Genomic DNA, 45,075 nt, shown 5'->3' on the forward strand with positions numbered 1-45,075 from the left:
CCCCATCTTTTATTTGCGCACTATGTGTTATGAAATCAAATATATTCTCTATGAATTTCTTGTCACTTAACCTTACGTTAACCCAATATTCTTTGTCTTTATTAAGATTGTCGACATTCTCAAGGGAATTATGCTCGTTGGCAGAAATTTTCTTATATTTCTCTTGCGTCAGTTTCCTGCGAACAATTTTAAAAATCTTTCTAACTAACATACTACCCACCTCATAACCTCTAATATTATTTTCCATCGAATTTTTAATAACCTATTTTCGGGGTAAGTTCTTTCGGTCATAATTATATAGCACTTATGAAATAGGGAAATCTCGCAGAACTACGATTCCAGGTATAATTTAAATTTTCCCATATAGTATATTATCATACTGCGCCCCACTTTCCCCGCGTTATTCAAGCAATTAACGACGAATTACCTTGTTATCATATTACATTTTGACAACCAACAATCCGTAAATCTGGAAAAACGAAAGCGGGATGATCTCTATGAAGGTCGAAGTTCTTTTGTCAACGCAATATAATACACAGCCGAGAAAAGTACAACCGCAACAAACATTACCTTACTTGCACCAATGTCAAAAATCTGCCCCAATCCATTCAAAATGAAAAGCAGGATAAATGCCGGCACATAGTTTTTCAAAGGCACATACCAAGAAATACCAACAACTTTGAAAGAAACAATCTGGTATATTATGTATCCAAGCACATTAAATATTGAAAACCAGACAACGGCAAGTATAAAGTCATCATATATAACACCTATTCCTATACCGAATACTCTCGCCACTAGAAGCACAGCCTGCATCAACATTCCAAGGTGCTGCTTTTCTGCCACCATGAACACTGAGCTCAGTGGTGATGTTGTAAAAGTCATTAACATCCAAAGTGAAAGCCAAGAAGCAACCTCACCGGATACTTTCCATTCTTCACCAAATATAACACTAAACAGTGATGGCCCGAACAAAATTAAGATTGCCGTAGGTGGTAGGATGCACTTTATCAGGATTTTATGGGCTTGATTCAAAGTACTGTGGAGCTCGCCACTCCGGTACTGTGCTGGCGCATCGGAGAGAAACACTTGACCAACCGCTTGTCCAACCAGCCCCATTGGCATTGCAATCAAGCGATGTGCCAGTGCATAAAAACCCGCATACCCGGCACCGAATGTAGAAGCGAATAATAAAGGAGGTAACTGCGCCCCGGCAGTGTTAAGGAATCCACCCCAGGTAGAGAATATCGGGAATTTTCGATACCGCTTTGATACGTATCCTACTCGCCTTACTGGCTGGCGGTCCCAGCTTTTTCTTCCGAAAACCTTGGTTGAAAGCGTGAGAACGCCCATCCCAGTACCCACAACATTTCCCACTAACAGGCCCAAGCCGCCCATATTAAACATGGATACCTGCGCTGCTATTGTTACTACCTGCTGGCGAATCTTGGTTTTTGCGATGATCGGGAATTCTTTCAGGCGAACCGCCCAGTACGTGAAAAGTTTGTACATGCCGGTAAAAACAATGGCAATCGGTACAAGCCAAAGATAACCAGCTAGATCTGGAGTTTCCATCGCTTCAGCGAGAGTGTCACCCCACCAATACAAACAGAGCGCCGAAATTACCGCTACCGCAAATATCAGTATCAGTGAAAGAATGGTGAGCGCCGCTGCATCGCGTTCATCCTCAGGCAACGGTATCGCTAGCTCGTATTTCAGTCCGGCCACGACCGAGAAGAGCGAGACTATGCTTACGAATACTGCAAGCATTCCGAAGCTCTCCGGGCTATATAACCTAGTGAGTATCGGTGCCGAAAGTACAGCTAAAAGCTGAGCTCCTGCGGTTCCACCAACCAGCACCGAAACGCTGCGGGCGAACCGATTATTCGGTATGAGTTGTTTTAGTCGTGAACTAGCTTTCACGTATGTATATGATTTCTATTAGTGAAATTGGTTAGAAACGGCAGGGCCCTACTACACCTTTCTGATAGTATTCAGTGAGATAGGGATGCATCGGCAACGAGATCACTTCCTGAGCCGCCTTGTCACCTTGGGGCAAGTGGGCGTCACGGTCCACGACGGCTGGCTGATGATTGAGAGGCACCGGATAATGCACCGCCGTAGGCACACCCGCCTCCTTCAGCGCGGCCTGTACCGCTTCACGGTTTTCCACGCGAATGGTGTACTGCGCCCAGGCGCTGGTGTTGTGGGGTTCTACATAAGGCGTGGTGGAGATACCCGCTTCGTTGAGCAGTTGGGTATAGCGCTCTGCTACCTGATGGCGGAGCTGTAGTTCCTCGTCGAAGATCTCCAGCTTGGGAAGCAGGATCGCGGCTTGCAACGTATCCAGGCGGCTGTTCACGCCTACGCGGATATGGTGGTAGCGCCGGTCCTGGCCGTGTCGGGCGATCTGCCGGATGATGATGGCCAGCTCGTCGTCGTTGGTGAAGATGGCGCCGCCGTCGCCGTAGCACCCCAGCGGCTTGCTGGGGAAGAAGCTGGTGGTGGCGATGGTGCTGAGGTTGCAGGACTTGCGGCCCTTGTAGGTGGCGCCGAAGCTCTGGGCGGCGTCTTCGATCACCGGGATGCCGTGCCTCTCTGCGATGGCGTTGATGGCGTCGAAATCGGCGCACTGGCCGAAGAGCGAGACGGGGATGATCGCGCGGGTTTTCGGCGTGATCGCCGCTTCCAGCTTGCTGGGGTCGAGGTTGTAGGTGCGCGGGTCGATATCCACATAGACCGGCCTGGCGCCGAGCAGGGCCACGGTTTCTGCCGTGGCGATATAGGTAAATCCGGGCGTGATCACCTCGTCGCCGGGGCCGATGCCCAGCGCCATCTGGGCGATCTGCAGGGCGTCGGTGCCGTTGGCGCAGCTGATGCAATGCTTGGCACCGGTGTAGGCGGCGAGCTTTTCTTCCAGCTCGGCCACTTCCGGGCCCAGGATGTACTTGCCGTGTCGCAACACGGCTTCCACACGGCGCTCGATTTCAGGCCGCAGGCGCCGCTGTTGGGCGGCCAAGTCGATGAAGGGGATGGGGGTGTCCGCGGGATGATGATCGCGAGCGCTGCTCGCTCCTGCAGCTTCGGTTGGCGTCAGGGTTTGCACTTCACCGAGAGTGTCGAAGGTTTTGTCCAGTGTCACCAGGATGGCGTTGTGGCCTGGCAGCGAACGGGCCGCTGCGGCGATCTGGGCGTCTTCAAAGTCTCTGGCTTGGCGGTAGACATCACCTTGTTCGAAACCCTGTGTACTCAGTACGCCGACACGCTGCAGGAGGTCGCTCATCAGCGCCTGAACATGCTGCTTGGCCCTGTCCGCGGCGATTCCGGCCCGCTTCATGCGGGTACGGGCGACATAGTCCAGTGTTGGAAGGCTGCTGGCTGATACCCAGAGTTGAATCTCACCCATCTGGGCGGCACTGAAAAGGCGTGCGGTTGCCTCGCTGCTTTCGCCGCTCAGCCAGAGGTCGACAAGGGTGCTGACATCCAGAATGTAATCTTCAGCGGCCGCCAAGGTATTTCTCTTCCAGGTGTTGGTGCCAGGTCGCCTTCGTCTCTTCGGCCGTGGGGGCGGTAGTAAGCTTTTCATAGTCCGCGCCAAGAATCGCGCGAATCTGGTCGCGGATATCACCTGAACCGGGCTGGGGTGTCTCCCCTTCTGTTTCAGCAGGTGCGCTCTCAACTTCCTCGTCGGGAATGTCGATGTGGAGCACGAAACGCTGATGTTTGAACCGAAGGTGGTCCGGAAGCTTGACCGACCCGTTATCGTAGATGGCTTCAACTTGCATGGCTTAGGCCTCCTTCTGGAGTCGTCCGCTTTTCAGTGTATAACAGGCCCCAGTGTGGGGGCAGCAGACTTCGCCGTCGCCTTCCAGTGGCAGGTCCAGCTGTTCGCCGTACTCGCTCATCCAGCCGATCTGGCGGGCCGGGACGCCGACCATCAGCGCATAGGCGGGCACGTTCTTGTTGATGACCGCTCCAGCGCCGATGAAGGCGTACTCGCCGATGGTCACGCCGCAGACGATGGTGCAGTTGGCCCCCAGGGTGGCGCCCTTCTTGACCCGGGTGTCACGGTACTCGTTCTTGCGCTCGACCAGCGACCGGGGGTTGTAGACGTTGGTGAACACCATGCTGGGGCCGCAGAAGACGCCCTCTTCCAGGTGGACGTTGTCGTACACGGAGACGTTGTTCTGGATCTTGCAGTGATCGCCGATGGTGACTTTGTTGCCGACGAAGACGCCCTGGCCCAGGGAGACGTTCTTGCCGATGCGGGCGCCGCCGCAAACGTGAACCCAGTGCCAGACGCGGGAGCCTTCGCCGATTCGGGCACCCTCGTCGACGATGGCGGTGTCGTGGATCTTGACGTTCGCGTTTTCCATATCACATCAGCCGATTGAGGAAAGGATGGCCTTCGCCCGCCGCCGGTGCCTGGGGCTGCGCTGAGCGTATGGTGTTAACGGTCTCCACGCAGTGGCGGGCATCCTCGATGCCGTAGCCGCGGCCAGCCAGAATCTCCTGGTAACTGATGGTGTGCAGGTCGGTGAAGCCGCCAGAGAACTCGATCTCCTCCCCGTCCACGGTGATGGAGCGATACGTCGACTGCTTGCCCTGCACGCTTTTCGGCAGGTCGTCGGCATCGATGGAGAGAAACCAGGGCACCCGCGCCTTCTCGTACTCCAGGTAGCCGGCAGCCTTGGCGTTGTCGGCGTGGTGCAGCACATTCTTCTGCAGCTTGCCGAAGATGAAATGCAGCATGTCGAAGAAGTGCACGCCAATGTTGGTGGCTATGCCGAAGGACTTGCGCGGGTCGCCCTTCCAACTCTCCATGTACCACTTGCCGCGTGAGGTGATGTAGGTCAACTCCACCTCGTGCTTTCCTTCGCGCCTCTCGGTCGCCACCTTGCGCTTGAGATCCAGGATGGCCTGGTGGTGGCGCAACTGGAGGATGTTGTAGATGCGCCTGCCGGTCTCCCGCTCGATCCGTGCCAGTTCGTCCAGCAGCTCGGGCGTGGGCACCAGTGGTTTCTCGCAGATAACGTCGCAGCCAAGGCGAAGCCCGGCGGCGATGTGAGCATGATGCAGGTGGTTGGGCGAGCAGACAGCGACATAGTCGAGTGCCCTTTGCGAATCGCGCTTGAGCTGCCAGGCGTGCTCCTGGAAGCGTTCGAATTCGGTGAAAAAATCGCTCTGGGGCGAGATAGAATCGATGATGCCCACCGAATCGTTGATGTCGTAGCCTACCGCCAGATGATTGCCTGTCTCCTTGATGGCCTTCATGTGTCGGGGTGCGATGTAGCCGGCGGCACCGATCAGGGCAAAATTTTTCATGGGACGTGTCTTCAGGCCTTGATGATGTGGTCGGCGGGTTCGCGGTAGGTGCCACGGCTGTCGACGATCAGGCGGGCATGCTGTTTGATCTGGGCGAAATCGAAGCGGTCATGATCGGTCGCCAGCACCACGGCATCGTAACCGGCCAGGCTTTCGGCGTTCAGATCGACGCTTGCCAGGTCAAAGTGATGCTCGCGCATCCTGGGGAATACCGGCACATGGGGGTCGCAGTAGGCCAGCTCGGCGCCCTTGGCCTGGATCAGTTCCATGATCTTTACCGCGGGCGACTCGCGCATGTCGTCGACGTTCTTCTTGTAGGCGATACCCAGCACCAACACCTTGCTCCTGCTCAGTGCCTTGCCATGACGGTTGAGGCCATCCATCAGCTTGCCGACCACGTATTCCGGCATGGCGCGGTTCACCTCACCGGAAAGCTCGATGAAGCGGGTATGCAGGCCGTACTCCCGCGCCTTCCAGGTCAGGTAGAAGGGGTCGATGGGGATGCAGTGCCCGCCGAGGCCAGGGCCGGGATAATAGGGGGTGAAACCGAAGGGCTTGGTGGCGGCGGCATCCACCACCTCGAAGATATCGATGCCCATGCGGTCGGCGACGATCTTCATCTCGTTGACCAGGCCGATGTTCACCGCGCGATGGATGTTCTCCAGCAGCTTGGTCATCTCGGCGGCCTTGGTGGAGCTGACCGGTACTACGTGATCGATGGCCTGTTCGTACAGGGCGACACCCACGTCGCGACACGCGGGAGTTTGGCCCCCCACTACCTTGGGAATGGTACGGGTCTCGAAGTCCGGGTTGCCTGGGTCTTCCCGCTCCGGCGAGTAGACCAGGAAGAGGTTCTCGCCCACCACAAGGCCGTTCTCCTGCACGCGTGGCAGCAGCTCCTCTTCCGTGGTGCCGGGGTAGGTCGTGCTCTCCAGCGATACGACCTGCCCTTCGCGAAGATAGGGCTTGAGGGCATCGGTGGTATCGGTGACGAAGCTGAGGTCCGGTTCGCGGTACTTGTTGAGCGGCGTCGGCACACAGAGGATCACGGCATCGGCATCGGCAACGCGGCTGAAGTCGGTGGTGGCGACGAAGCCGCTACGCGCTGCCTGGGCGATCCTGGCCGAGGGGATGTGCTCGATGTAGCTCTTGCCGCTATTGAGCCTATCCACCTTCTCCTGATCGATATCGATCCCCAGCACCCGGAAACCGATACTGTTGTAACGCAGCATCAAGGGCAGGCCAACATAGCCGAGGCCGACGATGCCGATCACGGCTTCCTTGCGGATAAGTTTATCGATAAGGATGGTCTTGGGATCAGGCATGGAGTCGCCGGTTGGTGGTGGTTGAGAATCTGCAGGCGCAGGAGTTTCCTGCGCTGCTCGGCGGTGAGGAGGGAATAGAGCTCTTTGAGCTGTGCAAGCATGGGGGCCCTGTAAGGCAGCGCCTAGCGCCGATAAGTATGAGAGTTGATGGATAACAATAGGCAAGCTTTGTGCCTTGATTTGAGGGCTTCGCAGAGGTCAGAAGACACCGCTTTTGGTGGATGCGCTGGCGCTTATCCCCCCCTACAAGGTCAAGAGCCAGGAAACCAAAGGTCAAGGACTCGCGCGGCAAAGCCAGCCCCCACGAAGACAAGCCCTCAGCGCACTTCGATCAGTATTTCTCCTTGATCCAGCGCCTTGACGATCTGTGGTAGCAAAGGCTCAAACCAGTGCAAGAGTTCATGGCGGCGTGTGTTGTTGATACGAAGCCATACTACGGTTGGTGACCTTTCTTCACTAGCATTCCGCCAGATGGCGAAATCTTCGTCTTTTGTCACGATTGCTGCACCATGACGTTCCGCCCAACGCCATATGACCCCATCCGAGGCCGATTCCATTTCAATATCAGCGACGTGTTCGGCATGGTGCCCCTGAGCCGTCAACCATCGTGCAAGCGCTGGTGGGAGCTGAGCATCGACGATGAAGCGCATTAGGCGACAGATAGCACGGGGTGATCGCTTTGTCGGGCCGCGTATTCCAAGACGGCTGTGATGTCCTCGTTTTCAAGGTACGGATAATCAGCCAGTATTTCTTCGCGCGTGGCACCAGCCGCTAGTAGATTCAGAATATCCTTAACGCGAATGCGCATGCCTCGGATACAAGGGCGGCCACCACACAGATCAGGGTTGACGGTAATGCGGTTCAACTCGTTCATTGTCGAACTCCTTGTTATTCATGGTCCCCTCGGGCTGCAGTCTCGGCGAAGGATGCCGCTGTCCTTTGGTGGATGCGCTGGCGCTTATCCCCCCTACAAGGTCAAGAGCCAGGAAACCAAAGGTCAAGGACTCGCGCGGCAGAGGCGAGGCGTTGAACCGCGCCCTCCCACGAAGGGCAAAATCAAACCCTCGCCCGTTGAAGTCGAAGCGTCGAACCGAGCCTCCCACGAAAATCGAAGGTCAAAAGCTCTTCAAGCGGAGCCTGGGCGTGCCATGGGTTGGCGGTGTGGTGCTTATTGCTCGGTGAACAGGGCGTCGAGACTGTCGGCGGTGAGGATCCTGGCAACCCAGGCGTCCAGCTGTTCGTCGCTGGCCTGTGCCAGTTGCTCGTCGGCCCAGGCGGGAAGCTCCCCGAATTTCATCTCGATCTGTTTGCGCAGGGTGCCTTCCACGCCTTCGTGGCGGCCTTCCTGGCGGCCCTCCTGGCGGCCTTGCTGCATGCCTTCGGTACGTAAACGTTCGGCCAGTCCGGTCATAACGGTACTCTCCTGCGGGTGTCGGGATTCGTACAACTGCCGTTCAGCATCAGTTAACCCCGTGTAGATATCGATCTTCTGCTCCGGCGTCCATTGCATGTTGGGGAGGTTCAGGCGGGCCACCAGGTTGTCGCTATCCAGGTAACGTTCTGCCGGGGTCGCGGCCAGCACACAGGCCAAGTAGTCGAAAGCCAAATAGTGGTGCCATTCGCTGCCCAGTGCCAGCTGGCGGGGTATCTCCGGGTAGTCATGTAGAAAGATCACCACCGGCACCACTCGCTCAGTGGACAACAGCTCGGCCAGGTCGAGGCAGTAGTGAGCCAGGCGATGGATCGAGAAGCGCTGCGGGTTCGTCTCCTCCTCGAGCACGAACAGCAGGGCTTCGCGACGGCCGTCCGGCCATTCCACCAGCAGCGGCACATCCAGTTCACGAAAACGCTCGCCGAGACGCTCCTTGAGCTGTTCCTGGCGCAGCGGGGTGATACTCACGCCGGCATCGATATCTCCTGCCTCGTCCGCGGCGAAGAAGGCCAGCGCCTCATGGGGATAGTCGAGGATCAGGTTCTTGAAGTTCTGGTCGTGGCTGACTGGTCGTACCATGAGGTCTCCATACCTGGGCCGATTTAGCGGCTTGTCTCCCTGTCCTGTGTGGCCTGACACCGCTAGCGCCAAGGGAGACACCGCTTTTGGCGGGAGCGCTAGCGCTTATCCTCCCGACAAGACCCAGACAGCATGATTCGAGGCGCTGGCCCAGGCGTGGATCTCGGCCGCGAGGGCCTGCTTGGCGTCGCGGTCGCCGTGGACGAGGCGGATCTCCCGGGGCGGCTGGCGCATGCGCTTGATGAAGTTGAGCAGGTCGCGCTGATCGGCGTGGGCGGAGTAGCCGCCGATGGTGTCGATGCGGGCGCGGATGTCGATGCGCTCGCCGTCGAGTTCCACCCAGCCGCCGCGGGGCCCAAAGCGCTGGATGTCGCGCCCCGGGGTGCCGGCCCCCTGGTAGCCGATGAATAGCACGTCGTGGCGCGGATCATTGAGCATACGCTTGAGGTAGTTGACCACCCGGCCGCCGGCGCACATGCCGCTGGCAGCGATCACCACCGCGGGGCGATGATGGGTGGCCAGGTAGTCGACGGTCTGCTGGTGTTCCGCGTGGCTGTCCACGGTGTAGAGGTTGTCGAAGGCCAGCGGATGGCGGCCTTCCCCTGCCCTGCTCCGGGCCTCGGCGTCCCACCACGGCTTGAGCTCGCGGTAGACGGCGGTAAAGCGCGCGGCGAGCGGGGAATCGACGATGATCTCCAGATCGCGCCAGCATTCACTATCGGCGGCGTGGATAAGTTCCTCGAGCTCGTAGAGCAGCTCCTGGGTGCGGCCGATGCTGAAGGCCGGCACGATCACCGTGCCGCCATTGGCCAGCGCCCGGTCAATGGCGGCCTTGAGCCGCGCCTGGCGGGTGGTGCGGTCCTCGTGTTCGCGGTCGCCGTAGGTGCTTTCCAGTACCAGCACGTCGGCCCGCTCCGGTGACTCGGGCGCCGGCAGCAGCGGCGAATGGGGCGCGCCCAGGTCGCCGCTAAATATGGTGCGCTGTGCCTGGCCACTCGGGTGATCAAGGCTATCCACCTCGACATAGGCCGAGCCGAGGATATGCCCGGCGCGCTGCAGGCGCACGCGTACCCGGTGGCGGTCGTCGTCGACCAGGGTGTGCCACTGCCGGTAGTCCAGCGGCACCAGGCGCTCGTCAACTTCAGCGAGGAAGCGCTCGATCAGGGCCCGGTCGCGGGTAAAGCCGATCTTCAGGGCGTCCTCGATGACCAGCGGCAGCAGGCGCGCGGAGGGTACCGAACAGAGAATCGGCCCCGCGAAGCCCGCGGCCAGCAGGTAGGGCAGCCGGCCGATATGATCGATGTGCACATGGGTGACGATCAGCGCAAGGAGATCGTCCACCGGGAAGGTCACGCGGTGCTGCTCGAGGGTGCTAAGAGATGTGTCGGCGTCCTCGCCCTGGAAGAGGCCGCAGTCCACCAGCAGCGTGCGATCCGCGCTGATCTGCAGGCGATGGCAGCTGCCGGTGACGCCGGCATCGCCGCCGTGGTGGCTGATAACGGGAAGTGGGCTCATGGTATGAGACGCTCAGTCGCTCGGTCTTGTCCTTCCGTCGCCTGTTGGTGTCATCGGTCCAGGCGGGCGGCAATGCGTGCCAGCGGTGCATTCTGGCTCATTCTCACCCGTTCCCCGGGTGCCCTGACACGCTACCGCCCCGGGATTATTCGGGCGCATTCCCCTGCCCTGCAGTCATGTTTCCCAGTGTAACGGCCCGGGCCACCATCCAAAAAGCAAAAGTCGCCGGAAATCAAAACGAAATCCAGGGCGATGATGCCCTGGAAACGGTATAGGGGGTAAGAGTGCCTGCTGATGGAGTCGCTGTCGCTCGTCCATCCTGGCGGCTGGCCTAGCGCCGGGTAGCGTCGTAGCCGAGGTCGGCGCCGCGGCTTTCGTCGCTGCGGCGGCGGGCGCTGATCTGCTTGAGGTTCTCTTCCTCGCAGACCTCGTCCTTGCCGCCGCAGACGTCGCAGCCCTCCTTCATGCCCAGGCGGTTGAGGCCGCCGCAGGTGCCGGCGATGGGCTTGCGACCCATGATCACGCCCACCGCCATGGCGGCCATGATCAGCAGAAAGAAGGCAAATACCAACAGGTAGGTTGTCATTGCAACGCTCCTCGAGAGTGGAAAACAGTCGGCCATCCTACCCTTAAGACAACACGGGACGGTGAGGGGTCCATGCTCATCTGATGCCTGAGATGACGCCCGGTGCGCTGGCGCTTACCGGGCCTACAGGGGGGTGGGTGGCCAACCGGTGTCGTGCGGTCAACTATCACGCCAGTCTGTGAAGAACCAAACCTGAGGGGCCGGCCTTGTGGCCGGCCCCGGGGTACGTCCTGGTGGGATCGAGATCAGCCGCCGAAGTCGTCCAGCAGGATATTCTCGGGCTCCACGCCCAGATCGATCAACAGCTTGATACAGGAGGCATTCATCATGGGCGGCCCGCACATGTAGTACTCGCAGTCCTCGGGGGCCGGGTGGTCCTTGAGGTACTTCTCGTACAGGACGTTGTGGATGAAGCCGGTCGGCCCTTCCCAGTTGTCCTCCGGCTGCGGGTCGGAGAGCGCCAGGTGCCACTCGAAGTTGGGGAACTCCTCGGCCAGCTGGTCGTACTCTTCGTTGTAGAAGGTCTCGCGCCAGGAGCGCGCGCCGTACCAGAACGTGATCTTGCGATCGGTCTTGAGCCGCTTGAGCTGATCGAAGATATGGCTGCGCATCGGCGCCATGCCGGCACCACCGCCGATGAAGATCATCTCGGCGTCGGTGTCCTTGGCGAAGAACTCGCCGAAGGGCCCCATCACGGTCACCTTGTCACCCGGCTTCAGACTGAAGACATAGGTGGACATCAGCCCCGGCGGATGGTCGGTGTTGGGCGGCGGCGTAGCGATACGGATGTTGAACTTGAGGATGCCCTTCTCGTCCGGATAGTTCGCCATGGAGTAGGCGCGAATGACCTCCTCGTTGTTCTTGTGGGAGATGTCGAACAGGCCGAACTTCTCCCAATCGCCCCGATACTCCTCCTCGATATCGAAATCCTTGAAGGAGATATCATAGGGCGGCGCCACCAGCTGCACATAGCCGCCGGCACGGAAGGCCACTTCCTCGCCCTCGGGCAGCCTGAGGTTGAGCTCCTTGATGAAGGTGGCAACGTTGGGGTTATCGATGACCTCGCATTCCCACTGCTTGACACCGAAGACCTCTTCCGGCACCTCGATCTTCATGTCCTGCTTCACGGGCACCTGGCAGGAGAGGCGCCAGCCATCCTTCTTCTCGCGCAGGGTGAAGTGCTGCTCCTCGGTGGGCAGGATGGCACCGCCGCCCTCCTCCACGCGGCACTTGCACTGGGCGCAGGAGCCGCCGCCACCGCAAGCGGAGGAGAGAAAGATGCCGTTGGCCGCCAGCGTATTGAGCAGCTTGCCACCGGCCTGGGTGGTGAGGGTGTGGTCGGGGTCCTCGTTGACCTCGATGGTCACATCCCCGGTGCTGACGAGCCTGCTGCGGGCAGCCAGAATCACCAGAACCAGGCCGATGACGACCACGGTGAACATGACCACACCGAGCAAGATGAGTGTTATATCAACCATGACGGTTTCCTATTGCTTGACGTTGCCTGGACCCCGGCGACCCATACGGCCGCCGGGAGAGCACGACCTGACTCAGAGCTGGATGCCGGAGAAGGACATGAAGCCCAGCGACATCAGCCCCACGGTGATGAAGGTGATGCCCAGCCCCTGGAGGGAGTCGGGAACGTCGCTGTACTTGAGCTTCTCGCGAATGCCGGCCAGGGCCGTGATGGCCAGCGCCCAGCCGGTACCGGCGCCCAGGCCGTAGACCACGGACTCGCCGAAGTTGTAGTTACGCTCGACCATGAACAGCACGCCACCCAGGATGGCGCAGTTCACGGTAATCAGCGGCAGGAACACGCCCAGCGCGTTGTAGAGCACGGGCACGTACTTGTCGAGGAACATCTCCATGATCTGCACCAGGGCGGCAATGACGCCGATATAGGAGAGCAGACCCAGGAAGGAGAGATCGATGTTCTCGGCACCGCTGATCCCGGTCCAGGTCAGGGCGCCTTCCTGCAGCAGGAGGCTATAGACCAGGTTGTTGACCGGCACGGTCACGCCCAGCACCACGATGACCGCGATGCCCAGGCCGAAGGCCGAGGAGACCTTCTTGGACACCGCCAGGAAGGTACACATGCCCAGGAAGAAGGCCAGGGCCATGTTCTCGACGAAGACCGAGGCGACGAACAGGCTGATATAATGTTCCATGTTACACGGCCTCCTTCGGCTGGGTATTGGCCTTCATCTTGAATTCGTTCTCCTCGACCTGCCCCGGGTCCATGGCGCGCAGCACCCAGATGATCAGGCCGATGATGAAGAACGCCGAGGGCGGCAGCAGCAGCAGGCCGTTGGGCACGTACCAGCCGCCGTCCTGCACGGGCTGCAGCACGGTGAAGCCGAACACGCTGCCGGCACCCAGCAGCTCGCGGAAGAAGCCCACCGTCATCAGGATGAAGCCATAGCCGATACCGTTGCCGATGCCGTCCAGGAAGGACATTCCCGGGGTATTGGTCATGGCGAAGCCTTCGGCACGCCCCATCACGATGCAGTTGGTGATGATCAGGCCAACGAACACCGACAGCTGCTTGGACATCTCGTAGGCGTAGGCCTTGAGGATCTGGTCCACCACGATGACCAGTGAGGCGATGATGGTCATCTGCACGATGATGCGGATGGACGACGGAATATGGTGACGGATCAGCGACACGAACAGATTCGAGAAGGCCGTCACGAAGATGACCGCCAGCGTCATCACCAGCGAGACGCTCATGCTGGTGGTCACCGCCAGGGCCGAGCAGATACCCAGTATCTGCAGGGCGATGGGGTTGTTCTTGAAGATCGGCGTCGTCAGGACGCTCTTTGCGTTCGCAGCAGACATGATCAGGCTCCTCCACTACTTTCGAGTTCGACGTTGGCGTCCTGCGCTTCGGCCCGGTCGATCCCCTCGCGGAACCGCGCCAGGTAGTCACCGAAGCCTTCGGGGCTCAGCCAGAACTGCAGCATATTGGTCACGCCGTTGCTGGTCAGGGTGGCACCGGAGAGCGCATCGACCTCGGTCTCGCCACTGGCACCGCCCTTGACCAGGGCGATGGCGGGGGCGAGCTCGCCTTCCTCGTCGAAGATCTCCTTGCCTTCCCACTGGGCCTGCCAGCGCGGGTTGTTGACCTCGCCGCCCAGACCGGGCGTTTCGGCATGCTCGTAGTAGGTGATGCCAACGATGGTGTTGCCATCGCCCTCCACGGAGAGGAAGCCGCGCATCAGCCCCCACAGCCCCTGGCCGCGAATCGGCAGGATGATCTGCTCGGGGTCGTCCGGATCGCCCACCAGGTAGACGGTACTGTAGTTCTCCTGGCGAGTCAGGCCGGCGATGTCCTTCTCCCCCGAGAGGGTGCGAGAGGCCGCCGGGTCACGACGCGCCTGGAAGCCCTCATAGGTCGAGGGGTCGAACTCGTCGGTGTACTCCCCGCTGCGCAGGTCCACCACCCGCGGCGTGATCTCGGACTCGAAGGTCTCGTTCACGTCCATGCCGGACTCGTAGAGTTGCGCCACCTCGAGAATGTTGGTCTTGCGATCCAGTTCCTGGTTGAACTGCTGCTTCGAACGCAGGGCCACCGCCGCGGTGGAGACGATGATCGAACACACGATGCAAAGTGCGAACGCCACCGTCAGGATCTTCTTGATGGAGTTGTTGCTCTGTGCCATCAGGCAGTCTCCTCGGCCGGCACACCGGTGCGCTGCATGCGGCGCTTGATGTTGGCCTGAACAAAGATGTAGTCGATCAGCGGCGCGAACAGGTTGGCGAAGAGGATCGCCAGCATGATGCCTTCGGGGAACGCCGGGTTGACGACACGGATCAGCACCGTCATGACGCCGATGAGCGCGCCGAAGATCAGGCGCCCCTGATTGGTCATCGAGGCGGACACCGGGTCGGTCGCCATGAACACCATGCCGAAGGCGAAGCCGCCCACCACCAGGTGCCAGTACCAGGGCATGGCGAACATCGGGTTGGTGTCGGAGCCGATCAGATTCAAGAGCGCGCTCATGGCGACCATGCCGAGGAAGACCCCGAGCACGATTCGCCAGGAGGCGATCTTGGTCCACAGCAGCACGACGAGGCCAATCAGGATCGCCAGGGTCGAGGTTTCCCCCACGGAGCCCGGCACGAAGCCGAGGAAGGCGTCCCACCAGCTCCACTGGCTGGAGACGGCCGCCATGCCATCCTGGAAGGCAACGGAGAGCGCGGTCGCGCCGCTGTAGCCGTCGGCCGCCACCCAGATCGCGTCACCGGAAATCTGCGCCGGATAGGCGAAATAGAGGAAGGCGCGGCCGGTCAGCGCCGGGTTGAGGAAGTTCTTCCCGGTACCGCCGAAGATCTCCTTGCCGATCACCACGCCGAAGGTGATGCCCAGGGCCACCTGCCACAGCGGAATGGTGGCGGGCAGGATCAGGGCGTAGAGGATGGAGGTGACGAAGAAGCCTTCGTTGACCTCGTGGCCACGCTTGATGGCGAACAGCACCTCCCAGAAGCCCCCGACGACGAAGGTCACCAGGTAGATGGGCAGGAAATAGGTGGCGCCCAGCACCAGATTGGCCCACAGGCTGCCCGGGTCATGGCCGCCGGCCAGCGTCATCATGATCGCTTCGCGCCAGGTGCCCATGGAGGTGAAGCCTTCGGCGATGGCCGAGTTGGCCATCCAGCCGGCGTTCCACATGCCGAAGAACATCGCCGGGAAGGTACACAGCCAGACGGTGATCATGATGCGCTTGAGGTCGACACCGTCACGCACATGGGCCGTGGTCTTGGCCACATCGGGTGGCGCATAGAAGATGGTGTCCACCGCCTCGAAGAGGGGATAGAACTTCTCGTACTTCCCCCCCTTGTGGAAGTGGGGTTCGAGATTGTCGAGTGTCTGTCGAATAGCCATCATCAGGCCTCTTTCTCGATCATGGTGAGGTTGTCGCGCAGGATGGGACCGTACTCGTACTTGCCGGGGCACACATAGGTGCAGAGTGCCAGGTCCTCTTCATCCAGCTCCAGGCAGCCAAGCTGCATCGCCGTCTCGATATCGCCGACGATCAGTGAGCGCAGCAGCTGGGTGGGCAGGATATCCAGCGGCATCACTTCCTCGTACATGCCCACCGGCACCATGGCGCGCTCGGAGCCGTTGGTCGAGGTGGTCGGCGCATAGTGGTTCAGGCCGGTGATCTTCGACAGGTAGATGCCCATCACCGAGTGGCGGTTCTTGCCGGGCGATATCCACCCCATGAAGACACGCTTGTTGCCCTCCTCGAGCAGGCTCACCTGATGATGGAAACGGCCCAGATAGCGCAGGCTGCCTTCGCAGGTAGCGCCGGCGAACACCGAGCCGGAGATGACGCGGGTGCCGTCGGGATCGATGACCTCGCCGTCGAGCAGCTCGTCGGTGCTGGCCCCGATGCGGGTACGCAGCAGGCGCGGGTTCTCGGCGCGCGGGCCGCCCACGGCGATCACGCGCTGAACGTCCAGCTTGCCCTCGGCGAAGAACTTGCCGAAGGCGATGACATCCTGGTAGCCGATGTGCCAGACCCGCTTGTGCAGCGCCACGGGCGACAGATGATGGATGTGGGTGCCCACCAGGCCGGCGGGGTGCGGACCGTCGAAGGTCTCGTGCTGGACGCCCTTGACGTCGGTACCCGGCACACGCGCATCCGGCGCCGTGCAGAGGTAGACCTGGCCCTCGGTCAGCCGAGCCAGCACCTTGAGCCCATCCTCGAAGGCCTCGGCCTGCTCGTTGATGATGCCGACGGGATCCGCGGCCAACGGATGCGTATCGATGGCCGTGACGAAGATATCGGTCGGCGAGCTATCGATGGCCGGGCTGCGCGAGTAGGGCCGGGTGCGCAGCGCGGTCCACAGCCCCGACTCGACCAGCTGATCGACGACGGCCTGGCGCTCGAGGCCTTCGAGCTTGTCGCGACCGTGTGCCTTGAACTCGACCGCCTCCTCCGTCTCGTCGACCTTGATAACCACCGAGAGCAGCTTGCGCTTCTCGCCACGGTTGATAGCGACGACCTCGCCGGCCGCCGGCGCCGTGAAGCGCACCCCGTCGATCTTCTTGTCGGTGAAGAGCAGTTGGCCCAGCTTGACCTTGTCCCCCTCACTGACCTCCATGGTCGGCTTCATCCCGACATAGTCGGTGCCCAGGACGGCCACATGGCGCACCGGTCGCGCATCCTCGATATGCGCCTCCGGTGTCCCCGCGATGGGGAGATCCAGGCCTTTCTTGACTTCGATCATAGTCTCGCCCAGTTGATGGATCGGATAGCTGAAGAAAGGGTTCGAATGGATTCGAATTCTTCTGTATTCAGTACGTTACCAGTCAGGCCCGAGACATGCTCGAACCACCCCGAAAAATCTATCGTATTATAAAGAGAAGCGTGAAAGATGACCACCTGCCCTATGGTCGCAACTGAGGGCGGTTGCGTGACAAGGGTAAAAGTGTCTCGGGGAGATGCCAAGGGCAAGCGGTCAAGGGGGCAAGGGGTCAAGGGGTCAAGGGGCAAGCGGTCAAGGAAAGGAAACAAGGAGGCTCCTCCCCTTGCTTCCTTGCTTCCTTGCTTCCTTGCCCCTGACCTTCAGCCCTTGGCGCGGGGCAGCTTGAGGAAGTGCACGTTGGAAACGTGTTGCAGGATGCGGATCACCTGGCAGCTGTAGCCGAACTCGTTGTCGTACCAGACATAGACCACGGCATTCTTGCCGTTGGCGATGGTCGCCTTGGCGTCGACGATGCCGGCATGGCGGTTGCCGACGAAGTCGGTGGAGACCACCTCGGGTGAGTCGACGTAGTCGATCTGCTTCTGGTAGGGCGAGTCCAGCGACATGCGACGCAGGAAGTCATTGAGCGCCTCGGCGTCGGTTTCCCGCTCCAGACGCAGGTTGAGGATCGCCATGGAGACGTTGGGCGTCGGTACCCGAATGGCGTTGCCGGTGAGCTTGCCCTCGAACTCCGGCAGCGCCTTGGCCACCGCCTTGGCGGCGCCGGTCTCGGTGAGCACCATGTTGAGCGGGGCGCTGCGGCCGCGGCGGTCGCCCTTGTGGTAGTTGTCGATCAGGTTCTGGTCGTTGGTGTAGGAGTGCACGGTCTCGACGTGGCCGTGCTCGACGCCGAACTCGTCGTTGAGCACCTTGAGCACCGGCACGATGGCATTGGTGGTACACGAGGCCGCGGAGAGGATGCGATCCTGATCGCCGATGTCCTGATGATTGATGCCGTAGACGATATTGGCGATATTGCCCTTGCCCGGGGCGGTGAGGATCGCCTTGGCCACGCCCTGGCACTGGAGATGCTGACCGAGGCCCTCCTCGTCGCGCCAGATGCCGGTGTTGTCGACCACCACGGCGTTATCGATGCCGTAATCGGTGTAATCGATCTCGGCGGGCGAGTCGGCGTAGATCACCCGGATGACGTTGCCGTTGGCGGTGATGGTGCGCGCCTCGGCATCCACGCTGATGGTGCCGTTGAAGGGGCCGTGCACCGAATCGCGACGCAGCAGGCTGGCGCGCTTCTCCAGGTCCTTGGCGATGTTGCCCCGGCCACGCACCACGATGGCCCGCAGGCGCAGCAGGTTGCCGCCACCGGCCTTCTCGATCAGCACCCGCGCCAGGATCCGGCCGATGCGGCCGAAACCGTAGAGCACCACGTCCTTGGGCTGACCGTTGTGGCCGGCGACATCGTGGGCATCGACGATCTCGGCCAGCTCGTCGCGCAGGAAGGTCACCGGGTCGCGGCCCTGCGCCTTGAAGGCCACCCCGAGCTTGCCCACGTCGACATGGGCCGGGCCCAGATTGAGCTCGGTCATCGCCTTGACCAGCGGAAAGGTGTCCTGGACGGAGAGTTCGGTTCCCTCGACCTTGCGCACGTAGCGGTGATCCTTGAGGATGCGGATCACGCTACGGTTGAACAGCGACCGCCCGAACATGGTCACGACCACGTTGTTGTGACGGTAGAGGCTGCCGATCATCGGGATCATCTGCTCGGCGATCGCCTGGTTGTCGTGCCATTCCTGGAAGACGGTATCGAGGGCTTGCTGACTCACGGGTGACCTCTACTGGGTGGGAACAGGGGGTGAAATTACCTGGGTATTATCCGGGGCGCCACCTGTCGGGGCAATTGCAGGATGGTCGCACCCGCTGTAGGCGATTTACAGAAACCTGTCGCAGACTACAGGCCGGCCGCGAGGCTGGTATCATGGCGCGTCTCCGCACGCCGTTCACGACCACGGTTGGGTAACCGATAGCATGCCGAACTTCTCGCCGCTCGACCCGCCGCGCCCCCAGGGGCTGCGCGATATTCTCTACTGGCAGACCCCGCCGGGCAGCGCCACCGCCCTGGCCCTGGCCCACCTGGCCGAGGATGCCCCGCTGCTGGTGATCACCCCCGACACGGCTACGGCCCAGCGCCTGGAGAGCGACCTGGGCTTCTACGGTCATCTGCCGGTGCTGCCCTTCCCCGACTGGGAGACGCTGCCCTACGACAGCTTCTCGCCGCACCAGGATATCGTCTCGGAGCGGCTGCGCACCCTGCGCCGGCTGCAGGACGGCGAACACGGCATCGTGCTGGCGGCCATGAACACCCTGATGCAGCGCCTGCCGCCGGTGGACTACATCGCCGGGCGCGTGATGACGCTGGAAACCGGCCAGACCCTGGACCGCGAGGGATTCCGGGACGCCCTGTCGCGGGCCGGCTACCGGGCCGTGGAAACGGTCTACGAGCCCGGTGAATACGCCCTGCGCGGCGCCCTGATCGACCTCTTCCCCATGGGCGCCGAAGCGCCGCTGCGCATCGACCTGTTCGATGACGAGATCGACACCCTGCGCCACTTCGATCCGGACACCCAGCGCAGCCAGGACCGGGTCGCCCGGGTGGAGCTGTTGCCCGCCCACGAATACTCGCTGTCGCGCAGCGCCATCGCCTGCTTCCGCGACGGCTTCGAGACGCTGTTCGACGTCGACCCGCGCCAGTGCCCGCTCTATGTGGACGCCCTCAAGGGCATCCCCTCCCCCGGCCTGGAGCAGTACCTGCCGCTGTTCTTCGAAGAGACCGCCACGCTCTTCGAGCACCTGGCCGAGGGCACCCGCGTGGCCATGCTGCCCGGGGTGTTCGAGGCCGCCGAGCACCACTGGGCGGCCATCGAGAGCCGCTTCGAGAACCTCGGGGTCGACTCCACCCGGCCGCTGCTGCCGCCCCATCGCGCCTTCGTGCCCGTCGCCGAGGCGTTCGGCGCCATCAAGCGCCACCCGCGGGTGGCGCTGACCGACGACACCGAGCATCGGCATGCCGTGGTGCCCGCCACCCGGACGCCGCCGACGGTAACGGTCAACGCCCGGGCCAAGCAGCCGCTGGCCGAGCTGGAGAGCTTCCTCACCGAGCATTCCGCCACCCGGGTGCTGTTCGTCGCCGAGTCGCGTGGCCGCCGCGAGGCCCTGGAGGAGACCCTGGGGCCGCTGAGGCTCGAGCTGCGCCATGTGGAGGACTTCCCCGCCTTCCTGGAAAGCGAGGCGCGCCTGGCCATCACCGAGGGCGAGATCGACGCCGGCCTGTGGCTGACCGACCCGGACCTGGCGGTGATCAGCGAGACCGAGCTGTTCGGCGAGGTGGTCCGTCAGAGCCGCCGCCGCGAACGGGCCACCGATAACAGCGAGCTGGCGATCCGACATCTCTCGGAGCTGCGCCCCGGTGCCCCGGTGGTCCACCAGGCCCATGGCGTGGGCCGCTACAAGGGGCTCGAGACCATCGAGGCCGGTGGCCAGGCCGCCGAGTTCGTGACCCTGGAGTACGCCGACGGAGCGCGCCTCTACGTGCCCGTGGACAGCCTGCACCTGATCTCCCGCTATGCCGGGGCCGACGACGAGCTGGCGCCGCTGCATCGGCTGGGCTCGGACCAGTGGGAGAAGGCACGGCGCCGCGCCGCGGAGAAGATCCGCGACACCGCCGCCGAGCTGCTCGACATCTACGCCCGCCGCGAGGCCAAGGAGGGCTTCGCCTGCGCACCGCCCGACGCCGAGTATGCCCGCTTCGCCGCCAGCTTCCCGTTCGAGGAGACGCCCGACCAGCGCGCCGCCATCCAGGCCGTGATCGGCGACATGACCGCCCCGCGGCCCATGGACCGGGTCGTCTGCGGCGACGTGGGCTTCGGCAAGACCGAGGTCGCCATGCGCGCGGCCTTCCTCGCCGTGCACTCCAGCCGCCAGGTGGTGGTGCTGGTGCCCACCACCCTGCTCGCCCGCCAGCACTACGAGAACTTTCGCGACCGCTTCGCCGACACCGCGGTGAATATCGAGCTGATCTCGCGCTTCACGGCGGGCAAGGGTCAGGCCGCGTCGCTCAAGCGTATCGAGGCGGGTCAGGCGGACATCGTCATCGGCACCCACAAGCTGCTGTCGAAGAGCACGAAACTGCCCCACATGGGGCTGCTGGTCATCGACGAGGAGCACCGCTTCGGCGTGGCCCAGAAGGAGCGCCTCAAGAGCCTGCGGGCCGAGGTGGACATCCTGACCATGACCGCCACCCCGATCCCGCGCACCCTGAACATGGCCATGAGCGGCATCCGCGACCTGTCGATCATTGCCACGCCGCCGGCCCGGCGCCTCTCGGTGAAGACCTTCGTCCAGCAGCGTGACGAGGCGGTGATCAAGGAGGCGATCCTGCGCGAGATCCTGCGCGGTGGCCAGGTGTACTTCCTGCACAACGAGGTCAAGACCATCGAGACCGCCGCCGAGACGGTGCGCGAGCTAGTGCCCGATGCCCGGGTCGGCGTCGCCCACGGCCAGCTGCCGGAGCGCCAGCTGGAGCGGATCATGTCCGACTTCTATCACAAGCGCTTCAATGTGCTGGTCTGCTCGACCATCATCGAGACCGGCATCGACGTGCCCAGCGCCAACACCATCGTCATCGAGCGGGCCGACAAGTTCGGCCTGGCCCAGCTCCACCAGCTGCGCGGCCGGGTCGGGCGCAGCCACCACCAGGCCTATGCCTACCTGCTGGCCCCGCCGCCCCGGGTGATGACCAAGGATGCCGCCAAGCGGCTGGAGGCCATCGCCGGCGCCGAGGACCTGGGTGCCGGCTTCACCCTGGCCAGCCATGACATGGAGATCCGCGGCGCGGGCGAACTGCTTGGCGAGGAGCAGAGCGGCCAGATGGAGGCCGTCGGCTACGGCCTCTACATGCAGATGCTCGATCGCGCCGTGACGGCGATTCGCGAGGGCCGCACGCCCAACATCGAGGCGCCGCTGGAGCAGGGGGTCGAGATCAGCCTCAATCTGCCGGCCCTGATTCCCGACGACTACCTCCACGACGTCCAGCAGCGCCTGGTGATGTACAAGCGCATCGCCAACGCCAATGACGAGGCCGAACTCAAGGAGCTGCAGGTGGAGATGATCGACCGCTTCGGCCTGCTGCCGGCCCCGGTGAAGACCCTGCTGCGCCAGACCCGGCTGCGCCAGCGTGCCGAGCGCCTGGGCATCACCCGCCTGGAGGCCGGTCCCGAGAAGGGCCGCGTGATCTTCGGCAGCCAGACCGCCGTCGATCCGCTGGTGCTGGTCGAGCTGATCCAGCGCGACCCCGATCGCTACCGCCTGGATGGCGCCGACACCCTGCGTTTCGAGGCCCCGATGGAAAAGGAAGAGACCCGCTTCCAGGTGGTGGAACAGCTTCTCGACATCCTCAACCGCAAGGCCGAAGCGGCGTAACGAAATCCCTGAAATTCCCGGCCGCCCGGGCGATACTATAGGGTCATGACGCCCAGGATGGGCCCATCGCAGCCCTGACCACGGCAACCTAGAGAAAAACCTCGATGAAACATTCCCCCCCGCTCGGGCACCTTGCCCGATTCGCCACGACACTGGGTCTCTGCGCCGCCCTGATCACACCGCTCCATGCCAGCACCGAGGAGTGGCCGCGTGGCTACTATCCCCTTCCCGAGGAGGGTGACCTGGTCGGCGAGGTGTACAAAGTCGTCGCCGAGAGCGGCGATACCCTGATCGATATCGGCCACGAGCACGGTATCGGCTACGAGGAGATGGTGCGCGCCAATCCGGATGTCAGCATCTGGGCGCCCTTCGCGGGCACCGCGGTCGTGATTCCCGGCCGCTTCATCCTGCCCGAGGGGCCCCGCGAGGGGGTGGTGGTCAACGTGGCGGAGATGCGTCTCTACTACTATCCCCCGGCCGAGGAGGACGAAACGCCACGCGTCGAGACCTACCCCATCGCCGTGGGGCGCATGGACTGGAAGACCCCCCTGGGCACCACCCGCATCACCGAGAAGGTCAAGAACCCGGCCTGGTACCCGCCGGCGTCGATCCGCCGCGAGCGTGCCGAGGCCGGTGACCCGCTCCCCAGCGTGGTGCCACCGGGCCCCGACAACCCGATGGGCTCGCGCAAGATGCGCCTGGGCATCCCCGGTTACCTGATCCATGGCACCAATCGCCCCGAGGGCGTCGGCATGCGCGTGACCCACGGCTGTATCAGGATGCTGCCCGAGGACATCGAGGCCCTCTTCCCACGCCTGCCCATCGGCACCCAGGTCAAGCTGATCAACGAGACGCTCAAGCTCGGCTGGGCCGACGGGACCCTGCATGTCCAGGCCTATCCCTACCTGGACGAAGAGGACGGCACCACCATGCAGCGCATCACCGAGGCCCTCGCCCAGGTCGACACGGCGACCAGCGGGCTCGACTATCCGGTGGATTATGCGCGCCTGCGCGAGGTCGTGGAGGTGCCGCAGGGCATGCCCGTGGCGCTGGATACCAGCACGCCGAAACCGACCCCGGAAACGCTCTGGGATCGCCTGGAGCTGATCGCCGCCGATACCGAGTCCCGCGAGAGCCAGCCCGAGGAAGGCTGAGCCTCTGCTGGCCTGATCGCGCAGAGGCAGCAACCCCATCGCGATGCAAGCATCGCTCCCACAAGGTCACACTGCCATCGGCCTGTTGTGGGAGCGACATTCATGTCGCGATTAAGAGGCCACCCATCGCAAAAGAAGGAGAAGCATCGAGCCGTTCGCTCCCACAAGGGCAACAGTGCTGCCACAGGATGAATAGCACACTTCAACCAAAAAAACAGGGGCCTTGCCGTGAACGGCAAGGCCCCTGTCTTGAAGGCTCTACAACCGCCCTGATGGGCGGTCGAAAGCGATCACTTACGCATGGAACGCTCGAACATGCGGTTCATCTCTTCGCGGTTCTGCTCGGACATCTGCAGGGCCGCACGAGCGTCGCGCTGTGCCTGGTTGGCGGTGTTCTGCGCCTGGGTGGCGATGCTGCGTGCTTCGGCAGCGTCGGCCTGTGCAGACTCGGCGGTCATGCGAACGTCTTCCAGGGCGCTGGTGGAGGCACAACCAGCCAGAATGGCCAGGGATGCGGCAGCGGCGGTCAGCTTGAGGGTAGTCTTCAGAGTCATGGTGTTCTCCTTGGGTCTTCCTTGGGTACTGCGTTGATGTTGCCTGAAATCAGGCTTCCTGCGAAAGCAGGTCTTCTTGCAGCGACTTCTGCTGCGAAGCACAGGAGTCAAACGCTGTTTTATAATATGCAACGGCGCTTGTCCACAGCTTAGAACGTCCCTAGCGTATGTAAAGCCTAGCGGATCACGACGCGTGTGCCAATGTCGATCAATGACGACAGGCGCTCGACCTGCGAGTCGGTCACCGCGACACAGCCCTCCGTCCAATGGAATCGCTCGTGGATGTCAGTATCTCCCTCGCCGACACCATGGATGCCGATAAAGCCGCCAAGGATCGTCTCCTGCGGCGGATAGCCGTGCCGACGGTAGTAGGAGAAGTAGTCGTCATAGTCCTGCTGACTGTAGACCCCGGCTTCCAGCGCCATGCGGGCGTGGGTCGGCGTGGGGTAGTCGAGCCCGATGAAGATGTGGAACTTGCTGCGGTGATTGAAGCGGTTGACCCGGAACTCGCCGAGTGGCGTGGCGCGATCACCCCGTTGACGCTGCGGCCTGGCCCCACCGCGCCCCAGCGAGACGGGTTCGAAGCGCTCGAGCAGCTGATTGCCGCGGTAGACACTCAGCGCCGCTTCACCGTCCTCGACCAGCACCCAGAGCTCGCTGTCGTGGCGAGGAACAATGGCGCGGGAGAGCAGGCTCTCCATGAGGTTGGCTGAGGCGTGCGGAGCCAGCAGCAGCAAGGGCGAAGACAGTGCCAGCAGGCCGAAGCGGCGACGGGACAGGTGCTTCATCGGTGGCATCTCGGTGACATGCGGAAAATGAAAGGCGCGCTGACCGTTGTTATACCGGATTGACGCCCAACTGTCAGGAGGCGATGGCGGGACTCCCATGGGGATCAGCTCCCGGCGGCGGGCGCATCAGCCGGGCAGGATAGCACCCATCCGGAAGACCTCGCGCAGGGAGGTGATGCCGGCGGCCGCCTTGGCCAGGCCATCGGCAATCATCAGGGTCTCGCCCCGCTCCCTCAGGCTGCGTCGCAGAATGGCGTCATCGGCATGGCGCAACAGCAGGGCATGATCCTCCGGGGTAGGCTGCCAGATCTCGAAGACGCCGGTCCGCTCCCGGTAGCCCAGACCGTCACACTGCTCGCAGCCCACCGGCACCCAGGCAGAGTCGGGGGCCTCGAGCCCTACCGCCTCGAGCCACTCGACATCCCGGGACGGCGTCGGCCAGCGTTCTCGACAGTGCTCGCAGAGCCGGCGCACCAGGCGCTGGGCGATCACCATGCCGAGGCTGGCGCTGATCTCGGCATCCTCCAGTTCGAGTTGTCGCAGCATGGAGACCACGCCAACGGCATCGCGGCTATGCAGGGTCCCCATCAGCGAGCGACCGCTACTGGCCACACTGACGGCCGCCGCCGCAGAGCCCGTGTCCCGGATCTCGCCGATCAACACATAGTCCGGATCCAGGCGCAACATGGAGCGCGTGCCGCTAGCGAAGTCGAGCCCGCTTTTCGCGTCCACTTGAATCTGGTTGATGCCGGAGATGGAATACTCCACCGGATCCTCGAGCGTCACCACGTGACTCTCGGTGAGGCGCAGCTGATTCAGCAGGGTGTAGAGGGTCGTGGTCTTGCCGGCCCCGGTAGGGCCTGCCACCAGCAGCATGCCGCCCGTTGCATCCATCCAGCGGCGAATCCCTCGAGCCCCCTGCTCGCCGATCCCCAGGGCAAGGGGGTCATGAAAGGACGGCGGCGGGGCAAGAAAGCGGATGGCCAATTTCTCCCCGGCGACACAGTGCACGGCGGTGACCCTGAGGAAGGTCTCTTCCACGCCTTCCGCGTCGGAGGTCCAGCTGAAACTGCCTTCGCTGGCAACCCGCGAGGGCGTGGGATCCAGCCCGGCGAGCACCTTGAACTGATTGGTCAGTTGAACGCCATCGCCGACATCGAGTTCGAGGGCATCGATGATACGGCCGTCGATGCGCAGGCGAATGCGCCATCGCTCTCGGGAAGGGTCGAGATGAATGTCGCTGGCCCTCGCCCGGGCGGCATCATGCAGCAGCAGATTCGCCGCCAGCGTCTCGCCTTCATCTCCCGATGGATCCGCGAGGCGTGCTTCAAGACGCGGTAGCAGCCGGCGCCTTGCCAGCTGCCGTTCATTCGCCATCAGTCGCTACGCTCGACGATGAACTGGGACATCAACTTGTCGGTCCGACCGCGCAAGTGCATCTCGGTCTTGTCGAAGGGAAAGCGATCGATGTAGTCCTGGTTCACCGGTGGCTTGTGAACATTCACCAAGGCCGCCTCGAGCCGCTCGCGGTAGACATAGGTCGCCGCCGCGATACTGTAGCAGAGGGTCTCCCCGGGCTCCAGGCGGCGCGTCCACTCCGCGCGCAGTTCGTGATGGCGAATGCGTTGACGCACGTCGCCGGATTCACCGATATAGAGCAGTCGCTCGATGCCGGGTTCGCCATCGGCTGCGGCCGTGCCGGCGTAGACACAGAAGATCCCCGATATGTCAGGAATCTCGCCAAGCTGCTCGTCCGTCCAGTAGCCCAGCAGCTTGAGTGACAGGATCTGATCCGACATCGCTTTCTCCTCAGTAGTCCTCGAGTCGTTGCATATCGCGGGCAATCCGCCGAACTTCGGCCTCGTGGCCGCTGGAAAGCGAGGTGAAGAACTCGCGCTCGGCCTCCATGGATGCCCGCTCGACACGATGAGCATACAGGTCCTGCAGCGTCCTGTGCATGGTCAAGGCCGTGGAAAGCACATCCTGCACGCTGTCGCACGAGATGCATTCGGTCAGGCGATCGAGCGTGGGGGCATGGGGAAAGTCAGCCGGATCATCGAACCAGGTCTCGAGAACCTTGCGATGATCGCGCTCTTCCGCGAGGTAGTCGTCCAGTTCGGCCTGCATCTTGCGTTCGTGCTCGGCGAGGTATTCCAGCGCCATGCGCACCCGATCGTTCACACCGCCTTCGGCCAGCTGGTCATACTGCGCCGCGAGCCTGCGGTGGTAATCGGCCGCCCAGGCGACCAGCTCCTTGACCTGATGAAAACGCATTGCGACTCCTCCCACTGATGCCCTGAAACGGGCGGATGATGAGTTCATCCTAGCCAAGTCGCGTCCATCACGCTTGACGCATATCAACTCGCGGGCTTGCGGCGCAAGGAGAGTCGCCGGGCGTCTGCGTCAGCCGAACAGCCCCTGGCTACGCAGGTAGTCATCGTAGCTGCCGCTGAAGTCGGTGATCCCCTGCTCGCTCATGTCCAGAATGCGGGTCGCCAGGGAGGAGACGAACTCGCGGTCGTGGCTGACGAAGATCAGGGTGCCGGGGTAGTGTTCCAGGGCCAGGTTGAGGGCCTCGATGGACTCCATGTCCAGGTGATTGGTCGGCTCGTCCATCAGCAGCACGTTGGGCCGGGTCAGGGCCAGCTTGCCGAACAGCATGCGGCCCTGCTCGCCGCCGGAGATCACCTTGACCGACTTGCCGATGTCGTCGCTGGAGAACAGCATTCGGCCCAGAGCGCCGCGCACTTCCTGCTCGCCACCCTGGGTCCACTGTGCCATCCATTCGAACAGGGTGGCATCAAAGGCGAAATCGTCGGCATGGTCCTGAGCATAGACGCCGAGCTCGGCGCTGTCGGTCCAGCGCACGGCTCCGGCATCGGGATGCAGCTCGCCGCCCAGAGTGCGCAGCAGGGTGGTCTTGCCGATGCCGTTGGGGCCGATGATGGCGATGCGCTCACCGGCTTCCACGGTCATCGACAAACGCTCGAAAAGCGGCGCTTCTGCGGCGAACCCCTTGGTGATGGCTTCGACGTTGACGGCATTGCGATGGATCTTTCTGGTCTGCTCGAAGCGGATGAAGGGGCTGACCCGGCTGGAGGGCTTGATATCCTCGAGCTTGATCTTGTCGATCTGCCGCGCCCGGGAGGTCGCCTGCTTGGCCTTGGAGGCATTGGCCGAGAAGCGGCTGACGAACTGCTGCAGTTCGGCGATCTGCGCCTTCTTCTTGGCGTTGTCGGCGTGCTGGCGTTCCCGCGCGGCGGTAGCGGCGGTCATGTAGTCGTCGTAGTTGCCGGGAAACAGCGTGATCTCGCCGTAGTCCAGGTCCGCCATGTGGGTGCAGACGCTGTTGAGGAAGTGGCGGTCGTGGGAAATGATGATCATGGTGCTGCTGCGCGCCGTGAGCATGTCCTCCAGCCAACGGATGGTGTTGATGTCCAGGTGGTTGGTGGGCTCGTCGAGCAGCAGCACATCGGGGTCGGCGAACAGCGCCTGGGCCAGCAGCACGCGCAGCTTCCAGCCCGGCGCGATCTCGCTCATGGGGCCGGTATGCTGATGAAGCGGGATGCCAAGCCCCAGCAGCAGCTCGCCGGCCCGGGGCTCGGCGGTGTAGCCGTCGAGCTCGGCGAAGCGCACCTCGAGGTCGGCCACGGCCATGCCGTCTTCCTCGCTCATCTCGGGCAGCGAGTAGATGCGCTCGCGCTCGGCCGCCACCTGCCAGAGCTCCTCGTTGCCCATGATCACGGTGTCGATGACCCGCTCGTCCTCGAAGGCGAACTGGTCCTGGCGCAGCTTGCCGAGCCGGGTGCTGGAGTCGACCATCACCTGCCCTGAGGAGGGCTCCAGGTCACCGCCGAGGATCTTCATGAAGGTGGACTTGCCGCAGCCGTTGGCCCCGATCAGGCCGTAACGGTTGCCATTGCCGAACTTGACGGAGACATTCTCGAACAGCGGCTTGGCGCCGAACTGCATGGTGATATTGGCGGTGGAGATCAATGAGGGGTCCAATCAGTGCATGAAACGGGGGCGCGATTGTACCGGTTATGGTCACCGATCACACCCGGAGCAAGGACCTATCGCGGATAGCAGCATCGCTCGGGACTGATCCGTCGGCAGGCCTACGCGCCTCTTTGGGGTCAGACCCCGGCGGAGGGTATAACCGCTCGAATCGTGCATCATGCTGGGCCTGGCGGCTTGGCCGGGGTCTGACCCCAAAGGGGTAGCCACCGGGACTCGCGAGGAAAATGCTGCGATCATCCTGAAAATCGTGGAGATGTCCCAGAGTCAGGCCTCAGAGGGCCTAAAGCAACAACTCCCCTTCGATGGGCACGAAGTGGCTGGCCGCGCGGATCAGCGAATCGGCGGTGAGCCGCTCCACGCCGACCACCTCCACCGCTACCCCGTGGCGATCGCGCATCCGCTCGACCAGCAGATCGAAGTCGCCGTCGCCCGAGACCAGCACCACCCGGTCGACCCGCGGTGCGGCCTCCATGGCGTCCAGGGCGATGCCCACGTCCCAGTCACCCTTGGACGAGCCGTCGCGGCGCTGGATGTAGGGCTTGAGTTTCACGGTGAAGCCGATGCGGCGCAGGATGGCCTGGAACTGTTGCTGGCGGGGGTCGCCGCGGTCCACCGCGTAGGCATTGGCCACCACCACCTCGCGACCGGCCGCGAAGCGCGCCCAGAAGGCGCTGTAGTCGAAGTGCCGGCCGAAGGCCTCGCGGGTGGTGTAGTAGACGTTCTGGACGTCGACCAGGATGGCCACACGTTCCATGGCGAGGCCCTCAGGCGGCAAAAGGCTTAGCCTGACACAGTTGACGCCCCGCTGTCGCGGCGATGCTCACCCTCTTGCGGCGGTGCGTCATCCTCGTCGAACGGCACCCGCATCAGCAGGGAATAGAGCACCGGCACGATACACAGGGTCAGCACCGAGGCGACCAGCAGCCCGAAGATGATGGCGATCGCCATGGGGGCCCACAGCAAGCCGCCGCCCAACCAGAGCGGCACCAGGCCGCCGCTGGTGGTCAGGGTCGACATGGCCACGGGGCGCAGACGGCGACGCCCCGCCTCGAGAATGGCCTGCTGAGGCCGCATGCCGTCGCGCGCTTCTCGATCGATGCGCTGGATCAACACGATGCCGTTGTTGATCACGATGCCGGCGAGCGAAACCACACCGAGAAAGGTCATGATGCCGAAATAGGAGCCGGTGAGCGTCAATCCGAGCACCACGCCGATCAACGCCATGGGTATCGTGGCAAGGATGATCAGCGGCCGACGCAGCGAGTTGAACTGGGCCACCAGCAGCAGCAGGATCACCGCCGCCCCGATCGGCAGCTTGGCGGCAATCGACTCCATGGCGATCCGCGAGGATTCCACCTCGCCGCCGAACTCATGGAAGAACCCCGCCGGCCAGTCCGCCTGCTGCTCCGCCAACCAGGGACGAAGCGTCGCGACCACCTCGGCGGCGGTGACGCCCTCGGCCAGCTCGGCCTCCACGGCCAGGGTGAGAAAGCGGTCGCGACGCAGGATACGCGCCGGCCCCCAGTCGAGTTCGACCGCGGCGACCTGGGCCAATGGCACGCCTTCGCCCCCTTCGGCCGGCAGCACCGTGATCCCGTCGAGGGCGTCGGGTGTTCGCGTCTCGCCGTGCAGATTGCGCAGCTCGATCGGCACCAGCGTATCGTCATCACGGAAGGTGCCGACCTGCAGTCCCGACAGGGCCGTCTGCAGGCTGATCGCCACGTCGCGCTCGGTGACGCCGGCGCGCAGCGCGCGCGCCGGGTCGACGTCGATGCGCAGGCGCTTGATCCAGGGCCCCCAGTCGTCGCGCACGTTGCGCGTGCCGGGCAGCGAGGCCACTTTCTGCCTCACCCCCTCGGCAATCTCGCGCAGTTCCTGCTCGTCATCGCCGGAGAGCCTGACCGACAGCGGCACGGTCACCGGCGGGCCAAAGCTCGTCGACGCGATGCTCGCGTGCAGATCCGGGAAGCGTCTGTCGAGCCAGGCTTCCAGCCGTTCGATGACCTCGTCCACCGCCTGCCAGCGATTGGCCTGCAGCAGCAGGAAGGCATACTCCGGGCTCGGCGGTTCCGGGGCATGGTTGATGATATAGCGCTCACCGCCGAAGCCGATGAAGCTGCCCCAGCGGTCGACGCCGTCGCGGGTCCACTCGCCGTTGGCGTCGCGCTCGGCGGCCAGCTCCCCGGCCAGGAAGGCCTCGATCTCCTCCACCACCGAACGCGTGCGCTCGATGGGCGCCGAGTACGGGAGGCGCAACTCCACGGTCACCAGGGTGCGCTCCGCCTGGGGGAAGAAGATCTTGGGCAGCTGGCCAAAGCCCAGCCAGGCGAGCCCCATTAGGGCTGCCACCACCGCCAGGGTCACGAGGCGATGGCGCAGCAGCACCAGCAGGATGCGCTGATAGTGGTCAAAGGCGGCCGTCGCCAGCCGTTCGCCTAGCCCGGGGCGCTGCGCCGTCGAGGCCTGGCGTGGGTCCTCGTCCCCGCGACGCTGCGTCGAGGGATTCTTGACCCTGAGAAAGGCCACGCAGAGCAGCGGGATCATGGTCAGCGACAGCACCCAGGACGCGAGCAAGGTGATGGTGACCACCTGGAACAGCGAGCGGGTATATTCGCCCACATCGGAAACGGCCAGGAACTGGGGCAAAAAGGCCGCCGATGTCGTCAGCGACGCGGTCAGCAAGGGGAAGCGCAGCTCACTGGCCGAGGCGAGGGCGGCCTCACGGACCGAGCGCCCCTCCCTGGCCGATACCTGGGTGGACTCCACCATGACGATGGCGTTGTCGACCAGCATGCCCAGTGAGATGATCAGCGCGCCGAGTGACACCTGATGCAGACCGATATCGAACACGCCCATCAGGGCCAGGCAGGCGAGGATGGTCATCGGCACCAGGCTCGCGACGATCAGCCCGGTGCGCAGCCCCAGGAACAGCAGCATCACCACGCAGACCAGCACGACCGCCTGGAGCAGGTTGATCAGGAACTCGTTGATGCGCACCTCGACCCGCTCAGGCTGGTCGGTCAGGACCTCGAGGGCCAGGCCGATCGGTAGCGTCTGCTCCAGCCGGGTGATGACCGCTTCTACCCGCTCGCCCAGGTCCAGGATATTGCCGCCCTCGCGCATGGCCACGGCAATCGCCAACCCCTGATGGCCGCTACCGTGGTAGCGCGTCCGGGGCGGGTCGGCATAGCCGTGGCGAACCTCGAGCAGCGTGCCCAGCGGCACCAGGGAGCCGCCGGGAAGCGGCACCAGCGCGTCGCGGATGTCATCGATGTGCGTGAAATTGCCGGTGGGCTCGACCACCAGGCGCTCATCGTCGCTGCGAATCGCCCCGCCGGGCAACACGATATTGCGCGCGGCCAGCAGCCGGGCCAGCTCCTGGGGGGAGACGCCAAGCTCGGCCAGGCGGGCCTCGCGGTACTCCAGGAAGATGCGCTCCTCGGCATACCCGTGAAGCGTGACCTTGGCCACGTCGTCGAGCAGCAGCAGCCGGTCGTGCACGTCGTCGGCCACCTCCTTGAGTTCCGCCTGATCAAAGCCCTCGCCGGTCAGCGACAGCATGATGCCGAAGACATCGCCGAATTCGTCGTTGACGATGGGCGGCAGCGCCTCGTCGGGCAATGCCCGGCGAGCGTCGGTGATCTTGCGACGCAGCTTGTCCCAGCTGGCCTGAACGTCTTCGACCTGGGGACGCAGCTCCACCCGAAGGATCGAGACGCCCGCGCGCGAGGTGCTCTCCACGACGTCGAGCTCGGGCATCTCCATGACCGCGGCCTCGAGTGGCTTGGTGACCAGCGGTTCGACGCGCTCGGGAGTGGCACCGGGGAGGTAGGTGACGATCTGGGCCACCCGCACCGTCACGGCGGGATCCTCGGCCCGGGAAATGGTCAGGTAGCTGTAGAGCGCGCCGAGCAGGACCACCAGCAAACCGGCAATGGTGATCCGGTTATAGCGCAGCGCGGCCTCGGTCAGCGTCACGGCTGCGCCTCCCGATGCGCGTCCATCACGCGGACTCGCTGGCCGTCGTGCAGCCGGCTCATGCCGGCGATGACCAGCGACAGGCCGGCGGCCAGCCCCGCGTCGATGCGCATGCGCTCGCCCTGCTGAGCGCCAAGCACCACCTCCCGACGGCGGATGGTCGCCTCCCGCCCCTCGGCGTCAGCGTCCTGCGCCGTCTCGACCGGGTCGGCGATGTAGACATAGGGGCCTCGCGCGTCACGCTGCACCGCCACCATGGGCACCCAGATACCGCTTCCTGGGCCGTTCAGCGGCAGGGTGAGTTCCGCGGCCATGCCCGGACGCAGCCGCTCGCGCTCGTCGTCGGCGAGGTTGACCAGTCTCACCCTGAGGGGCCAGGTGGCCTGGCGCGGGTCCACCGGCAGACCGATCTCGGTCACCTCCCCGGCAACGCTGAGCCCCGCCAGAGGGAGGTGCACGCGCACCGGCGCGCCGGCCGAGAGTTCGTCCAGCAGATCCTCCGGGAGCGCGGCGCGCACCTCCAGGTCCTCGCCACAGGCCAGCACCAGCACCGGCTGACCGGCCGCGACATTCTCGCTGACTTCCGCCAGCCGGGTGGCCACCCCGCAGTCGCCGGGCGCCTCGAGCCGCGTAAAGCTCAGCTGACGTTCGGCCAGGGCCAGGGCATCGCGGGCACTGTCGCGCCGGGCGCGAGCCGCCTCCACCTGGGCCCGGGCGGCATCCAGGTCACGCGCCGGGGCGCTCCCGGCCTCATAAAGGCGGCGGGCCCGCTGCCACTCGGCCTCGGCATTGGCGGCCGCTGCCTCGGCGCCAGCCAGCGAGGAGCGGGCGCGATCGCGCTGCAGGCGCAGGTCGGTCGCCTCGAGGCGAGCCAGGAGCTGCCCGGCGGCCACCGCCTCACCCACCGCCACGCCATATGACGCGATCTGGCCCGCCACCCGGAAACTCAAGCGACGGTTGGCCACCGCCTGCAGACGACCCGGCAGCTCGCGCTCGGCCCCTGCGCCGCTGACCTCGATGCTGAGCGTGCGTACCGGACGCAGCGGTGCCTCCTCCGCGTTCTCCTCGGCACAGCCGACGAGCAGCAGCAGCGCCACCAGGATGGCCCCCCGCCTGGTCATCCTTTCCCTCCCCTGTATGGTATCTCGTCGGTGCCCGCCAGCAGCCGGTCGCGTGCCTCGGCGGTCATGGGGCCCGGGGCCATGCCCAGGGCACGCTGCAGGTGCACCAGCGCCTGCAGGGCCTGCCAGCGCGCCGCGGCGGCGCCGAGCCCTGCCTGACGCGCGCTGGTGCGGGCGTCGATCAGCGCGACCTGGGACAGCGCCCCTTCCCGCCAGGACACCCTGGCCAGCGCCAGTGCTTCCTCGGCGTGATCGCGTGCCTCGTCGCGCAGGGCGATGCGCCGCCAGGCGGCCAGCAGCTCGACGCTCGCGGCGCGCAGCCGCGCTTCCAGCCCCAGGCGCGCCTCGGCGTCTTCGAGGGCTACCTGCTCCAGGCGTGCCGCGGTGCGGTCGCGTTCGATGCTGCGCCGTCCACCGGCAAAAAGGGGCAGCCGCGCCGAGACGCCCACACTCCACTGGTCACCGCCGGTCTCGGGCAGCGACACGCCCGCCCTTTCCAGGGCGCCGACACCGAACTGAACCAGCGGATCGGGCGACTCCCAGGGGGCCCGATCCCCCTCGCCGCCACGCGATAGCTCGGTGGTATAGCGCGCCTCCAGGCCCACCTCGGGTAGCCAGAAGGCGCGACGGCGCGAGGCAAGTTCCCGCTGGGCGGCGCGACGCAGCTCGCCCAGCGCCTCGAGTTCCGCCGAGTCCCGCAGGGCGCTGGCCACCAGCCGCGACTGCCAGTCGGCGAAGCGCGCGGGATTGTCGAGAACCGCGGCGAAACGGGCATCGCCGCCCAGCCACTCGGCCCGCTCCAGGTCCGGTTCGACCGGCGCCAGCGGCATGGCCGGGTCACGGCCGAGCCGGCGATTGAGCGCCACGCGCAGCCGCTCCCGATCGGCGACCACTTGCTCGTGGCGCTCGCGAGCCTGGGCCAGCTCGGCTGCGAAGCGCGCCACCTCGCCGCGCCCCACCGCGCCGGCGGCCTCGCTGCGCCGGGCCTGGTCGTATTGGGCGCGGGCCAGGTCGAGGTCGGCCTCAAGCACCTCGCGGCTGGCGTCGAGCCGGAGCAGGTCCAGGAAATCGTCTGATACCGCCAGGGCCAGGTCGAGGCTCTCCACCTCGAGTTCGGCGCGCCGCGCACGGTCGAGGCGATCGGCAATGCCGATGGCGGCCAGGGCCGGCTCGGAAAAGAGCAGCTGTTCGAGCACCGCCGTACCGCGGGTCAACCGCTCCGGCTCCTGACCGAGCGCCAATCGTGCCCGCGTCTCGTCGATCACCCGGCCGGTGGCTTCCAGATAGAGGTTGGGGCGGTAGCGGGAGGCCGCCAGATCGCGTTCGAAGGCCTCGACCTCGACCTCCTGGCGTGCCACGGCAAGCCCCAGGTTGTCGGCGAGCGCCAGGGCCACGGCCCGATCCAGGCCCAGTCGGCCGCCTCGCGGCGCGACGGCCTCGCCGATCAGGCGTGCACGACTGAGCAGGTCGAAGCTCGGCGAATGGTCGAGACGCGCCGCGGTCTCCAGGTTGAGCCAGGGTCGCGGCAGCGGGGGCCGCTCGCCCAGCGGCTCGGGCCGGCGCCCGACGGCCAGATCGTCCAGACGCAACGCCAGCATTCGCCGCCAGGCCTCGTGGTCCAGCGCCTGTGGCGAGGAGAGCAGCACGCCGCGCTCGACCTGGCGGGCGTCGGTCAGCGCCACGCTGGGCACGCCGGCATCGATCAGCGTGTCGAAGAGCCGGCGCTGGGCGGCCTCATCGAGATGCGGCAGGGCCAGCACCAGCGCGGCATCGGCACCACGCAGGTGGGCGTCGTCAGTAGCAAGGGAGGCGCCGACGGGCAGCGACACCAGCGCGATGCCATGGGCACGGGCCTGCCCGGCCAGGGCGTTCACGGCGGCGTCGAGCGTTCCGGGCGGGCCGATCACCACGACTCGGCGAGCGCCTGCTAGCGGCTCGAGGCCAAATGGAGCAGCGGCGGCAAGAGAGGCGGGCGTTTCCAGGGCCTCTAACCCGGGAAGGCGAACGCCGGCCCCGGGCGGGGCCGCGACCAGGGTGGGCGTGGGCCGTCCAGCCGACAGGCGCGAGAGCGCCTGGCGCAGGGCGGGGAATTCCGTCTCGCCACCCGGCAGCAGGTGCGGGTCCAGGGCGAGATCGGCCGCCCGCAAGACAGCCGGCGCCAACAGCAGGGCCAGCAGCGGCGCAATAAACAGGCGCTTCCATGCGGTGACGTTCATATCGGTCGACCGGTGGGTAATAGATGGCGCCGAGTATAAACGACGCCTGGGTGCTTGCCAGGCGCCCTACCACTCCTCGCTGGTTTCGCGCAGGGCGGCGATCTCGGCCTTGGCCTCGGCGAGGCACCAGCGCAGCTCCTCCCCCAGCGCCGCACCGCTGCCCACGGCGATCAACCCCCGGGCCGCGCCGGTGGCACGCCGGGCCACGCCGTCACTGCCGTGCAGGGCCTCGAGCTTGCTGATCAACCAGGCCAGCCAACTGTCGGGGCGCGCAGCCAGCTCACGCAAGCGATGCAGTTCGGCGATGCCGGCCCCCTCGGAGCCGAGCAGCTCACGCCAGTCGTGACGCTCCAGGTTGGCGAGTTCGGTGACCTCACGCAGCATGGATTCCAGCGCCAGCTCGACCAGCGCCAGGCTGCCCTCCTCCACGGCCATGCGCCGGGCCTCGGCATGCTCGTCGTCGCCGGCCGGCAGCGCGAGCAGCAGCTCCGCCTGATAGAGCAGCTGATTGGTGCGGGATCTCGGAGTCACTTGCGCTTGTCCTCCACCTGCCACTGGCGGCCGTCGAAGATCGCCTTCCAGCCGGTGGCCTTGCCGCCCTCGTCGGTCATCACGAACTGCTCCTTGGTCTTGCGCGAGAAGCGGATCTGCGCCGGACGGCCATCCGGATCCTCGCTGGGCGCCTCAAGCAGAAAGCGATACTTGTCGGGCAGCTCCTCGGCGTGGGCCTTGAGCTCCTTGACCAGCGGCGGGCGCGTCTCGCGGTTCTTGGGGAACTTGCTGGCCGCCAGGAAGAGGCCACTCGCGCCGTCGCGCAGCACGTAGTGGTCCTCGACCTTCTGGCACTCGAGCTCCGGCATGGGAATCGGGTCCATCTTGGGCGGCGCCACCTCACCGCTACGCAGCAGCTTGCGGGTGTTCTTGCATTCGCTGTTGGTGCAGCCGAAGTACTTGCCGAAACGCCCGGTCTTGAGCTGCATCTCGCTGCCGCACTTGTCGCATTCGATGGTCGGGCCTTCGTAGCCCTTGATGCGAAACTTCCCATGCTCGACTTCGTGGCCGTCACAATCCGGGCTGTTGCCGCAGATGTGCAACTTGCGGGTCTCGTCGATCAGGTAACTGTCCATGGCGGTGCCGCACTTGGGGCAGCGGTGCTTGGCTCGCAGCGCATCGGTCTCGGCATCCTCGTCCGCATCGGCCGCTACCGCCTCATCGCCGGGCAGCAGGTCGATGGTGGTCTTGCAGCGCTCCTTGGGTGGCAGGTTATAGCCGGAGCAGCCCAGGAAGACCCCGGTGGAGGCGGTGCGGATCTGCATCTTGCGCCCGCAGGTCGGGCAGTCAATGTCGGTGGGCACCGGCTGGTTGGGGCGCATGCCCTCCTCGCTTTCGGCCTCCTCGAGCTCCTTCTTGAACTTGGCGTAGAAGGCATCGAGCAGTGCCTGCCAGTTGCGCTCGCCCTCGGCCACTTCGTCGAGGCCATCCTCCATGCGTGCGGTGAAGGAGTAGTCCATCAGATCGGGGAAGGACTCCTTGAGCCGCTCGGTGACGATGTCGCCGAGCTTCTCGGCATAGAAGCGCCGGCTCTCCAGCTTGACGTAGCCGCGATCCTGGATGGTGGAGATGATCGCGGCATAGGTGGAAGGACGGCCGATGCCACGCTTTTCCAGCTCCTTGACCAGGCTCGCCTCGGTGTAGCGAGCCGGGGGCTTGGTGAAGTGCTGCTGGGGATCGAGCTGCTCGAGGCGCATGGGCGTGCCCTCGGCGAGGTCGGGCAGCGACTGGTCCTCCTCCTTGCGCCCCATCGGTTTCATCACCCGGGTGTAGCCGTCGAACTTCAGCACCCGCCCCTTGGCGCGCAGCTCGAAGCCGTCGACCTCGACGGTCAGGGTACTGGAGAGGTATTCGGCGGGCGTCATCTGGCAGGCCACGAACTGGCGCCAGATCAACTCGTAGAGACGCTCGGCGTCGCGCTCCATGCCGGCCAGATCGGTGGCCCGACGTCCCACCTCGGAGGGGCGGATGGCCTCGTGGGCTTCCTGGGCCCCCTCCTTGCTGGAGTAGCGATTGGGGACCTCGGGCAGGTAGCGCGTCCCGAACTCCTCCCCAATGAACTCGCGCACGTTCTCCACCGCGTCCTTCGAGAGGTTGGTGGAGTCGGTGCGCATATAGGTGATGTAGCCGGCCTCGTAGAGGCGCTGGGCCAGCGTCATGGTCTTCTTCACCGAGAAACCCAGCCGGCCACTGGCCGCCTGCTGCAGCGTCGAGGTGATGAAGGGCGCGTTGGGCTTGGAGCGGGTCGGCTTGTCTTCCCGCGCGGTGATCGCCAGGCTCGCCTTGCGCAACCCGGCAATGCGCTCCAGCGTCTCGGCCTCGGAGGTGGGCCGGAACGGCTTGCCGTCCTGGCGCACCAGCTCGAAGCGCACCGCCGACGGGTCGTCGCCAGCCCCCTCGCCTTGCGGGACCAGATCGGCATGGACGTCCCAGAACTCCTCGGGGATGAAGGCGTGGATCTCGCGCTCGCGCTCGACGATCAGGCGAGTGGCCACCGACTGCACCCGGCCGGCGGAGAGGCCACGGGCGATCTTGGCCCACAGCAGCGGCGAGAGCATGAAGCCCACCACCCGGTCGAGGAAGCGACGCGCCTGCTGCGCCTCGACACGCGGGATGTTCAGGCTGCCGGGTTCCTTGAAGGCTTCCTGAATGGCGTTCTTGGTGATCTCGTTGAACACCACCCGCCGGTAGCGATTGTCGTCGCCGCCGATCGTCTCGCGCAGGTGCCAGGCGATGGCTTCCCCCTCGCGGTCAAGGTCGGTGGCCAGATAGACGGCATCGGCCTTCTCGGCGAGCTTCTTGAGCTCGGCGACCACCTTCTCCTTGCCCGGCAGGATCTCGTAATGCGCCTTCCAGCCATGCTCAGGGTCGATGCCCATGCGCCGAATCAGCTGGTCATGGGCCTTGTGCTTGCGGTGCTCGGCCTTCTCCTCCGGCGACATCTTGCGGGTCGCCGCGGCCTGACGGGCACGCTCCTTGGGGTCCGAGGCTGCCTTGCCGGCGCCGCTGGTCGGCAGATCACGGATGTGCCCCACGCTCGACTTCACGATGAAGTCGTTGCCGAGATACTTGTTGATCGTCTTGGCCTTGGCGGGCGACTCGACGATGACCAGTGACTTGCCCATAGTGCTCCACTGTGCTGATGACGCCCGCTCAACGGCGTGCGCCAGACGGTTTCGGCCCGCCTTTTCCGGCGGGTGAAAAATGCGCTTACCCTACCCCAGCGCTCGACGTCACGCCAGTCGCCGCCAGGGCAATCGACGATAGCCGCCCTCTCCGGGCCGTTCCCCGGCGCACTCGCTGAAGCCATCTGCGACGCCCCTCGAGACGGGTGGCCTCTTGAACCTAGCCTGCCGGGCACCACCACGCCAAGCCGGAACGGATACCCTCCTCAACGACAACGCCCCCACCAGACAGGGCGGGGGCGCGGGTATCACAACGCTGAACGATCAGCTATTGCGAGGCTTGCGGGGTGTCCGTTTCCGCGGCGTACCGCGGCTGGCGGGCTTGCGCTTGGCCGTTGACTTGCTGCCGGGCGTGGTGTCCTGGGGGGCCGACGAATCAGGAGCGGCCTGGCTGGCTGAGTCTTGGGCAGACTCTTGCGCGGGTCCCTCGGCGGCAGAGTCGCTGGCGGGCTCTTTGGCCTGGGCATCAGGCGCGGTCTCACTGGCGGTCTCCTGCTCCGGAGCCTCGGCGACGGGCTCGCCGACAGCCTCTTGCGCCGGAGTTTCGGGAGCGGCTTCACTGGCAGGCTCTTGCTTCGGAGCTTCGGGAGCGCCTTCACTGGCAGGCTCTTGCGCCGGAGCTTCGGGAGCGGCTTCATTGGCAGACTCTTGCTCCGGTGCCCCCGGGGCGGGGAGCGTTTCCATCAAGTCTTCCATCTCGCGGCGTGCCGTCTCCTTGGCCCGTGCATCGCTCGCGACCTCTTCCTGAGCCTCCTGAAGCGCGTCCTGCTCCTTCTGCGGCGTGCGCCGAATGGCACGGTGGAACAGCGTCTTGATGCGTTCGAAGCGATCCGCCGCATGCTCGCTGAGTTCACCGCTGGCCGCCAGCACATGCTCGATGTGCGCCAGATGGGCGTCGATCTGGCTGGCCGTCTGGCCCTTCAGCAGGATGGGGATCGCCTCCAGTGCCGCCTCGTGATCCTGCTGGAGGGTAAAGAACTGTTCACGCACCAGGTGCTTGAAGTCGACCAGCTGAGCACTCGGCTCGAGTTCGGCCCGCGAGGCCCGCAGCCGCTTGAAATTGCGCTCGTCGGTTGCCGGGGCGCCGCCGAGCACATGGATGACCGAGCGCATCACCGCCTCGTGGCTGCCGCCCTGGGTGATCGCGCGGTTCACCTCGTCACGACGACGATCGACGAAGCGACGATGCTCGGGTTCGGCCCCCGGGCGACGACGATGCACATGGGCGTCGCCGCCCAGGCCGACCATGGCCTGCAGGATCGGCTGGCCGTAGACGTCGAGGAAGAAACGCTCGGTGCTGCTGTCGCGAAGGTCCCGCCAGGCGTTCAGGCTGCGCGTGATCTGGTCGGAGAAGATGCCCTCGACGGCGCGGAAGACGTTGTCCTCGTGCACCGGGTGGCGGTCGGCGCGAATCTTGTCGGCCATCACCGGAATCGCCGTCATCAGCGGGTTGCGATCGGACAGCAGACGGTAGCCCATGCGGTTGGGGTGCATGCGCCGCATCCACTTGGCCGACTCGGGCGTGGCCATCGCTTGAACCCAGGGCTGCATGAAGGCTCGATAGAATCCGAGGTTGATCTCGGAGATCCGCGCCACGGTGGCGAAGCGGGTATCGTCCTCGGGACGATGCTGGACGTCCTTGTCGAGTTCTTCGATGGTGCGCGGCGTGAACTCCAGCAGGTAGTCACGCTCAATCAGTTCGGCATCCTCGCGCTCGGCCGCATTGGACACGGTGGTCTCGTAGAGGCCGGGCGGCAGGACGTCGATGTAGTCCATGTTGGCAGTGAACTCGGCATGTTCCTTGCGGGAGACGCTGCCGGACACGAAGATGCCCAGGTGACCGGTGGTGTCGTGAACGCAGTAGACGATGGTCTGCTCGTTGGCGATAACGTCCTCGACCCCCTCGTAGAGGTCACGCACCCAGCCCAGCGCCTGCGGCGGCGGGGTGATGTCGTCGCCCTTCGAACAGAACACCACCACCGGCGAGCGCAGGTTGCGCAGGTCGATGCGGCGCCCGTCGGAGGTCACCAGCTGGGCGGTGGAGAGGCGGTTGCCGATGAAGAGGTTGTCGACGATGTACTGGATCTCGTCGCCGCCCAGTACCACGTGACCGCCCCACCAGCGCTCGAACTCCAGATAGCGTTCCGCCTCGGTATCGACCTGGGCGTAGAGCTGGTACTGCTTGCTCCACCAGGTGTTGGCCGGGTTCAGGCGCTCGAAGTTCTGCACCAGCCAGGCGCCGTCGAAGAGCCCGGCGCCCATGTCGCTCAGCAGCGAGGTCATCCAGCTGCCGCCGGACAGGCCCCCCGCGTAGCGCATCGGCGCCTTGCCGCGCTCGCCGGCCCAGTAGGAGAGCGGTGCGCCGGCGATGAGGATCGGGCCGAACAGCTCGGGTTCGAGCGACGCGGCCATCATCACCTGCCAGCCGGCCTGGCAGTTGCCGACCACCATGGGCTTCTCGGAGGTCTCCGGATGGCGCTCGATGACGTGGCGCAGGAAGGCGACTTCCGCCTCGACCACGTCCTCGACGGTCTGTCCCTGCACCGGGTAAGGCAGGAACCCGATGAAGTAGCAGGGATGCCCCGCCCGCAGGGCCACGCCGAGCTCGCTGTCAGGCTTGAAGCCGCCGATGCCCGGGCCATGGCCGGCACGCGGATCCACCACCACGAAGGGGCGCATCTGCAGGTCGGTCTCCACGCCCTCAGGGGGGTGGATGCGCAGCAGCTCGTAGTTGACCGGGCGAGACAGGGTGCGCCCATCCACCAGTACCTCGGAATCGAAACCCAGCACATTGGGCTTGGTCTGCTCGATATGCTCGAGATACTGGTTACCGCGCTGGCGCATGACGTCCATGAAGAGCACGCTGCGCTCCAGGGTATCGCGCCAGTAATCACAGGCCGCTCTTCCGAAACCGAACGGATCCACGAAGGGCAGCACACTGGCTGGAGGAGTCGGTATCAGGGAATTCATCTTTTGCTCCAGGGTTGCTCGGTGCAGGGGGCGCCCCCTTGCCGATGCATGAAAGCGGGCTTTGTTGCAGTGCAATATAGCGCATGAGCGGAGACGCTGCGAGCATCGGATGCCGGTGTCCTAAGCTGCCTTCAGGGGGTCGGTACCACGACCCCGGCTGTCAAGAAACGCGAATCTTGTGGTATTTTATCATCTTGCGACCCGCGATATCGCGACATCATTCGACGTACCAGGCTGCCAGAAACCGCCGGCCGGCGCATTCCCGGAGACTCCGGAAGCCCCCGCGGCAACGCCTTCACGGCGTCGACAGCCGGCGAGCAGAGAGGCTCACAGCTATGCGCGACACCTCCTCCCCCCGCATCTCCAGCGGCGAGAAGTACCGCAACGATCATGGCACGGCCGCCATCAAGGACGGCATGAAGGTCCGCCGCCAGGTCGAGGATGGCGGTGCCGACGGCCGCAAGCCGAAGTGGCTACGCGCCCAGATTCCCGGTGGTGAACGCTTCGAGGCGGTCAAGAAGAACGTCGCGACCCACCGTCTCAGTACCGTCTGTGCCGAGTCGCACTGCCCGAACCAGGGGGAGTGCTGGAGCAACGGCACCGCGACCATCATGCTGATGGGCTCGGTATGCACCCGCGCCTGCCGCTTCTGCGCGGTGGATACCGGCAACCCCAAGGGCTGGCTGGACACGGAAGAGCCGGAAAATACCGCCCGTTCCGTCGAGCTGATGGGGCTGCGCTATATCGTGCTGACCTCCGTGGACCGCGACGATCTGCCGGATGGTGGCGCCACCCATTACGCCGACTGCATCCGCGCCATCAAGGCTCGCACGCCCGAGGTCGTCGTCGAGGCCCTGACCCCGGACTTCGATGCCGAGCCGGCGGCGATCGAGCGGGTCGTCGATTCGGGCCTCGAGGTCTTTGCGCAGAACGTCGAGACGGTCGAACGCCTCACCGAGCGGGTGCGCGACCCTCGCGCGGGCTACCGCAAGACCCTGGATGTGCTGGCCCATGCCAAGCGCCACAGGCCCGGGGTCATCACCAAGACCAGCCTGATGCTGGGTCTCGGCGAGACCAAGGAGGAGGTGCTCGCGACCTTCGACGACCTGCGGGCCATCGGCGTCGACATCGTGACCCTGGGCCAGTACCTGCGCCCCACGCGCAACCACCTCCCGGTGGAGCGCTGGGTCACCCCGGAGGAGTTCGAGCGCTACCGTGAGCTGGGCCTGGAAAAGGGCTTCATGGAAGTGCCCTCCGGCCCCCTGGTGCGCTCCAGCTACCGGGCCGACCGGGTGTTCGAGAAGAACAACCTGGGGCTGGCCGCCCCCGCCGCGGTGCCCGGCCAGGAAGACGACCCGAATCGCATCGATGCGGTGAACGTGGGCTGACAGGTTCAAGGGGGCAAGGGATCAAGGAAAACCTTGACTCCTTGAACCTTGACCCCTTGTCACTGGCCATCGACCAGTTCCCTCCCCAACTCCCGTGCCAGGCGCTCGGCCAGGCGTTCCCCTACCGCCTCGACGTCAGGACAGTCGACGCAAAGGTCCGCCAGCCGTGTCATGGCCAGGCCAGCATAGCCGCAGGGGTTGATGCGCATGAACGGCGAGAGATCACCGTTCACGTTGAGGGCCACCCCATGAAAACTGGCGCCCCGTCGGATCCTCAGCCCCAGGGAGGCGACCTTGGCCGACCCCACATAGACGCCGGGGGCATCGGGACGGGCATGAGCCGCCACTCCATGCTCGGCCAGCACGGCAATCACCGCATTCTCCAGCGCACTGACCAGGTCTCGCACGCCCAGCCGTGAGCGCCGCACGTCGATCAGCGGATAGAGCACCACCTGGCCGGGGCCATGGTAGGTCACCTGCCCACCGCGGTCGGTGGCCACCACCGGGATGTCGCCGGGCATCAGCAGGTGTTCGGGCTTGCCGGCCTGCCCCTGGGTGAACACCGGCTCGTGCTCGACCAGCCAGAACTGGTCGGGTGTCTCGGCATCGCGCCCGTCGGTGAGGTCACGCATGGCCTGCCAGACGGGGGTATAGGGACGATGGCCCAGACGATGCAGCTGGATCGGCGACAGCGCACTCTCGCTTGCCATCAGACGACCATGTGCACGCGGCCGGTGGCCTTGAGCTCGTCGAAGAGCGCCTTGAGCTGCGTCTCGCCAGTGGCGCGAATCGTCAGGCGCACCGACTGGAAACGGCCCTGGCGGCTGGGAACCACCTGAATGGCGGCCGCATCGAAGCCCGGATCATGGCGGATGACGATCTGACAGACTGTGGCGGCGAAATCGTCGGCGGCATCGCCGACCACCTTGATGGAGTAATCGCAGGGAAAGGTGATCTTCGGCGGCTTGTCACCCGCCTGCCGACGGGGCTGGCGAAGATCACGCAGGGAGTCGTCGTTCATGAAGCCTTCCAGCAAGTGGTAAGTATCCACCTTATGTTACGCAACCCGACGAAGAGAGACCAACGCCGGGGGCAAGGGGGCAAGGGGGCAAGGGGTCAAGGAGCAAGTAATCCCCTTGCTCCTTGTTCCTTGCTACTTCTTCTCGGCCGAAGGCCCTAGTCGAACCAGCCGCCAATCAG

The 45,075-nt window shown here is 64.5% G+C and carries 37 protein-coding genes; 3 read left to right on the forward strand and 34 right to left on the reverse strand.

Annotation, left to right across the window (positions count from 1 at the left end; genetic code table 11):
• The 19 genes from HALO32_RS18175 to HALO32_RS17715 form a co-directional block, all read right to left on the reverse strand.
• Window positions 1-247, reverse strand: a 247-nt coding sequence (locus HALO32_RS18175; protein ID WP_225810140.1) for a hypothetical protein, incomplete at its 3' end; no start/stop codon positions are given.
• A gap of 248 nt (window positions 248-495) precedes the next feature.
• Complete coding sequence (locus HALO32_RS17635; protein WP_151445215.1) at window positions 496-1,923, reverse strand: lipopolysaccharide biosynthesis protein; 1,428 nt, start codon at window positions 1,921-1,923, stop codon at window positions 496-498.
• A 31-nt stretch (window positions 1,924-1,954) separates the two neighbouring features.
• The gene (locus HALO32_RS17640) at window positions 1,955-3,511 is read right to left on the reverse strand and encodes an aminotransferase class I/II-fold pyridoxal phosphate-dependent enzyme (RefSeq protein ID WP_325063463.1); all 1,557 of its coding nucleotides are present in this window, start codon (window positions 3,509-3,511) and stop codon (window positions 1,955-1,957) included.
• The gene (locus HALO32_RS18035; RefSeq protein WP_192576552.1) at window positions 3,498-3,785 is read right to left on the reverse strand and encodes a hypothetical protein; all 288 of its coding nucleotides are present in this window, start codon (window positions 3,783-3,785) and stop codon (window positions 3,498-3,500) included. The genes HALO32_RS17640 and HALO32_RS18035 overlap by 14 nt, the downstream gene beginning before the upstream one ends.
• 3 nt (window positions 3,786-3,788) lie before the next feature.
• Complete coding sequence (locus HALO32_RS17645; protein ID WP_151445216.1) at window positions 3,789-4,376, reverse strand: acyltransferase; 588 nt, start codon at window positions 4,374-4,376, stop codon at window positions 3,789-3,791.
• Window position 4,377: 1 nt separating this feature from the next.
• Window positions 4,378-5,325, reverse strand: a complete 948-nt coding sequence (locus HALO32_RS17650) for a Gfo/Idh/MocA family oxidoreductase (RefSeq protein WP_151445217.1) — start codon at window positions 5,323-5,325, stop codon at window positions 4,378-4,380.
• Window positions 5,326-5,336: 11 nt separating this feature from the next.
• The gene (wbpA, locus tag HALO32_RS17655) at window positions 5,337-6,650 is read right to left on the reverse strand and encodes a UDP-N-acetyl-D-glucosamine 6-dehydrogenase (RefSeq protein ID WP_151445218.1); all 1,314 of its coding nucleotides are present in this window, start codon (window positions 6,648-6,650) and stop codon (window positions 5,337-5,339) included.
• A 317-nt stretch (window positions 6,651-6,967) separates the two neighbouring features.
• The gene (locus HALO32_RS17660) at window positions 6,968-7,300 is read right to left on the reverse strand and encodes a DUF5615 family PIN-like protein (RefSeq protein ID WP_151445219.1); all 333 of its coding nucleotides are present in this window, start codon (window positions 7,298-7,300) and stop codon (window positions 6,968-6,970) included.
• Window positions 7,300-7,524, reverse strand: a complete 225-nt coding sequence (locus HALO32_RS17665) for a DUF433 domain-containing protein (RefSeq protein ID WP_151445220.1) — start codon at window positions 7,522-7,524, stop codon at window positions 7,300-7,302. The genes HALO32_RS17660 and HALO32_RS17665 overlap by 1 nt, the downstream gene beginning before the upstream one ends.
• A 294-nt stretch (window positions 7,525-7,818) precedes the next feature.
• Complete coding sequence (locus HALO32_RS17670) at window positions 7,819-8,661, reverse strand: RpnC/YadD family protein (RefSeq protein ID WP_151445221.1); 843 nt, start codon at window positions 8,659-8,661, stop codon at window positions 7,819-7,821.
• A gap of 105 nt (window positions 8,662-8,766) precedes the next feature.
• Window positions 8,767-10,176 (reverse strand): MBL fold metallo-hydrolase RNA specificity domain-containing protein, encoded by a 1,410-nt coding sequence (locus tag HALO32_RS17675; RefSeq protein ID WP_151445222.1) that lies wholly within the window; start codon window positions 10,174-10,176, stop codon window positions 8,767-8,769.
• 331 nt (window positions 10,177-10,507) lie between these two features.
• Complete coding sequence (gene nqrM / locus HALO32_RS17680) at window positions 10,508-10,762, reverse strand: (Na+)-NQR maturation NqrM (RefSeq protein WP_151445223.1); 255 nt, start codon at window positions 10,760-10,762, stop codon at window positions 10,508-10,510.
• 245 nt (window positions 10,763-11,007) lie between these two features.
• Window positions 11,008-12,240 carry an NADH:ubiquinone reductase (Na(+)-transporting) subunit F gene (gene nqrF, locus HALO32_RS17685; RefSeq protein WP_151445224.1) on the reverse strand — a complete coding sequence of 411 codons (1,233 nt, stop codon included), beginning with the start codon at window positions 12,238-12,240 and terminating at the stop codon, window positions 11,008-11,010.
• 72 nt (window positions 12,241-12,312) lie between these two features.
• Window positions 12,313-12,930, reverse strand: coding sequence for an NADH:ubiquinone reductase (Na(+)-transporting) subunit E (nqrE, locus tag HALO32_RS17690; RefSeq protein ID WP_151445225.1), 618 nt, complete (start codon window positions 12,928-12,930; stop codon window positions 12,313-12,315).
• A 1-nt stretch (window position 12,931) separates the two neighbouring features.
• On the reverse strand, window positions 12,932-13,600 hold the full coding sequence (locus HALO32_RS17695; protein ID WP_151445226.1) for an NADH:ubiquinone reductase (Na(+)-transporting) subunit D: 669 nt from the start codon (window positions 13,598-13,600) through the stop codon (window positions 12,932-12,934).
• Between the two features lie 2 nt (window positions 13,601-13,602).
• Complete coding sequence (locus HALO32_RS17700) at window positions 13,603-14,424, reverse strand: Na(+)-translocating NADH-quinone reductase subunit C (RefSeq protein ID WP_151445227.1); 822 nt, start codon at window positions 14,422-14,424, stop codon at window positions 13,603-13,605.
• Window positions 14,424-15,650 (reverse strand): NADH:ubiquinone reductase (Na(+)-transporting) subunit B, encoded by a 1,227-nt coding sequence (locus HALO32_RS17705; RefSeq protein WP_151445228.1) that lies wholly within the window; start codon window positions 15,648-15,650, stop codon window positions 14,424-14,426. Before HALO32_RS17705 ends, HALO32_RS17700 begins: the two co-directional genes overlap by 1 nt.
• On the reverse strand, window positions 15,650-16,999 hold the full coding sequence (locus HALO32_RS17710) for a Na(+)-translocating NADH-quinone reductase subunit A (RefSeq protein WP_151445229.1): 1,350 nt from the start codon (window positions 16,997-16,999) through the stop codon (window positions 15,650-15,652). Before HALO32_RS17710 ends, HALO32_RS17705 begins: the two co-directional genes overlap by 1 nt.
• Before the next feature lie 338 nt (window positions 17,000-17,337).
• Window positions 17,338-18,798 (reverse strand): glyceraldehyde-3-phosphate dehydrogenase, encoded by a 1,461-nt coding sequence (locus HALO32_RS17715; RefSeq protein ID WP_151445230.1) that lies wholly within the window; start codon window positions 18,796-18,798, stop codon window positions 17,338-17,340.
• 202 nt (window positions 18,799-19,000) lie between these two features.
• Here HALO32_RS17715 and mfd point away from each other — a divergent pair, with 202 nt between their 5' ends.
• Together mfd and HALO32_RS17725 are read left to right on the forward strand one after the other, a co-directional pair.
• Entirely contained in the window at window positions 19,001-22,450 is a 3,450-nt protein-coding gene (gene mfd / locus HALO32_RS17720; protein ID WP_151445231.1) for a transcription-repair coupling factor, read from the forward strand.
• A 104-nt stretch (window positions 22,451-22,554) separates the two neighbouring features.
• Window positions 22,555-23,604 (forward strand): L,D-transpeptidase family protein, encoded by a 1,050-nt coding sequence (locus HALO32_RS17725; RefSeq protein WP_151445232.1) that lies wholly within the window; start codon window positions 22,555-22,557, stop codon window positions 23,602-23,604.
• A 290-nt stretch (window positions 23,605-23,894) separates the two neighbouring features.
• Here HALO32_RS17725 and HALO32_RS17730 read toward each other — a convergent pair whose 3' ends face one another.
• The 13 genes from HALO32_RS17730 to HALO32_RS17790 all read right to left on the reverse strand — a co-directional run bounded on the left by HALO32_RS17730 (window position 23,895) and on the right by HALO32_RS17790 (window position 42,487).
• Window positions 23,895-24,158 carry an Lpp/OprI family alanine-zipper lipoprotein gene (locus tag HALO32_RS17730; RefSeq protein ID WP_151445233.1) on the reverse strand — a complete coding sequence of 88 codons (264 nt, stop codon included), beginning with the start codon at window positions 24,156-24,158 and terminating at the stop codon, window positions 23,895-23,897.
• 176 nt (window positions 24,159-24,334) lie between these two features.
• Entirely contained in the window at window positions 24,335-24,946 is a 612-nt protein-coding gene (locus HALO32_RS17735; RefSeq protein WP_151445234.1) for a L,D-transpeptidase family protein, read from the reverse strand.
• A gap of 126 nt (window positions 24,947-25,072) precedes the next feature.
• Window positions 25,073-26,323 (reverse strand): GspE/PulE family protein, encoded by a 1,251-nt coding sequence (locus HALO32_RS17740; RefSeq protein ID WP_151445235.1) that lies wholly within the window; start codon window positions 26,321-26,323, stop codon window positions 25,073-25,075.
• Window positions 26,323-26,745 (reverse strand): GIY-YIG nuclease family protein, encoded by a 423-nt coding sequence (locus HALO32_RS17745; protein ID WP_151445236.1) that lies wholly within the window; start codon window positions 26,743-26,745, stop codon window positions 26,323-26,325. The genes HALO32_RS17740 and HALO32_RS17745 overlap by 1 nt, the downstream gene beginning before the upstream one ends.
• Window positions 26,746-26,755: 10 nt before the next feature.
• Window positions 26,756-27,220 (reverse strand): 2-hydroxyacyl-CoA dehydratase, encoded by a 465-nt coding sequence (locus tag HALO32_RS17750; protein WP_151445237.1) that lies wholly within the window; start codon window positions 27,218-27,220, stop codon window positions 26,756-26,758.
• A 129-nt stretch (window positions 27,221-27,349) separates the two neighbouring features.
• Window positions 27,350-28,942, reverse strand: a complete 1,593-nt coding sequence (locus HALO32_RS17755; protein ID WP_151445238.1) for an ABC-F family ATPase — start codon at window positions 28,940-28,942, stop codon at window positions 27,350-27,352.
• Window positions 28,943-29,246: 304 nt separating this feature from the next.
• A complete protein-coding gene (locus tag HALO32_RS17760; protein ID WP_151445239.1) occupies window positions 29,247-29,720 on the reverse strand; it encodes a LabA-like NYN domain-containing protein in 474 nt (157 codons plus the stop codon).
• A 26-nt stretch (window positions 29,721-29,746) separates the two neighbouring features.
• On the reverse strand, window positions 29,747-32,944 hold the full coding sequence (locus tag HALO32_RS17765; RefSeq protein ID WP_151445240.1) for an efflux RND transporter permease subunit: 3,198 nt from the start codon (window positions 32,942-32,944) through the stop codon (window positions 29,747-29,749).
• Complete coding sequence (locus HALO32_RS17770; protein ID WP_151445241.1) at window positions 32,941-34,065, reverse strand: efflux RND transporter periplasmic adaptor subunit; 1,125 nt, start codon at window positions 34,063-34,065, stop codon at window positions 32,941-32,943. Before HALO32_RS17770 ends, HALO32_RS17765 begins: the two co-directional genes overlap by 4 nt.
• Window positions 34,062-36,281 (reverse strand): TolC family protein, encoded by a 2,220-nt coding sequence (locus tag HALO32_RS17775; RefSeq protein WP_151445242.1) that lies wholly within the window; start codon window positions 36,279-36,281, stop codon window positions 34,062-34,064. Before HALO32_RS17775 ends, HALO32_RS17770 begins: the two co-directional genes overlap by 4 nt.
• A 66-nt stretch (window positions 36,282-36,347) precedes the next feature.
• Window positions 36,348-36,812, reverse strand: a complete 465-nt coding sequence (locus HALO32_RS17780) for a DUF6586 family protein (protein ID WP_151445243.1) — start codon at window positions 36,810-36,812, stop codon at window positions 36,348-36,350.
• Window positions 36,809-39,457, reverse strand: coding sequence for a type I DNA topoisomerase (gene topA / locus HALO32_RS17785; RefSeq protein ID WP_151445244.1), 2,649 nt, complete (start codon window positions 39,455-39,457; stop codon window positions 36,809-36,811). Before topA ends, HALO32_RS17780 begins: the two co-directional genes overlap by 4 nt.
• A 324-nt stretch (window positions 39,458-39,781) precedes the next feature.
• Window positions 39,782-42,487, reverse strand: a complete 2,706-nt coding sequence (locus HALO32_RS17790; RefSeq protein ID WP_151445245.1) for a DUF3141 domain-containing protein — start codon at window positions 42,485-42,487, stop codon at window positions 39,782-39,784.
• Between the two features lie 335 nt (window positions 42,488-42,822).
• On the opposite strand from HALO32_RS17790, the gene lipA reads away from it, so the two are divergent.
• A complete protein-coding gene (gene lipA, locus HALO32_RS17795; RefSeq protein ID WP_151445246.1) occupies window positions 42,823-43,875 on the forward strand; it encodes a lipoyl synthase in 1,053 nt (350 codons plus the stop codon).
• A gap of 59 nt (window positions 43,876-43,934) precedes the next feature.
• On the opposite strand, the gene lipB is transcribed toward lipA, so the two are convergent.
• On the reverse strand, window positions 43,935-44,585 hold the full coding sequence (gene lipB, locus HALO32_RS17800) for a lipoyl(octanoyl) transferase LipB (RefSeq protein WP_151445247.1): 651 nt from the start codon (window positions 44,583-44,585) through the stop codon (window positions 43,935-43,937).
• The gene (locus tag HALO32_RS17805) at window positions 44,585-44,896 is read right to left on the reverse strand and encodes an HP0495 family protein (protein WP_151445248.1); all 312 of its coding nucleotides are present in this window, start codon (window positions 44,894-44,896) and stop codon (window positions 44,585-44,587) included. The genes lipB and HALO32_RS17805 overlap by 1 nt, the downstream gene beginning before the upstream one ends.
• Between the last annotated feature and the right edge of the window lie 179 nt (window positions 44,897-45,075).

It is taken from the genome of Halomonas lysinitropha, assembly GCF_902500215.1.
Lineage (GTDB): Bacteria > Pseudomonadota > Gammaproteobacteria > Pseudomonadales > Halomonadaceae > Halomonas > Halomonas lysinitropha.

What these genes read in the sequence shown, in the direction of transcription:
- HALO32_RS18035 (WP_192576552.1), bottom strand. Translation starts at nt 3,785, where the DNA reads ATGCAAGTTGAAGCCATCTACGATAACGGGTCGGTCAAGCTTCCGGAC.
- HALO32_RS17645 (WP_151445216.1), bottom strand. Translation starts at nt 4,376, where the DNA reads ATGGAAAACGCGAACGTCAAGATCCACGACACCGCCATCGTCGACGAG.
- HALO32_RS17650 (WP_151445217.1), bottom strand. Translation starts at nt 5,325, where the DNA reads ATGAAAAATTTTGCCCTGATCGGTGCCGCCGGCTACATCGCACCCCGA.
- wbpA (WP_151445218.1), bottom strand. Translation starts at nt 6,650, where the DNA reads ATGCCTGATCCCAAGACCATCCTTATCGATAAACTTATCCGCAAGGAA.
- HALO32_RS17660 (WP_151445219.1), bottom strand. Translation starts at nt 7,300, where the DNA reads ATGCGCTTCATCGTCGATGCTCAGCTCCCACCAGCGCTTGCACGATGG.
- HALO32_RS17665 (WP_151445220.1), bottom strand. Translation starts at nt 7,524, where the DNA reads ATGAACGAGTTGAACCGCATTACCGTCAACCCTGATCTGTGTGGTGGC.
- HALO32_RS17670 (WP_151445221.1), bottom strand. Translation starts at nt 8,661, where the DNA reads ATGGTACGACCAGTCAGCCACGACCAGAACTTCAAGAACCTGATCCTC.
- HALO32_RS17675 (WP_151445222.1), bottom strand. Translation starts at nt 10,176, where the DNA reads ATGAGCCCACTTCCCGTTATCAGCCACCACGGCGGCGATGCCGGCGTC.
- nqrM (WP_151445223.1), bottom strand. Translation starts at nt 10,762, where the DNA reads ATGACAACCTACCTGTTGGTATTTGCCTTCTTTCTGCTGATCATGGCC.
- nqrF (WP_151445224.1), bottom strand. Translation starts at nt 12,240, where the DNA reads ATGGTTGATATAACACTCATCTTGCTCGGTGTGGTCATGTTCACCGTG.
- nqrE (WP_151445225.1), bottom strand. Translation starts at nt 12,930, where the DNA reads ATGGAACATTATATCAGCCTGTTCGTCGCCTCGGTCTTCGTCGAGAAC.
- HALO32_RS17695 (WP_151445226.1), bottom strand. Translation starts at nt 13,600, where the DNA reads ATGTCTGCTGCGAACGCAAAGAGCGTCCTGACGACGCCGATCTTCAAG.
- HALO32_RS17700 (WP_151445227.1), bottom strand. Translation starts at nt 14,424, where the DNA reads ATGGCACAGAGCAACAACTCCATCAAGAAGATCCTGACGGTGGCGTTC.
- HALO32_RS17705 (WP_151445228.1), bottom strand. Translation starts at nt 15,650, where the DNA reads ATGATGGCTATTCGACAGACACTCGACAATCTCGAACCCCACTTCCAC.
- HALO32_RS17710 (WP_151445229.1), bottom strand. Translation starts at nt 16,999, where the DNA reads ATGATCGAAGTCAAGAAAGGCCTGGATCTCCCCATCGCGGGGACACCG.
- mfd (WP_151445231.1), top strand. Translation starts at nt 19,001, where the DNA reads ATGCCGAACTTCTCGCCGCTCGACCCGCCGCGCCCCCAGGGGCTGCGC.
- HALO32_RS17725 (WP_151445232.1), top strand. Translation starts at nt 22,555, where the DNA reads ATGAAACATTCCCCCCCGCTCGGGCACCTTGCCCGATTCGCCACGACA.
- HALO32_RS17730 (WP_151445233.1), bottom strand. Translation starts at nt 24,158, where the DNA reads ATGACTCTGAAGACTACCCTCAAGCTGACCGCCGCTGCCGCATCCCTG.
- HALO32_RS17735 (WP_151445234.1), bottom strand. Translation starts at nt 24,946, where the DNA reads ATGAAGCACCTGTCCCGTCGCCGCTTCGGCCTGCTGGCACTGTCTTCG.
- HALO32_RS17740 (WP_151445235.1), bottom strand. Translation starts at nt 26,323, where the DNA reads ATGGCGAATGAACGGCAGCTGGCAAGGCGCCGGCTGCTACCGCGTCTT.
- HALO32_RS17745 (WP_151445236.1), bottom strand. Translation starts at nt 26,745, where the DNA reads ATGTCGGATCAGATCCTGTCACTCAAGCTGCTGGGCTACTGGACGGAC.
- HALO32_RS17750 (WP_151445237.1), bottom strand. Translation starts at nt 27,220, where the DNA reads ATGCGTTTTCATCAGGTCAAGGAGCTGGTCGCCTGGGCGGCCGATTAC.
- HALO32_RS17760 (WP_151445239.1), bottom strand. Translation starts at nt 29,720, where the DNA reads ATGGAACGTGTGGCCATCCTGGTCGACGTCCAGAACGTCTACTACACC.
- HALO32_RS17770 (WP_151445241.1), bottom strand. Translation starts at nt 34,065, where the DNA reads ATGACCAGGCGGGGGGCCATCCTGGTGGCGCTGCTGCTGCTCGTCGGC.
- HALO32_RS17775 (WP_151445242.1), bottom strand. Translation starts at nt 36,281, where the DNA reads ATGAACGTCACCGCATGGAAGCGCCTGTTTATTGCGCCGCTGCTGGCC.
- topA (WP_151445244.1), bottom strand. Translation starts at nt 39,457, where the DNA reads ATGGGCAAGTCACTGGTCATCGTCGAGTCGCCCGCCAAGGCCAAGACG.
- HALO32_RS17790 (WP_151445245.1), bottom strand. Translation starts at nt 42,487, where the DNA reads ATGAATTCCCTGATACCGACTCCTCCAGCCAGTGTGCTGCCCTTCGTG.
- lipA (WP_151445246.1), top strand. Translation starts at nt 42,823, where the DNA reads ATGCGCGACACCTCCTCCCCCCGCATCTCCAGCGGCGAGAAGTACCGC.
- lipB (WP_151445247.1), bottom strand. Translation starts at nt 44,585, where the DNA reads ATGGCAAGCGAGAGTGCGCTGTCGCCGATCCAGCTGCATCGTCTGGGC.
- HALO32_RS17805 (WP_151445248.1), bottom strand. Translation starts at nt 44,896, where the DNA reads ATGAACGACGACTCCCTGCGTGATCTTCGCCAGCCCCGTCGGCAGGCG.